Origin of the sequence: Winogradskya humida (assembly GCF_016862215.1) — a bacterium.
Taxonomy (GTDB): Bacteria; Actinomycetota; Actinomycetes; order Mycobacteriales; family Micromonosporaceae; genus Actinoplanes; species Actinoplanes humidus.
This window is the reverse complement of record NZ_BOMN01000043.1, coordinates 1-44549: the sequence shown is the minus strand read 5'-3', so window position 1 is coordinate 44549 and position 44549 is coordinate 1. Positions and strand designations below refer to the sequence as shown.

43 protein-coding genes and 2 pseudogenes are annotated in these 44549 nt (G+C 70.2%); 9 read left to right on the top strand and 36 right to left on the bottom strand.

Annotated features, from left to right (window positions below; translation table 11 throughout):
• The 13 genes from Ahu01nite_RS19230 to pyrR form a co-directional block, all read right to left on the bottom strand.
• Positions 1-455 (bottom strand): primosomal protein N' family DNA-binding protein (locus Ahu01nite_RS19230; protein WP_498370796.1); only part of this gene is annotated, 455 nt, incomplete at its 3' end.
• Between the two features lie 386 nt (positions 456-841).
• The gene (gene metK / locus Ahu01nite_RS19225; RefSeq protein WP_203837938.1) at positions 842-2032 is read right to left on the bottom strand and encodes a methionine adenosyltransferase; all 1191 of its coding nucleotides are present in this window, start codon (positions 2030-2032) and stop codon (positions 842-844) included.
• A gap of 54 nt (positions 2033-2086) precedes the next feature.
• Positions 2087-3322 carry a bifunctional phosphopantothenoylcysteine decarboxylase/phosphopantothenate--cysteine ligase CoaBC gene (gene coaBC / locus Ahu01nite_RS19220; protein WP_203837937.1) on the bottom strand — a complete coding sequence of 412 codons (1236 nt, stop codon included), beginning with the start codon at positions 3320-3322 and terminating at the stop codon, positions 2087-2089.
• A gap of 70 nt (positions 3323-3392) precedes the next feature.
• Positions 3393-3656 (bottom strand): DNA-directed RNA polymerase subunit omega, encoded by a 264-nt coding sequence (gene rpoZ / locus Ahu01nite_RS19215; protein ID WP_015623990.1) that lies wholly within the window; start codon positions 3654-3656, stop codon positions 3393-3395.
• A 12-nt stretch (positions 3657-3668) separates the two neighbouring features.
• Entirely contained in the window at positions 3669-4259 is a 591-nt protein-coding gene (gene gmk, locus Ahu01nite_RS19210) for a guanylate kinase (protein WP_203837936.1), read from the bottom strand.
• 32 nt (positions 4260-4291) lie between these two features.
• Positions 4292-4609, bottom strand: coding sequence for an integration host factor, actinobacterial type (mihF, locus tag Ahu01nite_RS19205; protein WP_203837935.1), 318 nt, complete (start codon positions 4607-4609; stop codon positions 4292-4294).
• Between the two features lie 184 nt (positions 4610-4793).
• Positions 4794-5624 carry an orotidine-5'-phosphate decarboxylase gene (gene pyrF, locus Ahu01nite_RS19200; RefSeq protein WP_203837934.1) on the bottom strand — a complete coding sequence of 277 codons (831 nt, stop codon included), beginning with the start codon at positions 5622-5624 and terminating at the stop codon, positions 4794-4796.
• A 152-nt stretch (positions 5625-5776) separates the two neighbouring features.
• A complete protein-coding gene (locus tag Ahu01nite_RS19195; RefSeq protein WP_203837933.1) occupies positions 5777-6781 on the bottom strand; it encodes a quinone-dependent dihydroorotate dehydrogenase in 1005 nt (334 codons plus the stop codon).
• On the bottom strand, positions 6778-10086 hold the full coding sequence (carB, locus tag Ahu01nite_RS19190; RefSeq protein ID WP_203837932.1) for a carbamoyl-phosphate synthase large subunit: 3309 nt from the start codon (positions 10084-10086) through the stop codon (positions 6778-6780). Before carB ends, Ahu01nite_RS19195 begins: the two co-directional genes overlap by 4 nt.
• A complete protein-coding gene (gene carA, locus Ahu01nite_RS19185) occupies positions 10086-11186 on the bottom strand; it encodes a glutamine-hydrolyzing carbamoyl-phosphate synthase small subunit (RefSeq protein ID WP_239158966.1) in 1101 nt (366 codons plus the stop codon). Before carA ends, carB begins: the two co-directional genes overlap by 1 nt.
• A gap of 50 nt (positions 11187-11236) precedes the next feature.
• Positions 11237-12502, bottom strand: coding sequence for a dihydroorotase (locus Ahu01nite_RS19180; protein ID WP_203837930.1), 1266 nt, complete (start codon positions 12500-12502; stop codon positions 11237-11239).
• Positions 12499-13422 carry an aspartate carbamoyltransferase catalytic subunit gene (locus Ahu01nite_RS19175; protein ID WP_203837929.1) on the bottom strand — a complete coding sequence of 308 codons (924 nt, stop codon included), beginning with the start codon at positions 13420-13422 and terminating at the stop codon, positions 12499-12501. The genes Ahu01nite_RS19180 and Ahu01nite_RS19175 overlap by 4 nt, the downstream gene beginning before the upstream one ends.
• On the bottom strand, positions 13419-13991 hold the full coding sequence (pyrR, locus tag Ahu01nite_RS19170; RefSeq protein WP_203837928.1) for a bifunctional pyr operon transcriptional regulator/uracil phosphoribosyltransferase PyrR: 573 nt from the start codon (positions 13989-13991) through the stop codon (positions 13419-13421). Before pyrR ends, Ahu01nite_RS19175 begins: the two co-directional genes overlap by 4 nt.
• A gap of 292 nt (positions 13992-14283) precedes the next feature.
• Between pyrR and bldD the strand changes: the two genes are divergently transcribed.
• The 3 genes from bldD (at position 14284) to Ahu01nite_RS19155 (ending at position 16091) form a co-directional block, all read left to right on the top strand.
• On the top strand, positions 14284-14772 hold the full coding sequence (gene bldD, locus Ahu01nite_RS19165) for a transcriptional regulator BldD (RefSeq protein ID WP_015624001.1): 489 nt from the start codon (positions 14284-14286) through the stop codon (positions 14770-14772).
• A gap of 123 nt (positions 14773-14895) precedes the next feature.
• Entirely contained in the window at positions 14896-15381 is a 486-nt protein-coding gene (locus Ahu01nite_RS19160; protein ID WP_203837927.1) for a hypothetical protein, read from the top strand.
• A gap of 23 nt (positions 15382-15404) precedes the next feature.
• Complete coding sequence (locus Ahu01nite_RS19155) at positions 15405-16091, top strand: Crp/Fnr family transcriptional regulator (RefSeq protein WP_239158963.1); 687 nt, start codon at positions 15405-15407, stop codon at positions 16089-16091.
• Positions 16092-16258: 167 nt separating this feature from the next.
• On the opposite strand, the gene nusB is transcribed toward Ahu01nite_RS19155, so the two are convergent.
• From nusB to aroB, 4 genes are all read right to left on the bottom strand, one after another.
• Positions 16259-16669 carry a transcription antitermination factor NusB gene (nusB, locus tag Ahu01nite_RS19150; protein WP_203837941.1) on the bottom strand — a complete coding sequence of 137 codons (411 nt, stop codon included), beginning with the start codon at positions 16667-16669 and terminating at the stop codon, positions 16259-16261.
• Between the two features lie 35 nt (positions 16670-16704).
• Positions 16705-17262, bottom strand: a complete 558-nt coding sequence (gene efp, locus Ahu01nite_RS19145; RefSeq protein ID WP_203837925.1) for an elongation factor P — start codon at positions 17260-17262, stop codon at positions 16705-16707.
• A gap of 45 nt (positions 17263-17307) precedes the next feature.
• Positions 17308-17769 (bottom strand): type II 3-dehydroquinate dehydratase, encoded by a 462-nt coding sequence (gene aroQ, locus Ahu01nite_RS19140; RefSeq protein ID WP_203837924.1) that lies wholly within the window; start codon positions 17767-17769, stop codon positions 17308-17310.
• 82 nt (positions 17770-17851) lie between these two features.
• On the bottom strand, positions 17852-18931 hold the full coding sequence (aroB, locus tag Ahu01nite_RS19135) for a 3-dehydroquinate synthase (protein WP_203837923.1): 1080 nt from the start codon (positions 18929-18931) through the stop codon (positions 17852-17854).
• A gap of 69 nt (positions 18932-19000) precedes the next feature.
• On the opposite strand from aroB, the gene Ahu01nite_RS19130 reads away from it, so the two are divergent.
• Positions 19001-19666, top strand: a complete 666-nt coding sequence (locus Ahu01nite_RS19130) for a Clp protease N-terminal domain-containing protein (protein ID WP_203837922.1) — start codon at positions 19001-19003, stop codon at positions 19664-19666.
• Here Ahu01nite_RS19130 and Ahu01nite_RS19125 read toward each other — a convergent pair.
• From Ahu01nite_RS19125 to Ahu01nite_RS19085, 9 genes are all read right to left on the bottom strand, one after another.
• Positions 19659-20165: a shikimate kinase gene (locus Ahu01nite_RS19125; RefSeq protein WP_203837921.1), complete on the bottom strand. Its 507-nt coding sequence runs from the start codon at positions 20163-20165 to the stop codon at positions 19659-19661. The two genes, Ahu01nite_RS19130 and Ahu01nite_RS19125, sit on opposite strands and share 8 nt — an antisense overlap.
• Complete coding sequence (gene aroC, locus Ahu01nite_RS19120; protein ID WP_203837920.1) at positions 20165-21343, bottom strand: chorismate synthase; 1179 nt, start codon at positions 21341-21343, stop codon at positions 20165-20167. The genes Ahu01nite_RS19125 and aroC overlap by 1 nt, the downstream gene beginning before the upstream one ends.
• 65 nt (positions 21344-21408) lie before the next feature.
• Positions 21409-22239, bottom strand: coding sequence for a shikimate dehydrogenase (locus Ahu01nite_RS19115; protein WP_203837919.1), 831 nt, complete (start codon positions 22237-22239; stop codon positions 21409-21411).
• 101 nt (positions 22240-22340) lie between these two features.
• Entirely contained in the window at positions 22341-23528 is a 1188-nt protein-coding gene (mltG, locus tag Ahu01nite_RS19110) for an endolytic transglycosylase MltG (RefSeq protein WP_203837918.1), read from the bottom strand.
• Complete coding sequence (gene ruvX, locus Ahu01nite_RS19105; protein WP_203837917.1) at positions 23525-23986, bottom strand: Holliday junction resolvase RuvX; 462 nt, start codon at positions 23984-23986, stop codon at positions 23525-23527. The genes mltG and ruvX overlap by 4 nt, the downstream gene beginning before the upstream one ends.
• 17 nt (positions 23987-24003) lie before the next feature.
• Positions 24004-26688: an alanine--tRNA ligase gene (gene alaS / locus Ahu01nite_RS19100; RefSeq protein WP_203837916.1), complete on the bottom strand. Its 2685-nt coding sequence runs from the start codon at positions 26686-26688 to the stop codon at positions 24004-24006.
• Positions 26688-26990, bottom strand: a complete 303-nt coding sequence (locus tag Ahu01nite_RS19095) for a hypothetical protein (protein WP_203837915.1) — start codon at positions 26988-26990, stop codon at positions 26688-26690. Before Ahu01nite_RS19095 ends, alaS begins: the two co-directional genes overlap by 1 nt.
• Positions 26991-27000: 10 nt before the next feature.
• Complete coding sequence (locus Ahu01nite_RS19090; RefSeq protein ID WP_203837914.1) at positions 27001-27462, bottom strand: DUF948 domain-containing protein; 462 nt, start codon at positions 27460-27462, stop codon at positions 27001-27003.
• Positions 27463-27538: 76 nt separating this feature from the next.
• Positions 27539-28195 carry a hypothetical protein gene (locus Ahu01nite_RS19085; RefSeq protein WP_239158964.1) on the bottom strand — a complete coding sequence of 219 codons (657 nt, stop codon included), beginning with the start codon at positions 28193-28195 and terminating at the stop codon, positions 27539-27541.
• Between the two features lie 795 nt (positions 28196-28990).
• On the opposite strand from Ahu01nite_RS19085, the gene Ahu01nite_RS19080 reads away from it, so the two are divergent.
• Positions 28991-31531, top strand: coding sequence for a hypothetical protein (locus Ahu01nite_RS19080; protein ID WP_203837913.1), 2541 nt, complete (start codon positions 28991-28993; stop codon positions 31529-31531).
• Between the two features lie 860 nt (positions 31532-32391).
• On the opposite strand, the pseudogene Ahu01nite_RS19075 reads toward Ahu01nite_RS19080, so the two are convergent.
• From Ahu01nite_RS19075 to Ahu01nite_RS19060, 4 genes and pseudogenes are all read right to left on the bottom strand, one after another.
• A pseudogene (locus tag Ahu01nite_RS19075) lies at positions 32392-33822 on the bottom strand (replication-associated recombination protein A); the annotation flags it as partial.
• Positions 33823-33945: 123 nt separating this feature from the next.
• Positions 33946-34158, bottom strand: coding sequence for a hypothetical protein (locus Ahu01nite_RS19070; protein ID WP_203837912.1), 213 nt, complete (start codon positions 34156-34158; stop codon positions 33946-33948).
• A gap of 57 nt (positions 34159-34215) precedes the next feature.
• Positions 34216-35445, bottom strand: a complete 1230-nt coding sequence (locus Ahu01nite_RS19065; protein WP_203837911.1) for an MFS transporter — start codon at positions 35443-35445, stop codon at positions 34216-34218.
• Complete coding sequence (locus Ahu01nite_RS19060; RefSeq protein WP_203837910.1) at positions 35442-35993, bottom strand: winged helix-turn-helix domain-containing protein; 552 nt, start codon at positions 35991-35993, stop codon at positions 35442-35444. Before Ahu01nite_RS19060 ends, Ahu01nite_RS19065 begins: the two co-directional genes overlap by 4 nt.
• Before the next feature lie 59 nt (positions 35994-36052).
• Here Ahu01nite_RS19060 and Ahu01nite_RS19055 point away from each other — a divergent pair, with 59 nt between their 5' ends.
• Positions 36053-36517 (top strand): GNAT family N-acetyltransferase, encoded by a 465-nt coding sequence (locus Ahu01nite_RS19055; protein WP_203837909.1) that lies wholly within the window; start codon positions 36053-36055, stop codon positions 36515-36517.
• A gap of 28 nt (positions 36518-36545) precedes the next feature.
• On the top strand, positions 36546-37553 hold the full coding sequence (locus tag Ahu01nite_RS19050) for a questin oxidase family protein (protein ID WP_203837908.1): 1008 nt from the start codon (positions 36546-36548) through the stop codon (positions 37551-37553).
• Here Ahu01nite_RS19050 and Ahu01nite_RS19045 read toward each other — a convergent pair.
• Both Ahu01nite_RS19045 and Ahu01nite_RS19040 read right to left on the bottom strand, forming a co-directional pair.
• A pseudogene (locus Ahu01nite_RS19045) lies at positions 37512-37826 on the bottom strand (NAD(P)H-dependent oxidoreductase); the annotation flags it as partial. The gene Ahu01nite_RS19050 and the pseudogene Ahu01nite_RS19045 overlap by 42 nt on opposite strands.
• A gap of 30 nt (positions 37827-37856) precedes the next feature.
• Positions 37857-38027, bottom strand: a complete 171-nt coding sequence (locus Ahu01nite_RS19040; protein ID WP_203837907.1) for a hypothetical protein — start codon at positions 38025-38027, stop codon at positions 37857-37859.
• A 103-nt stretch (positions 38028-38130) separates the two neighbouring features.
• On the opposite strand from Ahu01nite_RS19040, the gene Ahu01nite_RS19035 reads away from it, so the two are divergent.
• Positions 38131-38808, top strand: coding sequence for a helix-turn-helix domain-containing protein (locus Ahu01nite_RS19035; RefSeq protein ID WP_203837906.1), 678 nt, complete (start codon positions 38131-38133; stop codon positions 38806-38808).
• Here the strand turns inward: Ahu01nite_RS19035 and Ahu01nite_RS19030 are convergent.
• From Ahu01nite_RS19030 to aspS, 4 genes are all read right to left on the bottom strand, one after another.
• Positions 38805-39296, bottom strand: coding sequence for a GyrI-like domain-containing protein (locus tag Ahu01nite_RS19030; RefSeq protein WP_203837905.1), 492 nt, complete (start codon positions 39294-39296; stop codon positions 38805-38807). The two genes, Ahu01nite_RS19035 and Ahu01nite_RS19030, sit on opposite strands and share 4 nt — an antisense overlap.
• Positions 39297-39325: 29 nt before the next feature.
• A complete protein-coding gene (locus Ahu01nite_RS19025; protein ID WP_203837904.1) occupies positions 39326-40696 on the bottom strand; it encodes a stress response protein in 1371 nt (456 codons plus the stop codon).
• A 324-nt stretch (positions 40697-41020) separates the two neighbouring features.
• Positions 41021-41851: a sugar nucleotide-binding protein gene (locus tag Ahu01nite_RS19020; protein ID WP_203837903.1), complete on the bottom strand. Its 831-nt coding sequence runs from the start codon at positions 41849-41851 to the stop codon at positions 41021-41023.
• 3 nt (positions 41852-41854) lie between these two features.
• Positions 41855-43657 (bottom strand): aspartate--tRNA ligase, encoded by a 1803-nt coding sequence (gene aspS, locus Ahu01nite_RS19015; RefSeq protein ID WP_203837902.1) that lies wholly within the window; start codon positions 43655-43657, stop codon positions 41855-41857.
• A gap of 99 nt (positions 43658-43756) precedes the next feature.
• Here aspS and Ahu01nite_RS19010 point away from each other — a divergent pair.
• On the top strand, positions 43757-44549 hold a 793-nt coding region (locus tag Ahu01nite_RS19010; protein WP_203837901.1), incomplete at its 3' end, for an Lrp/AsnC family transcriptional regulator.

Here is a 44549-nt window from a genome sequence, read left to right as displayed (position 1 = left end):
CCACCCCGAAGCGACTCGCCATCTGCAAGTGACTCATCGCCTGGCGGTGGGTCCTCAGCGGGGGTGGAGTCGGGGGTGGGTTCGGCTTCGACGCGGGCGTGGCGTGGGGGGATGGCCAGGCGGAGGATGTCGGAGAGGTTGCCGGCGTAGCGGTCGGCGGTGGCTCGGGCGAGGCGGGCGATCTCGGGGTCGAGGATCTGTTCGGGGGAGATGACTTTGTCGAGGTAGGCGAGTTTGGCGTGGGTGCTGGAGTCGGCTCGTTCGAGGAGGTAGCCGTTGACCAGTTGGCCGGCGAAGCGGACCTTTACGCGGACGCCGGGTTGGGCTGCGGCGTCGTCGGCGGCGGAGACGAGGTAGTCGAAGGGGCGGTCGAGGTGGGGTAGCGGGACGTCGACGGAGACGCGGGCGACCGGGAGGGTCGGGGCGGGTTCGCGGTCGCGTTGTTTCGCCGGCACCTTTTTATTCTGCCGCCGGGGTACGACAGATTCCGCCCCCGCCGCCACCCCTGTGGATAACTCCGCCGGCGCTACGACCGACATACCCGGCAGCAGCGCGGCCTCATCCTCAGGCTGCGAACCGCCCGCCAAAGAACCGCCTGCCAAAGAACCGCCTGCCAAAGAACCGCCTGCCAAAGAACCAGCACGCGCAGAACCCGCACGCACAGAACCCGCACGCGCAGAACCGGCAGGCGCAGGATCGGGCCGCGAGGAAATGGCAGGCGGAGGATCGGGCTGCGGAGAGCCGGTAGGCCGGGGTGGACCGGCCGGGGGAAACAGAGCGGGTGCCCCGGCCGTGGAGGCAGGGACACCCGTTCGCTGTGCCAAGAGTCAGGCTGCCAAGGTCAGGCGGCGGCGTTCTTGAGGTCCGCGGCGCGGTCTGTGTTTTCCCAGAGCAGGTCGGGGAGCTCGCGGCCGAAGTGGCCGTAAGCGGCGGTCTGCTGGTAGATCGGGCGCATCAGGTCGAGGTCGCGGATGATGGCGGCCGGGCGGAGGTCGAAGACGGCGTTGATGGCCTTTTCGATCTTGTCCACGGGGACGGTCTCGGTGCCGAAGGTCTCGACGAAGAGGCTGACCGGGTGGGCCTTGCCGATGGCGTAGGCGACCTGGGTCTCGCAGCGCTCGGCGAGGCCGGCCGCGACGACGTTCTTGGCGACCCAGCGCATCGCGTACGCAGCGGAGCGGTCGACCTTCGACGGGTCCTTGCCCGAGAAGGCGCCGCCGCCGTGGCGGGCGTAGCCGCCGTAGGTGTCGACGATGATCTTGCGGCCGGTGAGGCCGGCGTCGCCCATCGGGCCGCCGATCTCGAAGCGGCCGGTGGGGTTCACCAGGAGGCGGTAGCCCTCGGTGTCGATGCCCAGGGCTTCGAGCTCGGGGGCGATGACGTGCTCACGGACGTCGGGGGTGAGCAGCGACTCGAGCGAGATGTCCGCGGCGTGCTGCGAGGACACGACGACCGTGTCGAGGCGGACGGGGCGCAGGCCGTCGTACTCGATGGTGACCTGGGTCTTGCCGTCGGGACGCAGGTAGGGGATGGTGCCGTCCTTGCGCGCGGCCGAGAGGCGGCGGGCGAGGCGGTGGGCCAGCGCGATCGGCAGCGGCATCAGCTCGGGGGTCTCCGAGCAGGCGAAGCCGAACATCATGCCCTGGTCGCCGGCACCCTGGGCGTCGAGGACGTGCTCCGAGCTGCCTTCACGCAGCTCGACGGCACTGTCCACGCCCTGTGCGATGTCGGGCGACTGGGAGCCGATGGAGACGCTGACGCCGCAGGACGCGCCGTCGAATCCCTTCTTCGACGAGTCGTAGCCGATCCCGAGGATCGTCTCGCGCACGATGCTGGGGATGTCGGCGTACGCCTGGGTCGTCACCTCTCCGGCGACGTGCACCTGACCGGTCGTGATCAGCGTCTCCACCGCGACGCGGCTGCGGGGGTCCTGCGTGAGCAGGGCGTCGAGAATTCCGTCGCTGATCTGGTCAGCAATCTTGTCCGGGTGGCCTTCCGTGACCGACTCGGAAGTGAACAGGCGACGTGCCACGGTGCTCCTCAGATTCGTCGAAGGTTCGTTCCGCGGCAGTGTAGTCACCACCGCTCAAGAACCGCTGGTCCGGTCCTGCGGGGTCCCATCGTGGCCGAACGGCGAGGCCAACCGCAACACGACCGCGTCCCATATCGCATCAGCCACATCGGCTTTGGGGAGTTTACCGAGCGTGGTGGTGGTTCCGTCGGCGCCCAGAATGGTCACCGTGTTGTCGTCGGCGCCGAAGACGAGATCGGTGCCGACCTCGTTGACGACGATCAGGTCGGCGCGTTTGCGGGCCAGCTTGCCGCGGGCGTTCTCCAGCGCGTCGTGGGTCTCGGCCGCGAAGGCCACAAGCAGCTGACCTGGGCGTTTGGCCGCGCCCAGCTCGGCCGCTATATCCGGGTTGGTGATCAGTTCGAGCACGGGTACGCCGCCGTCGTCGCTCTTTTTGATCTTCTTCTCGGCCACCGAGGCGGGCCGGAAGTCAGCGGGAGCGGCCGCCATCACCACGACGTCGGAGTCCGCCGCGGCGGAAACCGTGGCCTTACGGAGCTCCTCCGTGGTGCCAACCGTGACCAGATCGACGCCGGCCGGGACGGGCAGAGTGACGTTCGCCGCAACCAGCGTGACCCGCGCGCCCCGCGCCACGGCCGATGAAGCGAGCGCATACCCCTGCTTGCCGGAGGAACGATTGCCGAGGAACCGGACGGGGTCGAGTGGTTCGCGAGTGCCCCCGGCAGTGACAACCACGTGACGGCCCGCAAGATCAGGAACTCGTCGGGACAGGACACGCAGGGCCGTCGAGAAGATCGAGGCAGGGTCGGAAAGCCGGCCCTTGCCCGTGTCGGCGCCGGTGAGCCGTCCCACCGCCGGCTCGATGACGATCGCCCCACGCGAGCGCAGCGTCGCCACATTGGCCTGCGTGGCAGGGTTCTCCCACATCTCGGTGTGCATCGCCGGAGCGAAGACGACCGGGCAGGTGGCGGTCAGCAACGTGTTGGTGAGCAGGTCGTCGGCGAGACCGTGCGCGGCCTTGGCGAGCATGTCCGCCGTGGCGGGGGCGACGACCACGAGCTCGGCGGCCCGCCCGATCCGCACGTGCGGCACCTCGTGCACGTCGTCCCAGACCTCGGTGGCGACCGGTTTGCCGGACAGCGCCGCCCAGGTGGGAGCGCCGACGAACTTCAGCGCGGACGCGGTGGGCACCACCCGAACGGAGTGCCCCGACTCGGTGAACAGGCGCAGCAGCTCGCACGCCTTGTAGGCGGCGATCCCGCCGCACACCCCGAGCACGACCTCGGCCATGGACACCCCCCGCGCACAAATGAACAACCCGCGCCCGCAGCAAGCGGACGCGGGCCTGGAAAGGCAGAGATCAGGGGTTGTCGGTCGCCTCGGCGGTGAGCAGCCCGGCGTTGATCTCGCGCATCGCGATCGAGAGCGGCTTCTCCTGCGGCGTGGTCTCCACGAGGGGACCGACGTATTCGAGGAGGCCCTCACCGAGCTGGCTGTAGTACGCGTTGACCTGGCGGGCGCGCTTGGCCGCGAAGATCACCAGCGAGTACTTCGACGAGGTCTTGTCGAGCAGCTCGTCGATCGGCGGGTTGGTGATGCCTTCGGGGTTGGCGATGGTTCCCACGAATTGACCTACCTAAAGCTGTTCGGGAGTCAGAAATGACGAACCGAGCAATCCTACCAGCTCATCGGCCGCACGCTCGACGAAGTCGTTCACGACCGTCCGGTCAAACTCCTTCTCTGCGGCCAGTTCCTCATCCGCGTGCGCCAGGCGCCGGCGGATGGTGTCCTCGTCATCGGTTCCGCGGCCGACAAGTCGGCGACGGAGTTCTTCCACACTCGGCGGGGCCAGGAATACAAGCTGTGCGTCCGGCATCGTGGCGCGCACCTGGCGCGCCCCCTGCAAGTCGATCTTCAACAGGACCGGGCGGCCCTGCGCGATCCAGCCTTCGACCTGGGCCCGGGGGGTCCCGTAGAGGTTCCCCGCGAATTCTGCCCACTCGAGCAACTGGTCGCCCTCGACGAGGCGCTGGAACTCCGAACGGGTGACGAAGTGGTAATGCTCGCCATCCGTCTCGTAGTCGCGCTTCTTGCGGGTCGTCACCGACACAGACAACTTGATCCATGGCGAGCGCGCCCGGATCAGCTCGATCACGCTGTCCTTGCCGACCCCGGAGGGGCCGGAAAGGACGGTGAGGCGGGCTGCCGGGCGCGCGTCGTCATCCATGCTCACGGCTCATTACTACACGAGCCGAAGAGTCAGTTCGCAGCGAACTCCCCCAGGAGGGCCTTACGCTGCTGCTCGCCAAGGCCACGCAGGCGACGGCTGTCGGCGATCTTGAGCTTCTCCATGATCTGGGTGGCCCGGATCTTGCCGATGCCCGGCAGTGCCTGAAGCACGGCCGAGACCTTCAGCTTGCCGACGACGTCGTCGCCCTCGGCCCGGTCGAGCACGGCGGCGAGGGTGGTCTTGCCCTGCTTGAGCTGATCCTTCAGCTCAGCACGGGCCTTACGAATCTCCGCAGCCTTCTCCAGCGCGGCTTTACGCTGCTCGGGGCTCAGTGACGGGAGCGGCACCAGTTCTCCTCAGGTCCCTATCGCGCCAGTAGTTCAATACCGGCACTTCTGTGAAACGTGGTGTGCCAGGGAACCAAAGGGGCATGTGGTTCCCGGCGCCGGGAAAACTAGCGGTCAATGGCGCTTTCGGCAACGTGGGGGTACCCCTCACCCCGGTGGACCCGGGCCTGCTAGGCAGGCCGTTTCACCCGATCACGGCCCGGCAGGCGGCCTGAGCGCGATCCGCCGCGGCCTGCAGCGCGGCCACATCGGGGCCCGCCGAGAGGACCTCGCGTGAGTACGAAGGCAGCACGTTCCGCAGACTTTCGCCGAAGATCGCTCGCAGTCCGGCGGGGTCTCCGCCCTGCGCGCCGAGGCCCGGAGCGAGCAACGGCCCGTTGACCTTGGAAAGGTCGTGGCCGGTCTCCCCGATCGTCGCGCCGACCACGAGACCGAAACTTCCGAGACCGTCCGCACCCCCGTTGAGCTGGGAAATCTCGTCGATGACGGTCTGCGCGACGGTCCTCCCGTCCGCGGTGACGGCGTGCTGAACCTCCGGTCCTTCCGGATTTGACGTCAGCGCGAGGACGAAGACTCCGGCTCCGTGAGCGGTCGCAAGATCGAATGCGGGGGCCAGCGAGCCCACTCCGAGATAGGGACTCACAGTAATGGCGTCAACACTAAGAGCACTGTCCGGATCGAGGTACGCACTCGCGTAAGCGGCCATCGTCGAGCCGATGTCACCCCGCTTCACGTCAAGAAGTACCTGCACACCGGCCTGGCGTGACTGTCGGATAGTTGACTCAAGGACAGCGATGCCACGTGACCCAAATCTCTCAAAGAAGGCCGACTGCGGCTTCAGTACGGCGACCCGATCGGCCAGTGCTTCGACGACCGTAAAGGCGAAACGTTCCAGGCCGGCGACGTCGTCTTCCAGACCCCACTGAGCGAGCAGAGCGGGGTGCGGATCGATGCCCACGCACAGCGGCCCCTTGGCGTCCGTAGCGGCGCGCAGCCGGCTCCCGAAGCTCTCCATGTCGATGATTTCCTCTCGTGTCAGCTGGCGGACACCACCGCAGCGGCGTCACTGGTAATGCGAAGGCGTCTCAGATGCCCCAGGAGCGCCGTGAAGGCCCCCGTGCACAGCGGACCAAGGGCAGAAAAAAGCCCGGCCGGAGCCGGGCTTTCTCAGGTCCGCGCGAGAGCGGCCGCTCTGACGAGCCCCGGACCTCGGTAGATGAACCCGGTGTAGAGCTGCACCAGCGCCGCACCCGCGTCGAACATGCGGGCCGCGTCGTCGGGCCCGGTTATCCCGCCGACGCCGATGATCGGCAGCTTCCCGCCGGTCTCCTGATGGACGAAGTGCACGATCTTGCGCGCCCGCTCGGTCAGCGGCCGCCCGGAGAGGCCACCCGCCTCCCCCGCCCGCGGCTGGTCGGCCGCGGCGAGCCCCTCGCGGCTCAGCGTGGTGTTGGTGGCGATGACCCCGGCCGCGCCGTACGCCAGGCAGACCTCGAGCAGCTCCGCGACGGCCGGCTCACTCAGGTCCGGAGCGATCTTCACCAGCACCGGTACCTTGCCGACCAGCGCGCCGAGCAGCGAGGCGAGCGCCGACTTGTCCTGCAGCGTCCGCAGCCCCGGGGTGTTCGGCGACGACACGTTGACCGCGATGTAGTCGGCGTACGCGTGCAGCAGCTCGTACGAGTCCAGATAGTCCTGCACCGCCTCCTCGAGCGGCGTGACCTTGGACTTGCCCAGCGAGATGCCGAGCGGCACGCCGATGGGACCGAGCGCCGACAGCCGGGCGGCCAGCGCGGCGGCCCCCTCGTTGTTGAAGCCCATCCGGTTGATCACGGCCTCGGAGTCCCGCAGCCGGAACAGCCGGGGCCGGTCGTTGCCGGGCTGCGGCTTCGCGGTGACCGTGCCGACCTCGACGAAGCCGAAGCCGAGCGCGGGCCACGACGGCAGCGCGACGCCGTTCTTGTCCATCCCGGCGGCCAGCCCCACGGCGTTCGGGAAGCGCACCCCGAACACCTCGGTGGGGGCGCTGACCGCGTAGCGCCGGCGCAGGACCGCGCGCACGGTCGGGCTCAGGCCCGCCAGGCGTTTGAGGGTGAACTCGTGGGCCTGCTCGGCGTCGCCGCCGCCCACCCGGAACAGCACCGGGCGGACGGCGGTCTCGAAGAACGTCACTCGCTCTCCCGCAAGGAGGCGTGGAGCTCCTGCAGGGGGCGTACGGACATGTCGCCGCGCATCAGGGCCTCGATGCCCATCACGGCCGCCGCCACACCGGGAACCGTCGTGATGCTCGGGATGTCATGGGTGACAGCTGCGCTGCGGATCTCGTACCCATCGGATCGGGCACTTGCTCCTGAGCCCTGCGGGGTGTTGATGATCAAAGCGATCTCACCCGACTGGATCAGCGACACCGCGTTGCGGCCCGGGCTTTCGAAGTGCTTGGGCACGACCTCGCACGCGATGCCGTGCCGGCGCAGCACCTCACCGGTGCCGGCCGTCGTGACGATCGTGAAGCCCAGGTCGGCCAGGCGTTTGATCGGGAAGATCATCGAGCGCTTGTCGCGGTTGGCGACGGAGACGAAGACCTTGCCGCTGGTGGGCAGGGAACCGTACGCCGCCGCCTGCGACTTCGCGAAAGCCGGCCCGAAGTCGGGGTCGATGCCCATGACCTCGCCCGTCGACTTCATCTCGGGCCCGAGCAGGCTGTCCACACCCTTACCGGCGGGGGTACGGAACCGCTTGAACGGCAGGACCGCCTCCTTCACCGCGATCGGCGCGTTCGGCGGGGTCTCACCGCCGTCGCGCGTACGCAGCAGCATGCCCTCCTCGCGCAGCTCCTTGATCGTGGCGCCGAGCATGATCCGGGCCGCCGCCTTGGCCAGCGGCACCGCCGTCGCCTTGGAGACGAACGGGACCGTACGCGATGCCCGCGGATTCGCCTCGAGCACGTAAAGCACGTCGTTGCGCAGCGCGTACTGCACGTTGAGCAGTCCCTTTACCCCGACACCGCGGGCGATCGCCTCGGTGTACCGGCGTACCTCGGCGAGATGCGAGCCCGCCAGGGTGACCGGCGGCAGCGAGCAGGACGAGTCGCCGGAGTGGATGCCGGCCTCCTCGATGTGCTCCATCACGCCGCCGATGTAGACCTCGCCGGTCGCGTCGCAGAGCGCGTCCACGTCGATCTCGATGGCGTCGTCGAGGAAGCTGTCGACCAGCACCGGGTGGTCCAGGGAGATCTCCGTGGACCGGCTGATGTAGTCGGCCAGCGTCGGCTCGTCGTAGACGATCTCCATGCCGCGGCCACCCAGGACGTACGACGGCCGGACCAGCACCGGGTAACCGATCTCGTCGGCGATCGCCTTCGCCTCGTCGAACGAGGTGGCCGTGCCGTGGTCGGGCGAGCGCAGCCCGGCCTTGGCGAGCACCGCGCCGAAGAGCCCGCGGTGCTCGGCGAGGTCGATCGAGTCGGGCGACGTACCCACGATCGGCACGCCGGCCTTCTTGAGGCGCTGCGCGAGCCCGAGCGGGGTCTGCCCGCCGAGCTGCACGATCACGCCGACCACGCCGGGGCCGCCGGCCGCCTTGCCGGAGGAGTCCTCGGAGTGGAAGACCTCGAGGACGTCCTCGAACGTGAGCGGCTCGAAGTAGAGCCGGTCCGCGGTGTCGTAGTCGGTCGAGACGGTCTCCGGGTTGCAGTTGACCATGACGGTCTCGTACTCGCCCTTGAGCGCCATGACCGCGTGCACGCAGGAGTAGTCGAACTCGATGCCCTGCCCGATCCGGTTCGGCCCGGAGCCCAGGATGATCACCTTGGGCCGGTCCGACGGCGTGACCTCGGTCTCCTCGTCGTACGTGGAGTAGTGGTACGGGGTGTCCGCCTCGAACTCCGCGGCGCAGGTGTCGACCGTCTTGTAGACCGGGCGTACGCCCATCCGGTGGCGCAGCGTGCGGACACCGTCCTCACCGGCCAGCTCGGGACGCAGCGCGGCGAGCTGCCGGTCGGAGAGTCCCTGGCGCTTGGCCCGGCGCAGCAACGCCTCGTCCAGCACCGGCGCGTCCAGGATCTCGGCGCGCAGGTCGACCAGGGCCTGGATCTCGTCGAGGAACCAGGGGTCGATGCGCCCGCTGGCCTCGTGCACCTGCTCGACGGTCGCGCCGAGCCGCAGCGCCGCCTCGACCGTGTAGAGCCGGCCGTCGTGCGGGATCCGCAGGGCTGCCAGTGCCTCGGCGCGATCCTCGAACGTCGGCGCGGTCCAGAAACCGGCGGCCTTGGTCTCCATCGAGCGCATCGCCTTGTTGAGCGCCTCGGCGAAGTTGCGGCCCATGCTCATCGCCTCGCCGACCGACTTCATCGTCGTGGTCAGCTCGGGGTCGGCGCCGGGGAACTTCTCGAACGCGAACCGCGGGATCTTCACGACCACGTAGTCCAGCGCCGGCTCGAACGCCGCCGGGGTCTTGAGCGTGATGTCGTTCGGGATCTCGTCGAGCGTGTAGCCGATGGCCAGCTTCGCGGCGATCTTCGCGATCGGGAAACCCGTCGCCTTGGAGGCCAGCGCGCTGGACCGCGAGACCCGCGGGTTCATCTCGATGACGACCAGGCGGCCGTTGTCCGGGTTGACCGCGAACTGGATGTTGCAGCCGCCGGTGTCGACGCCGACCTCGCGCAGCACCGCGATGCCCAGGTCACGCAGGCGCTGGTACTCGCGGTCGGTCAGGGTCATCGCCGGGGCGACGGTGACGCTGTCGCCGGTGTGCACGCCCATCGGGTCGATGTTCTCGATCGAGCAGACCACCACAACGTTGTCGTTCTTGTCGCGCATCAGCTCGAGCTCGTACTCCTTCCAGCCGAGCACGCTCTCCTCGATGAGCACCTCGTGCACCGGGGACGCGGTCAGGCCCGCGCCGGCGATACGTTCCAGGTCCTCGTCGGTGTGCGCCATGCCGGAACCGAAGCCACCCATGGTGAACGAGGGGCGGATCACCACCGGCAGGCCCAGCTCGGCGACGGTCGCCTTGACCTCGTCCATCGACTGGCAGACTTTGCTGCGCGGGGTGTCGCCGCCGGCCTTGGCGACGATCTCCTTGAACAGCTGCCGGTCCTCGCCGCGGTTGATCGCCTCGATGTCGGCGCCGATCAGCTCCACACCGTACTTTTCGAGGATGCCGGAGTGATGCAGCGCGACCGCCGCGTTGAGGGCGGTCTGACCACCCAGCGTGGGCAGGATCGCGTCGGGGCGTTCCCGGGCGATGACCAGCTCGAGAAACTCCGGGGTGATCGGCTCGACGTAGGTCGCGTCGGCGAACTCCGGGTCCGTCATGATCGTCGCGGGGTTCGAGTTGACCAGGGAGACGCGCAGGCCCTCGGCGCGCAGCACCCGGCAGGCCTGGGTGCCGGAGTAGTCGAACTCGCAGGCCTGCCCGATCACGATCGGCCCGGAGCCGATCACCATGACGTGCTGCAGATCTGTGCGCTTCGGCATCAGCGGGCCTCGACCTTCTCGACAAGCTCCACGAAACGGTCGAACAGGTAGTCCGCGTCGTGCGGGCCCGCTGCTGCTTCGGGGTGGTACTGAACGGTGAACGCGGGAACTTCCAGTGCCCGCAGGCCCTCGACCACGTTGTCGTTGAGGCACACGTGGGAGACCTCGACGCCGCCGAAGTCGGTGTCGATCACGGTGTTGAGCGGTGCGTCGACCGCGAAGCCGTGGTTGTGGCTGGTCACCTCGACCTTGCCGGTGGTCTTGTCGAACACCGGCTGGTTGATGCCGCGGTGGCCGTACCCGAGCTTGTAGGTGCCGAAGCCCAGCGCGCGGCCGAGGATCTGGCTGCCGAAGCAGATGCCGAACAGCGGCACCCGCCTGGCCATGACCTCACGGGCCAGCGCGACCGGGCCGTCCGCGGTCGCCGGGTCGCCGGGGCCGGGTGAGAGGAAGACCGCGTCGGGGCTGACCGCGAGCAGCTCCTCGATCGAGGTCGACGCCGGGAAGATGTGCGTGGTGACACCGCGCTCGGCGAGGCGGCGCGACACGTTGCGCTTGATGCCCAGGTCGAGGGCGGCGACCGTGTAGCGGTGCTCCCCGACCGCGTCGACGGTGTATCGCGCGTCCGTGGTGACCTGGGCGGACAGGTCCGCACCCGTCATCTCGGGCTGGCCGAGGACCCGGGCCCGCAGCGCCGCCGGGTCGAGCTCCACGGTGGAGATGCCGACCCGCATCGCGCCGCGTGAGCGCAGGTGGCGGGTCAGGGCGCGGGTGTCGATGCCGGAGATGCCGACGACACCCTCGGCGGCGAGCCGCTCACCGAGGTCGCCGGTGGAGCGCCAGTTGGAGGGGCGGCGGGCGGGGTCGCGGACCACGTATCCGGCGACCCACATCTTCGAGGACTCGTCGTCGTCGCCGTTGACCCCGGTGTTACCAATCTGCGGTGCGGTCTGGACCACGACCTGCCGGTGGTACGACGGGTCGGTCAGCGTCTCCTGATAGCCGGTCATGCCGGTGGTGAAGACAGCCTCACCGAACGTCTCCCCCTCGGCGCCGTAGGAGGCTCCGTGGAATGTGCGCCCATCCTCGAGCACAAGAATTGCTGCGTTACCAGGGCGGCTACGCCGCGATGCATCAAACGTCGGAGTGTTCACTTGACTGCCTTCCCATCCAGGACTGTCGGCTCGCCCCGGAGGAAGGTCGCGACGATGCGACCCGGCAGGGTGGTGCCCGCGTACGGTGTGTTGCGGCTGCGGCTGGCCAGCTCGGCGGGGTCCACGACCCGGCGCGCGGCCGGATCCACCAGCGTGAGGTTGGCCGGCGAGCCGGGGCTGAGGTCGGTGCCGTGCCCGGTGAGACCCGCGATCCGGGCCGGAGCCCGCGACATCCGTTCGGCGATCAGCTCCCACTGCTCACCGAGGACGCTGAGCACGACCGGGAGGGCGGTTTCCAGACCGACCATGCCCGGGCGGGCGTACGCCCATTCGCACTCTTTGTCCTCCACGGCGTGCGGCGCGTGGTCGGTGGCGACGATGTCGATCACGCCCTCGATCAGCGCCTGACGCAGCGCCTCGACATCCTTGGCCGTACGCAACGGAGGGTTGACCTTGTAGACCGGGTCGTAGCTGGCCGCAAGCTCGTCGGTGAGCAGCAGGTGGTGCGGGGTGACCTCGGCGGTGACGCGTACGCCCCGGGCCTTGGCCTGGCGCAGCACCTCGACGGAGCCGGCGGTGGAGACGTGGCAGACGTGCAGGCGGCTGCCCACGTGCTCGGCGAGCAGCACGTCGCGGGCGATGATCGCCTCCTCGGCGACCGCGGGCCAGCCGGTCAGGCCGAGCCGCGTGGACACCTCGCCCTCGTGCATCTGCGCGCCCTCGGTGAGCCGGGGCTCCTCGGCGTGCTGGGCGATGATGCCGTCGAACGCCTTCACGTATTCCAGGGCGCGGCGCATCAGCCGGGGGTCGGCGACGCAGTGCCCGTCGTCGGAGAAGATCCGCACGTTCGCGGCCGAGGTCGCCATCGCGCCCAGCTCGGCCATCTGCTTGCCGGCGAGCCCGACGGTGACCGCGCCGATCGGCTGGACGTCGACCAGCCCGGCCTCGCGGCCCAGCCGCCAGACCTGCTCGACCACGCCCGCGGTGTCGGCGACCGGCGAGGTGTTGGCCATCGCGAAGACCGCCGTGTAACCGCCGAGCGCCGCGGCACGCGAACCGGTCTCGACCGTCTCAGCGTCCTCGCGTCCGGGTTCGCGCAGGTGGGTGTGCAGGTCGACCAGCCCCGGCAGAGCGACCAGGCCGGTGGCGTCGATCGTCTCGTCAGCCTTGCCTGCGCCGGAAGCGATCACCCCGTCCTTGATCAGCAGGTCGGTCGGTGAGCCGCCGAGGACGGAGACCCCTTTGAGTAAGTACGAGGTCATGCCTTGCCTCCGAGCAGAAGGTAGAGAACCGCCATCCGGGCGCTGACGCCGTTGGCAACCTGTTCAACGATGGTGGAGCGCGACGAGTCCGCGACCTCCGGGGCGATCTCCATGCCGCGGTTCATCGGGCCGGGGTGCATGACGATCGCGTGCTCCGGCAGCTTGCGCATGCGCGGGGCGTCGAGCCCATAGCGGCGGCTGTACTCGCGCGCCGAGGGGAAGTAGGAGTCCTGCATCCGCTCCGTCTGGACCCGCAGCATCATCACGACGTCGGAGTCCGCGAGCACGCTGTCCAGGTCGTAGGTGACCTTGATGCCCGGCGCCAGCGCGGCGGCGACGTCGAGCGGGATCAGCGTCGGCGGTCCGACCACGGTGACGTGCGCGCCGAGCGTGGTGAGCAGCAGGACGTTCGACCGGGCGACCCTGCTGTGCAGGACGTCACCGACGATCGCGACCTTGAGGCCTTCGATCTTTCCAAGCCTGGACCGCATGGTGTACGCGTCGAGCAGCGCCTGCGTCGGGTGCTCGTGCGTACCGTCGCCGGCGTTGATGACCGAACCGTCCACCCACGAGGCGAGCCGGTGCGGCGCGCCTGAGGCGGGGTGCCGGATGACGACCGCGTCCGCGCCCATGGCCTGCAGGGTGAGCGCGGTGTCCTTGAGGCTCTCACCCTTCGAGACGCTGGAGCCCTTCGCGGAAAAATTGATGACGTCCGCCGAGAGCCGTTTGGCGGCGGCCTCAAAACTGATGCGGGTACGCGTGGAGTCCTCGTAGAAGAGGTTGACCACCGTCCGTCCGCGCAGGGTCGGCAGCTTCTTGACCTCACGCCCCGCGAGGGCGGCCATCTCACCCGCCGTGTCCAGGATCAGCGTGGCTGTCGCCGCGTCGAGGTCCGCGGCCGACTTCAGATGCTTGATCATGCGGCGTCTCCGTACAGCTTGACCTCGTCGACGCCGTCGTCGGTCTCGGCGAGCGACACCCGCACCTTCTCGCTCAGCGCGGTGGGGATGTTCTTGCCCACGTAGTCGGCCCGAATGGGCAGTTCGCGGTGACCGCGGTCGACGAGAACGGCCAGCTGCACCGAGCTCGGCCGGCCGACATCGCTGAGAGCATCAAGGGCCGCTCGCACCGTACGCCCGGAGAACAGCACGTCGTCGACGAGGATCACCCGCCGCCCGTCAAGCCCGTCACCAGGGATTTCTGTCCTGCCGAGGGCCCGGGTCGCGTGCAGCCGCAGGTCGTCGCGGTAGAGGGTGATGTCGAGTGCGCCGACCGGGATGTCGATGCCCTCGAAGGCGTGGATCCGGGCGGCCAGACGGTGGGCGAGCGGGACGCCGCGGGTCGGAATTCCCAGGAGAACCGTGCCGGTGGCGCCGGAGGTCTTCTCGAGGATCTGGTGCGCGATCCGGTCGACGACCCTGTGCAGGTCGGACCCCGAAAGAATGACCTTGCCGGGAACTGTTTCGGTGTCTGCGCGTGGTGGTGCCACGGCGGACCTCCTTCCCCGCCTCACGGGACGGGTCGTTAAAGAAGGGTTGAACCAGGCCCCCCGATCATGGGGAGCCCGATGGCTGACGCTACGTTACCAGCGAGTGCGGCGATGACCATGGTGACGTGGCCTACCCACGGGACCAGACGGACGAATGCGGGCAATCTCCCCCCTGGCTCAGCGACTCATAGGCAACCGACACTTGACCAGGCGTCGCAAACTCCGTACCGTCACGCAGCGTAGCGATCCGGAGGAAGAACCCTCCGGGCCAGCACAGTACTGGAGTGTCCGAATGCCGTCTGAGTACGCCAAATCGCTTGGCGCCCGCCTGCGCTCCATCCGCCAGCAGCAGGGCCTGTCCCTGCAGGGCGTGGAGGAGAAGTCCAACGGCCGCTGGAAGGCCGTCGTGGTGGGCTCGTACGAGCGTGGCGACCGTGCCGTCACCGTCTCCCGCCTGGCCGAGCTGGCCGACTTCTACCGGGTCCCCGTCTCCGAGCTGCTGCCCGACGGCAGTGGCGTCCGGCTCGAGGCCACCAACAAGATCGTGCTCGACCTGGAGAAGCTGTACGACGCGGCCGGCGAGGACCTCGCCTACGTCGCCCGTTACGCCCGGGCCATCCAGCAGCAGCGCGGTGACTACAACGGACGCGTGCTCTCCATCCGCGCCGACGACCTGCGCGCGCTCGCGATCGTCTACGACATCTCGCCGTCGGGCCTGATCGAGCGTCTCACCGAGCAGGGCGTGCTGGTCGCCGACCCGCGCGCGTTCTTCGCGAGCTGAACCCGCACCATCTGAGTCCGCGTCGCCCCGGCGACGCGGACTTTTTGGTGCCGTGATCCGGCGCACCCCCGCAGCCGATATTTCGAGGTATTACGGGGACCGGGCCCGGCCGACACTGAATCCATGGCGACCATCGCACGCGACGACCAGCAGCCCGCCGACCCCATGCTCGCCCTGCACACCGCCGAGTTCGTCCAGCGCACCATCCGGCACGCCGACACCAAGATCGCGGCCATCTCCAGTGTGGTCCTCGGCGGCGCCGCCCTGCTCGCCGGCCGGGTCACCGACCTCGCCACGCTGGCCGGAGCCGACGTGTGGATGCGTTACGCGGCGGGCGTCCTCACCGCGATCGCGATCGCCGGTCTCGCCGGCGCCGCCTGGTTCCTGGCCGACGCGCTGCGCCCCCGGCTCGACACGGCCGGCGGCACCGGACGGCTCGGGCCGGCGGACGGGGACTTCCGGGAGCTCGTCGAGGTGCTGTCGCGGATCGCGATCGCGAAGCACCTGCGCGTACGCCGAAGCCTGAACTGCCTGATCGTCGCCGCCGCAGCCATGATCGGGTGGGAGCTGCTGATCGCCGTTCCCGCTCTGCTCTCGCACGCCGGCTGATGGGCGGGGTGATACTGGGAGACGTGGCGCAAATACTGCCCTCGTTCCCACCGACCACATTGCTCGGCCGGCTCGACCCGGCCACCCTCGATCGCATCCTCGCGCTCGGCGTGCGGCGCACCGTCGCGGCAGGCACGCCGCTGCTGACCGAGGATGCGACCGAGACCCATGTGATCGTGCTCCGGCACGCGCTCACCAAGGTCTCGGCGCGGATGGCCGACGGGCGGCAGGCCCTGCTGGACATCCGGGTCTCCGGGGACCTGATCGGCGAGACGGCCGCGCTGAACGGCACCCCACGCATGGCCACCGTGACGGCGTGTACGACATCGAGCTTCAATGTCATCCATCTCCACGAGTTCCGCCCGTTCTTGCGCGACAACCCGGAGGCGGCGCTCGCGGTGGCGGGAACCGTCGCCGACCGCTTGCGCCGGTCCAACCGGACCCGCGTCGACTTCGCGTCCTATCCGGTCAAGGTGCGGCTCGCCCGGGTGCTGTCGGAGATCGCCGAGATGCACGGACTGCGTATTCCGGCGGGGATCCAGCTGGGCGTGCATCTGACCCAGACGGAGCTCGCCGGGTTGTGCAGCGCTGCCGAGGTTTCCCTGCAGAAGGCGATGCGTGAATTGCGCGAGGCCGGGCTGGTCGACACCGGTTACCGTCGCGTGGTCGTGCTCCAACCGGCCGCGCTGCGCGAGCTGGCCGATCTTTGAACGAGCTGGCCGATCTTTGAAAACGAGCTGGCCGATCTTTGAAAACCGGCCGGGCTACGAGCTGGCCGATCCTTGAAAACCGGCCGGGCTACGAGCTGGCCGATCGGGGAGAACCGACGGAGGTCCGGGCGCTGGGTCAGCAGAAGCGACCCGGCCCGGACCGGCCGTCAGCGGGTGGCGAACTCGGCGATGCGCCCGAGGATGCCGTTGAGGAAGCGGGGACTGTCGTCCGTGGACATCTGCTTGGCGAGCTCGACCGCCTCGGAGATGGCCACCGGGTCGTCGATCTCCCCGACGTAGAGCAGCTCGTAGACCGCGATGCGGGCCAGGTTGCGGTCGACCACGGGCATGCGGTCGATGGTCCAGCCCTCGGCGTAGCTGGAGATCAGCTCGTCGATCCGGTCCAGATGTTTCGCCACGCCCTCGACCAGGCTGACCGTGTAGTCGAGGTGATCGGGGCGCGGCTTCTCGATCCGGTCCAGGTAGGTGACGAGCACCTGGGCCGGTGGGAGGTCCCGGAGGTCGGCCTCGTAGAGGACGTCCAGGGCCCGCTTGCGCGCCTTGCGGCGCGCAGGCATCTGCGTCTTGGGACCTTCAGCCATTTACCAGGACCTCAGCTACGGCCGAGGTAACGGCCGTCGCGGGTGTCGACCTTGATCTTCTCACCGGTGGTGATGAAGAGCGGGACCTGCACGGTCGCGCCGGTCTCGACCGTCGCCGGCTTGGTGCCACCGGTCGAGCGGTCGCCCTGCAGGCCGGGCTCGGTATAGGTGACCTCGAGGAAGACGCTGGTCGCGAGCTCGATGTAGAGCGGGACGCCCTCGTGGGTCGCCACCGTCGCCTCGGCCTCCGGCAGCAGGTAGTTGGCGTTCTCGCCGACCGTGCCGCCGGGCACCGTGATCTGGTCGAAGGTGTCCAGGTCCATGAAGACGAAGTCCTCACCGTCCTGGTAGAGGTACTGCATCGTCCGCTTGTCGACCGTGGCCGTCTCGACCTTGGTGCCGGCGTTGAAGGTCTTGTCCACGACCTTGCCGGAGAGGACGTTCTTCAGCGTGGTGCGCACGAACGCGCCGCCCTTGCCCGGCTTGACGTGCTGGAACTCAACCACGGCCCAGAGGTCGCCGTCGAGGTTGAGAACCAGGCCGTTCTTCAGGTCGTTGGTGGAAGCCATGTCCTGCCTTGGGAAGAGGGAAAACGTAGAGGTGACCGGCCGAGTTTACCGGCGCGACCCGTCACCAGGCGAATCGGGGCGCGGGCGTCCCGCGACATGTGCCAGCGCGAGGCGGTATCCGTCGACGCCGAGACCCGCGATGACCCCGGTCGCGACCGCGGAGATCACCGAGTGGTGCCGGAACTCCTCGCGGGTATGAATGTTGGAGATGTGCACCTCGACCAGGGCGTCGCGCAGCATCGCGCAGGCGTCGCGGACGGCGTAGGAGTAGTGCGACCAGGCACCCGGGTTGAGCACGACCGCTGCCTGCTCGTCGGCCGCGGCGTGCAGCCACGCCAGCATCTCGTGCTCCGCGTCGGTCTGCCGGACCACGACGTCGAGGCCGAGATCCTTGCCCGCCGCCTCGCAGAGCGCCACCAGGTCGGCGTAGGTGGTGTGGCCGTAGACCTCGGGCTGCCGGGTCCCGAGGCGCCCGAGGTTAGGACCGTTCAGCACGTAGACCTTCACTCTGCCCCCTTTGGCATGCCTTCGTGGCCCTCACCCTCGCGGTCGTCCGAAAGCGGACGTGGGCGCGGTGTGGTGCAGTCGGTCATGCTGCTGCCACCGCCAGGTACGCCTGCGCCAGCATGCCCTCGTCGGCGATCGAGAGGATGCCCGGCTTGGCGAGGCCGTCGAGGACGACGAAGCGCAGGGTGTCGGCGCGGGCCTTCTTGTCGATGCGCATGGCCGGGAGCAGCTCGTCCCAGGCGTCGGCGCGGTAGGTCGTCGGCAGGCCGAGCAGCTGCAGCACGGCGCTGTGCCGGGCCGCGGTGGCGGCGTCGAGGCTGCCGGAGATGCGGCCCAGCTCGGCGGCGTACACCAGGCCGACCGAGACCGCGTGGCCGTGGCGCCACCGGAAGCGCTCGTTCTTCTCGATCGCGTGGCCGAGGGTGTGGCCGTAGTTGAGGAACTCGCGGGGACCGGACTCGCGCAGATCGGCGCTCACCACCTCGGTCTTGACCCGGATGGCCCGCTCGACCAGCTCCCGCAGCACGGGGGCGGCAGGGTCGGCCGACGCGGCCGGGTCGCCCTCGATCAGGTCCAGGATCACCGGGTCGGCGATGAAGCCGCACTTGACGACCTCGGCCAGGCCGGCGAGCAGGTCGTCGGCGGGCTGGGTGGCCAGCAGGTCGAGGTCGCAGAGCACCCCGGCCGGGGGGTGGAACGCGCCGACCAGGTTCTTACCGGCGGCGATGTTGACGCCGGTCTTGCCGCCGACGGCCGCGTCGACCATGCCGAGCAGCGAGGACGAGACCGGCACCCAGCGCACGCCGCGCAGCCAGCTCGCGGCGACGAACCCGGCCAGGTCGGTGACCGCTCCCCCGCCGACACCGATCACGACGTCGGTGCGGGTGAACCCGGCGGCGCCCAGCTCGTCCCAGCAGCGGGCGGCGACCTCGACGCTCTTGCCGGCCTCGGCGTCGGGCACCTCGATCGGCAGGGGGCGCAGACCGGCGGCGGCCAGCACGTCGGCGACCTGCCCGGCATGCTGCTTCAACGGCGCCGAATAGAGCACGGCGGCACGGGCGGCACCCTCGACCAGCGTGGGCAGGGTATCGAGCAGGCCCCGGCCGACGAGCACGTCGTAGGGCCGGTCACCGGTCACGGAAATACGCGTCACGTCGTCCATCAGGTCAGATGTTAGCGTGAAAGCATGGGGTTATAGACAGATAACCCCATGAGGGGTTACACCTGGGACATGCCAAAAATCAACGTTTATCTGCCCGATGACCTGGCCGACGCCGTACGCGAAGCCGGCCTCCCGGTGTCCGCAATCTGTCAACGCGCCCTGGAGCAGGCGGTCAGCCGTGTCGCCGCCATCCGCCGGACGATCCTCGACGTCCGCGAGCCCGTCGACCTGGCCGCCCAGCTGCCGAACTTCACCCCGCGGGCCGTCGCCACCCTGACCCTGGCCATCGACCGGGCCCGCGCCGCCGGAGCGGCCACCGTCACCACCGCGGACCTGCTGCACGGCATCCTGGCCGAGGGCACCAACCTCGCCGTGCAGGTCCTCGCCGCGATGGAGATCGACCCCGCGGCGATCGTCGTGCCGTCGGGTGCCGAGGACGGGCGCCCGGCCGCCAACGCCCTCGAGCTGGCCGTCACCGAGGCGACCGCGATGGGCCACAACTATGTGGGCTGCGAGCACCTGCTGATCGCGCTGGCCGCCGAGCCGGACGGGCTGGCCGGACAGGTGCTGCGCGACGCCGGCGCGGACGCACGCAGCTCCCGGCGGGCGGTGAGTGCTGCCGTCGCGGGCTACGCCCACCTGCGCGCGACCACCAAGGAGCCCGCGAACCTGCTCCAGGCCGCGCTGGCGCCGATCGTCCAGCGCATCGAAGCGCTGGAAGCGAGGATCAGCTGACTTTCAGCAGGTCGGCAAGCTCCGCGGCGATCTCGGACGGCGGGCGCGAATCGGTGCTCACCGTGTGGGTCGCCACCGAGGCGTAGAGCGGGCGGCGCTGCTCCATCAGGTATTTCAGCGTCGCCCGCGGGTTCACGCTCAGCAGCGGACGACCCGCGCCGAGCCCGACCCGCTTGACGGCGTCGGGCAGCTCCACCGACAGGAACACCACCGTGTGCGGTCGCAGGGCGTCACGCGTACCCGGATCGAGAATGGCACCGCCACCCAGCGCGAGCACCCCCTCGAACGAGTCGAGGGCGCCGGCGATCTCCTCACGCTCCAGCTGGCGGAACGTGTCCTCGCCCTCGTCGAAGAAGATCTCCGGGATCGGCTTGCCGGCCCGCTCCTCGATCAGGTGGTCGGTGTCGACGAACGCGACGCCGAGCAGCGCCGCGATGGCCTGCCCGACCGTGGTCTTGCCGGCGCCGGGCGGGCCCACCACCACCGCTACGGGCGCCATCAGCGGATCAGCAGACTGTCGAGGTAGCTCGCGACGTTGCGGCGGATCTCGGCGACCGAGTCGCCGCCGAACTTCTCCGTCGCGGCCTCCGCCAGCACCAGCGCCACCATCGCCTCGGCGACCACGCCACCGGCGGCCACAGCCGTGATGTCGGAGCGCTGGTTGATCGCCGTCGCCGCCTCACCGGTCACGACGTCGACCGTCTGCAACGCACGGTTAAGGGACGAAATGGGCTTGAGTGCAGCGCGTACTCGCAGGTTCTCACCGTTGGTGATGCCGCCCTCGAGGCCGCCCGCACGGTCCGTGATGCGGCGTACGCCGTCGGGGGTGTTGATGATCTCGTCGTGCGCGACCGAACCCCGCGACCGGGCCTGGGTGAAACCGTCGCCGATCTCCACGCCCTTGACCGACTGGATGGACATCAGCGCGGTGGCCAGCCGGGCGTCCAGCTTGCGGTCCCACTGCACATGCGATCCCAGGCCTGGCGGTACGCCGTACGCCAGCACCTCGACGATGCCGCCCAGCGTGTCAGCGTCCTTCTTCGCCGCGTCGACCTCGGCAACCATCCGCGCGCTCGCCTCGGGGTCGAGGCAGCGCAGCGGGTCGGCGTCGATGCGCTCGGCGTCGTCGGGCGTGGGGATCAGCCCGGCCTTGGCCACGACCGAACCCAACTCGATCACGTGGGAGACGACGTCGATGCCCAGCGCCTGCTTGACCAGCGCCTTCGCCACCACGCCGACGGCGACCCGGGCCGCGGTCTCCCGGGCGCTGGCGCGCTCGAGGATCGGCCGGGCGTCGGTGTGCCCGTACTTCTGCATGCCCGCCAGGTCGGCGTGCCCGGGGCGGGGACGGGTCAGCGGCGCGTTGCGCGACTGCGACGCGAGCTCTTCCTCGTCGACCGGGTCGGCTGCCATCACGGTGCGCCACTTGGGCCACTCCGAGTTGCCGATGCGGATGGCCACGGGGCTGCCCAGCGTGAGCCCGTGCCGGATGCCGCCGATGATCTCGATCTCGTCCTGCTCGAACTTCATCCGCGCACCCCGGCCATAACCGAGCCGGCGGCGCGCGAGGTCGCGGGCGATGTCCTCGCTCGTCACCCGCACCCCGGCGGGCACGCCCTCCATCAGGGCGACAAGCGCCGGTCCATGGGATTCACCTGCGGTAAGCCAGCGCAACACGGGTCACAGTCTGGCACGCCCCCGTCGCGGTCCGCCGTCCGCCACCCGCCATCCCGCCCAGCGGACTACCGGACCGACGCGGCCGCGGTCAGTGCTTCGCGCATCGCCCGCTCCGGGGCCGGCCGTACCCCGGTGAAGTGCTCGAACTGCCCGAGGGCCTGAGCGAGCAACAGATCAAGCCCGGACACCACACGTACGCCGTGAGCGCCGGCCGCCGCCGCCAGCGGGGTCGGCCACGGGTCGTAGATCGCGTCGAACAGCACCGCTCGCGGCCGCCACGTGACCCGGGTGACCAGGGTGTCCGCCGCGCCCTTGGGGACCGTCGAGACGATCGCGTCGGCGTCGAAGGCACCGGCCGCGTCGGCCCAGGCGATGCCCTGGAGTTTCAGCCCGAGCGTTTCCGCCGTCGAGGTCAGCTCGTCGCGGGCCTCGGGACGACGGGTGACCAGCGTGACCTCGTCGGCGCCGAGCTCCGCGGCCGCGGCCAGGGCGGCCCGCGCGGTGCCGCCACCGCCCAGCACGGTCACCCGGGGATTGTTCTTGAGGCCGGCGTCGCGCAGGACGCGGACCATGCCCGCGACGTCGGTGTTGTCGGCGTACCAGGTGCCGTCGTCACGGCGTACCAGAGTATTGGCGGCACCCGACGCGATCGCGACCGGCGACGCCTCCTGGGCCAGCGCGAGGGCCGCCTCTTTGAGCGGCATGGTCAGCGAGAGCCCGGCCCACTCGGGGCCCAGCCCCGCGACCAGGTCGGGAAGCTCGGCCTCGGCGCACTCGATGGTCGTGTAGGACCAGTTGAGCAGGCCCGCGGCGGCGAACCCGGCGGCGTGGATCACCGGTGACAGCGAGTGGCCGATGGGCTTGCCGCAGACGGCGGCCCGGCGATTGACGGTCATCGGTTGCGCGCTTTCGATCGGAGTCGGGGCTGCTTCAGCGTACGGGCAGCGGCGCGGCGGTTTCACCGCCGCGCCGCTTTGTCCGAGTCGTTATCCCGCGCTCAGCACAACGGAATGCCGTTCCTGCACGCCTTCTGGATGTTGGCCTCGTGCTCCGCGTTGGTCGTCGCGAACGCCGAGTTGCCGGCCTTGTCGACCGCCACGAAGAACAGCCACGGCCCGCTCGCCGGTTTCGCGGCACCCGCCAGCGCGCCCTCGCTCGGGTTGTTGATCGGGCCGAGCGGGAGCCCGACCTTCAACTCCGTGGTGTACGGGTTCTTCGGATCCTCGAGCTCGGCCTTCGTCATCTTGCCGGAGTGCTTACCGGACTTGTCGTTCAGATTGAGCCAGTAGTTCGTCGTCACGTCGAACTGCAACGGCATCTTCGGGTCCTTGTACGCCCGGTTGTAGGCGACCCGGGCCACCTTCGGCCAGTCCTTCGCGACACCCGCCTCGGCCTGCGACAACGACGCCACGATCAGCGCCTCGTACGGCGAGACGGACAGCCCCTGCTCGGCGGACTTCACAAAATCCATGTCACCGGTCACGGTGAGGAACTTCTGCACCATCACCGCCAGCATCTCCGCGGCGGTCGCCTTGGGCTTGAACTCGTAGGTGTCCGGATAGAGGAAGCCCTCGATCGTGCCGGAGGCCTTCTTGCCGTCGGTGCGGTTGAACCAGAAGTCCGGGACGCCGAGCGCCTTCGGATCCTTCCCCGCGTCCTCGAAGTCCTTCAACGGCAGGCCGGTCTTCTGCGCGAGCAGCTTGTAGACGTCCCTGGCCGTGGTGCCCGGGGTGATGGTGATCCCCGTCTTCACCCGGCTCTTCGGGTCGAGAAGCATCGTCACGGCATCTTTGGCCGCCATCTGCTTCTTCAGGTTGTAGGTGCCCGCCTGGATGTTCTTGCCCAGCGGGTTCGCCTCGGCCGCCTCGGTGAACGCGGCTGTGCTCTTCACCACGTCGGAGTCGACGAGGGTGTTGCCGATCGCGGTGAGCGACCCCTCCTCGATGACAACCTGCACCGCGTCGGTGCCGGCGCCGTCGTAGTCGGCGGCGGTGAAGAAGCCCTTGACCTTCTCGTAGCCGAGGTAACCCCCGACGCCGAGCACGCCCAGCAGGACAAACACCATCAGGAAAGCGATGGCGGTCTTGCCCTTGCCGCCGCCCTTCGCCCCCTTGGCGCCACGCCGATGGCGAGGTTTACTGCGATCGGCCTCTTCGTCGAACGCCAGGTCCAGCTCGTCGATCATCTCGTCTGCCTCCGCTGTGCGTCCAGCCAGCTCTGCAGGATCTCCACCGCGGCCGCCTGGTCGACGACCGCCCGTTGCCGTTTGCCCCGTACGCCGCGCTCGGCAAGCCTACGGGTCGCGACCACGGTCGACATCCGCTCGTCCGCCAGCACGATCGGGACCTGCCCGACCGCGCGTTCCAGCCGCCCAGCGTACGCACGAATGTCTATGGCGGCATCCCCCTCGCGCCCGTTGAGGCGCACGGGGAGGCCAACGACGATCTGCACCACCTCGTGCTCCCCCACGAGGCGAACGAGCTCAGCTATGTCGCGGGGGACGACGTCGGGCGCCGCCCCCATGTCACGGGCGACCGTGACCAGGGGGGTGGCCAGGATCCCGTCGGGGTCGCTGATGGCGACCCCGACGCGCACCTTACCGACATCGACGGCCAGCCGCCTACCCCGCGACCATGCGCTCATCGGGTTGCCCGCCCTTCTCAGGCGGCCTCACCGACCGCCTTCTCCACCGCCGCCAGCAGCGCCGGAACCTGATCGGCGGGGACACCGCCGCCCTGCGCGAGATCGGCGTTGCCGCCGCCCCGGCCGGACAACGCGCCCTTGACCAGATCGGCCGCGGACAGGCCACGGCCCTTGGCGACCGCGTTGACCGCGACGATCAGCGACGCCTTGCCGTTGGCCCGGGCCGCTACCACGACCACCGCCGGACGGGCCGAGTCGATCTTGGCCCGGATCTCCTGCGCAAGGGTACGCACATCGTTGGTCGCGGCACCCTCGGGCGCCTCGGTCCCGACAAAAGCGACACCGCGCAGATCCTGGGCCTGCGCCGCGAGCGCACCCGCACCGCCGAGCACCATCTGCGCCCGCATCTTCTCGAGCTCCTTCTCCGCGTCGCGCAGCGCCGTCACGGTCTGCTCGACCCGGTCGGCGACCTGGTCGCCGGGGACCCGGAACAGCTCCGCGAGCCGTGTGACCAGCAGATGCTCCTTGGCGAGGAAGCCGAACGCGTCGATACCGACGAGCGCCTCGACGCGGCGCACACCGGCACCGATCGACGACTCGTTGAGGATCTTCACCAGGCCGAGCTGGCCGGAGCGGGCCACGTGCGTGCCACCACAAAGTTCACGCGCGTAGTCGCCGACTTCAACCACTCGGACCTCGTCGCCGTACTTCTCCCCGAACAGCGCCATCGCACCGAGCCGGCGTGCCTCGTCCTGGGAGGTGATGAACGCGTGCACTTCGAGGTCCCGCAACAGCACCTCGTTGACCTGCTGCTCGACGTCGTGCAGCACGCTCGCCGACACCGCGCCCGGGGTGTTGAAGTCGAACCGCAGCCGGCCCGGCGCGTTCAGCGAACCCGCCTGCGTCGCCGACTCGCCGAGGAACGCCCGCATCGTCTGGTGGATCAGGTGGGTCGCCGTGTGCGAGCGCGAGATCGCCTTGCGCCGGGTCACGTCGATCTCCGCGAATCCGGCCTCACCCGCGCGCACCTCGCCACGCAGCACCCGCGCCTTGTGGATGATCAGGCCCGGGATCGGCTGCTGCACGTCGACGACCTCGACCTGCCCGCCGCCCACGTTGATCACGCCGGTGTCGGCCTGCTGGCCACCACCCTCGGCGTAGAACGGGGTCGTGTCGAGCACCAGCTCGACGTACTCACCCTCGCCCGCGACCTCGACCGCCGAGCCGCCGGAGCCGAGCAGCGCACGCACCCTCGACTCCCGGGTGACCTCCTGGTAGCCCGTGAACTCGATCGGGCCGCCCTCGTCCAGCACCGTGCGGTAGGCGCTCAGGTCGGCGTGCCCGGTCTTGCGTGCCGCGGCGTCCGCCTTCGCGCGGTTCCGCTGGTCGGCCATCAGCCGGCGGAAGCCCTCCTGGTCGACCTCGAGGCCCTTCTCGGCCGCGATCTCCAGGGTCAGGTCGATCGGGAAGCCGTACGTGTCGTGCAGCTGGAACGCCTGCGCGCCCCCGAGCTTGCTGCCGCCGGACTTCTTGGCATCGGTGATCGCCGTGTCGAGGATCGTCTCGCCCGCACGCAGGGTGGAGAGGAACGCCTCCTCCTCGGCGTACGCGTACTTGGAGATCCGCTCGAAGTCCGTGGCGAGCTCGGGGTACGACGGGGACATGCAGTCACGCGCCACCGGGAGCAGCTCGGGCAGCGCCGGCGCCTCCCAGCCCAGGAGGCGCATCGACCGGATCGCGCGGCGCATGATGCGGCGCAGCACGTAACCGCGGCCCTCGTTGCTGGGGGTCACGCCGTCACCGATGAGCATCAGCGCCGTACGCACGTGGTCCGCGATGACCCGCAGCCGCACGTCGTCCGGGTGCGACTTGCCGGCCTCGTGACCCGAGTGCGCGCCGTACGTCTTGCCGGTCAGCTCCGCCGCGCGCGCCAGGATCGGCTTGACCTCGTCGATCTCGTACAGGTTGTCGACACCCTGCAGGATCGACGCGACCCGCTCCAGGCCCATGCCCGTGTCGATGTTCTTCTTGGGCAGATCCTCGACGATCGTGAAGACTTCCTTGCTCTTCACGTCGGTGATCTCGTACTGCATAAAGACGAGGTTCCAGTACTCCATGTAGCGGTCCTCGTCGACCTCCGGACCACCCTCCGCGCCGTACTCGGGGCCGCGGTCGTAGAACAGCTCCGAGCAGGTGCCACCCGGGCCGGCGATGCCCATGTGCCACCAGTTGTCCTTCTTGCCCCGGCGCACGATCCGCTCGGCGGGCACGCCGATGGCCTGCCACATCCCGAACGCCTCGTCGTCGTCGAGGTAGACGGTCGGCCAGATGCGCTCCGGGTCCAGCCCGAAGCCGCCCTTCTCGATCGGGTTGGTCGACAGCTCCCAGGCGAGCCGGATGGCCTCTTCCTTGAAGTAGTCACCGAACGAGAAGTTGCCGTTCATCTGGAAGAACGTGCCGTGCCGCGAGGTCTTGCCGACCTCGTCGATGTCCGGCGTACGGATGCACTTCTGCACGCTGACCGCGCGCGAGAAGGCCGGGGTCCGCTGACCCAGGAAATACGGGACGAACTGGACCATGCCGGCATTGATGAACAGCAGGTTCGGGTCGTCGATAGCGGGCAGCGGGGCACTCGGCACGACCGTGTGCCCGTTGGCCTCGAAATGCGCCAGAAAGCGCCGCTTGATCTCCGCCGTCTTCATCAGTGACCCTCCTGGGCGTGCCGCCCGCGTGTGCCGTCCTGCGTGTCGTCACGCACGTCGGCGAACTTGTCCTCATACAGCTCGCCCGCGGCGAAGGCCTCGTGGATCTCCTGCTCCCGCTCGGCCATCCCCTCACGGACGTCATCCACGAAGCTACGCAGCGACTCGACGAGTCCGCCAGCGGATTCCGACAGCGACGTCGCGATGCCGGACGGCGTGAACTCGTTGGCCTTACGGGTGAGCTTGCGCACGACGATGGCGCCGACGGCCAGGCCCACGCCCAGCCAGAGCAACCGCTTCATAGGGGTCTTCTCACTTTCCTGCGGCGCGGGCGGCCTTGCGGCGCTGCTTGAGGGTGGCGCGCACGTCGCGCTCGTCCTCGGCGTTCCGGCGGGCGGCCGCGGCCTTACGCAGCCCGTACCCGAAAGAGGCAACCTTGACCAGCGGGTTCGCGGCAGCCGCGGACACCACGGTGGTCAGGTTCGCCACGTTGGCCGTCACGTTCTGCGCGTGCTCGGTCATGGTGTCGATCTTCGCGAGCTGCACGTTCAGACCGTCCAAAGAGACCTGCGTCTGCCCGAGCACCACATTCACGTTCTGTACGGTCTCGGTGACTCCACCGAGCAGCGGCCCGGTCCGGTCGTTCAGGTCGTTGATGGCCTGAGTCGCGGCGTCCACCGTGTGCCGCAACTTCAGGATCGGCACTGCGAGCACGACAACGAGCATCAGGAACGCGCCCGCCGCGATCAGTCCTGCGATTTCTCCGGCGCCCATTACACGCGTCTCCTCTACCTACGATCCCTGGCCCTGACAACGTGCAGAACCCTACCGTCCGTGACCGGAGTCCGCGTCACGACGCCGAGGGTGTCGGCTCCAGCAGCGGGTCGTTCGTCAGGACCGGGTCCGGCGTCTCCCCCACCAGCGAGGGGTTGTCGGCGGGCTCGGCCTTGCCCCGGGGGTCGGTGACGGCGTTCTGCACCTTGATGCTGACGGTCGACCCGGTGCACTTGGACGGGTCGACGGTCTCGACCACCCCATCGGGGCCCAGCGACGGCACCGCATCGGGGTCCTGAGCAGCCACGGCGTCCACCGCGCACTCAGGGATCCGAACCCACAGATCCAGAGTGAACTCGTCCCGCTGCCAGCAGGTGTACTTGCCCTCGGTCGTCGCCGGCTGATCGGTGCACTTCCCGTCGAGCGGCTTCCACCCGGCGGAACTGAGCGCCGACGCGTACGCCGTCGCGGTCTCCCCGAAAGCCTTCTCCGACTGCACCGTCCGCTCCCGGAACCGGCAATCGATGAAACACCACCGGCTGCCCGCGCTGACATCCTCGGACTGCTGATCCGCCCACCCCGGCACGTTCAACGAGTCCAGCGAGGTGAAAACGGGGTCCTTCATCGCCGACCGCACCCCGAAGAACAGCGGCAGCAACCCCAGCACCAGCACACTCAGCACACTCAAGGTCAGCACCCGGAGCCGCCGCTTGGCCCGCATCTGCCTGCGCAACTCCGACCGGGCACCCTTCAACCCACCAACAGCGACCGAATCGTCACTCCCGGCAGCTGCCGCCCGCAACGCCGGCAGATTCTCACCAGCCTTGGCGGGTACGCCCACCCGAGCGGCCGCCGCAGCCCGAGCAACCGGACTCGGCCGCCCGAACCCCGAATCCCCCGCCCCGATATCCGGCCGGACCTCAGCCCGCCCGGCTCCCTCGACGCCACCCAGGTCCTCAGGCCGCCCCGATCCCTCCACACCGCCCGAAATCTCGGCGCGCCCCGAAACCTCAGCCCGCCCTGGAACCTCAGCCCGCCCTGGAACCTCAGCCCGCCCCGGCACCACGGCCCGGCCGGGAACCTCAGCCCGGCCGGGAACCTCCGCGCGCCCTGGGACCGCAGCCCGGCCAGGCACCTCTGCCCGGCCCGGGACCTCAGCGCGGCCGGGAACATCTGCACTGCCCGGAACCTCAGCGCGGCCCGGAACCTCAGTCCGCCCTGGGACTGCGGCTCGGCCCGGAACGTCAGCCCGCCCTGGGACTGCGGCTCGGCCCGGGACCTCTGCCCGACCTGGGATCTCAGCGCGACCTGGGATCTCAGCGCGACCCGGGATCTCAGCGCGACCCGGAACGTCTGCTCGGCCCGGTGCTTCGTCGCGGGCTGGAACATCGGTGCGGCCCGGCACTTCTGCACGGCCGGGAACCTCGGCGCGGCCCGGGACTACGGCAGCTCCGCCGCGCGCTACCTCTGCGGTCCCGCGGCCCGGCGGCACGTCGCCGGTCCCACGCCCCGCAACCTCTGTGGCGCCGTGACCGGGCATGCCCTGACCTGCCTGAACATCACCCAGACTGCGGGCGGCATGCACCGACGCGGCACCCCGCCCCGCCTGAACGGCGGCGGCAGCCCGCCCGGCCTGTGCCGGCGGCACCGGCCCCTGCGGACCGAGCCCTTGCTGACCTGGCCCTTGCTGACCTGGCCCTACCTGACCTGTGCCCACCTGACCGGGCCCCCGCTGGACCGAGGCACGCTGACCCGGACCCTGCTGACCCTGACCCTGACCCTGCTGGCCTGGGCCCTGCTGACCCTGACCCTGCTGGCCGGGGCCTCGCTGACCCTGCTGGCCCGGACCCTGCTGGCCCGGACCCTGCTGGCCCGGGCCTCGTTGGCCTGTTCCCTGCTCGTTCGGGTCGGCGCCGGCCTCATCAGGCGCACCCTGCGGGGGTACCGGCCGGACCACCGCGCGTCCGGGCGGCCCCTGTTCCGGTTGCCCCGGGCGAGGAACGCGCCCCGAACCGCGAACCGGACCCGCGGGCGCCCGGCCGACCTTCGGAATCTGCCCGGTATTGCTGATGACGCCGGACGAAGTACCGGCCATCGCTCCAGCTCGCCCGGGAACGGCAGGAGTGCGAACACCCTCACGCCCCGGCACCACCGGCGGCACCACCGCGGCGGAAGCTCGCACCGGCGGAGCACCGGGTCCACCGGCCGGAATCGGACCGGTGTGCCGCACCTCGCCGGATTCCTCGCCCCCGTCCGACCGCCCGTGTCGTCCGCCCTGCTCAGCGGGCTGCCCATCGGGCCGCGCCCGGCCGCCGGTGGTCGCAGCATTCCGCGACCCGAAGGAGCTCCCGTCCGCCCCCGGCACAGCCGAAACCGGCCGGCTCGCCCCACTCGTCGGCCGGACCGCCCCACCACCGACGACACCCCGTCGCCCAGCAAGCCCATCCTCAGACGCAGCCCGCCGCCCACCAGGCCCAGCCTCCGCCGCAGCCCGCCGCCCAGCCAGACCTTCATCCGACGCGGCACGACGCCCAGCCAGACCTTCATCCGACGCGGCACGACGCCCGGTGGGCGCGTCATCCGGGGCAGCACGACGCCCGGCCACCCCGTCCTCGGGAGCCGCACGACGGCCGGTGGGAGCGTCATCGGGGGCCGCGCGACGGCCGGTAGGTGCATCGTCCGGGGCGGCACGGCGGCCGCGACCGGTGAATCCTTCGTCCTGGGCCGCGCGGCCGGTGAACTGCTCGTCGGGGGTGGCGGCGTGGCCACCACGGCGCGTTCCGGGTCCGTCGACCACCGCGTGGCTGCCCGTGGGCGAATACTCGGGGAAGGCCCCGGTGGCGTCACGACGGCCGAGGCGTCCCGGCGGGCCCTGCTCGGGATCCTGATGGCGCGCGGAACGACCCGGTGCACCGTCGTCGGGGCCCTGGTGGCGGCTCGCGCGACCGGACGGCGAGACCGGGCGTCCCGGCAACGGCTCGTCCGGGCCTGCGCCGTGGCGGCCCGCGGCGCGCGCGCCCTCGGGTGGCGTGTGCCGCACACCGGGAACCTGGGGTGCGTTACCCGAGGCGGGGACACCCGAAGCAGGGCCGACCGCCGGGTACGCCCCGGAGCGGTAACCCACCGCCGGATACCCACCCGATGGTCCCCCGACAGCGGGAAACGCACCGGACTGGCTCGGGTCGCCGGGCCCGCCGAATTGCCCCGGGTCGAGCTGACGACGTCCCTGACCCGGAACTTCAGGATCGGGGGCAGCCCGCCGGCCGACAGACTGGTCCCCCACAGCCCGTTCGCGGGCACCACGCCGCCCCTGCACGCCTCCGCCGGTTTCCTGCTGCCCCGGACCTGCCACCGGCGGTCCACCAGGGACACCACCGGGCGCCACGCCACGCGGAACTCCTGCCACGCCCGGCACGGCAACGCTCGCAGCACCACGCGGCCCGGCACCACCGGGCTGAGGACCACTGACCGCACCACGGGCGTCCGGCCCACCACGCGCACCAGACACCGGACCGCTCGCTCCAGCACGCGCACCAGGACCACCGGGCACCTGGGCGCCCGCTGCACTACGAGATGGGGGACCGCCGGCCGCACCACGGGGATCCGGCCCACCGGAAACCTGGGCGCCGCGGGGGTCAGGGGCGCCGGGCACCTGGGCGCCGCGCGGATCAGGGGCGCCGGGTACGCCGCGCGGGTCAAGGCCGCCGGGGACCTGGGCGCTGGCTGCGCCGCGGGGGGCGAGGTTGCCGGGGACTGGGCCGGGTGCTGCGCCGCGGGGGGCTGGGGCGCCGCCGCGGGCGCCGGAGACCGGGCCGGTTGCGGTGGCGGGTGGGGTGGCGGCGCCTCGGGGGGCCGGGGGCATGCCGGGGGCGCCTCGGGGCGGGATGGATGCTGCCGCGCGGGCGCCTGTGACCGGTGCGCCTGGGGCTGTGACCGGGGGCGTTCCGGGGCGTGGGCGGGGGGACGGCTGGGGGCGCGGGGAGGGCTGGGGGTGAGCACCTTGTTGGGGGTGCGCAGGGGGTTGCGGGGTGGGGGCCGGGGCCGCTGCGGAGGGGGCCGGGGGGGCTGAGGTGGGCAGCGGGGGGAAGGGGTCGTCCTCGTCCGGGGTGTCGTCCGGGCCGGGGGCGGTGCGGCCGCTCTTGCTGAAGCGGCCTTCGCCGGGGGCTGTGCCTGGGCCGATGGCGGCGGCCTGCTGCTTGGCGGTGCGCAGGTCGTCGAGCCAGCCGGTTTCCTCGCCGGCGAGCGGTTCGGGCTCGACCGGCTCCGGGCGGCCGCGGCCGAACAACCGGCGGCTGCGGCCGGTCTGGTCGCTGCGCTCTTCGTCGTCGTCGGGCCGATCGGCACCGCGCCTGCTCACGGCTGGTCCTCTCCGGCGCTCACGCCGTTGTCGTCGCCCTTGCGCGCCCCACCGGGGGCACCCTGCGAAACCTCATCCGGGACACCTTCCGGAGCCCCGGGAGAAAGGGCACCGTCCGGAACCCCGGGAGAAAGGGCACCGTCCGGAACCCCGGAAGAAGGGGCACCGTCGGGCGCTGGGGCACCTTGCGGGGCCTCGGTAGAGCCGTCCTCCGGGATCTCGCGCGCGGCACCCGAGGGCGTCGCGGGAGAAGCGTCGTGCGGCACCTTACGCGGGCCGCGCCGCTTCCTGCTCGCGGTGGGAGCGCTTCCGGCCGAAGCGGCTGAAAGCCCGGTACTTCCGGCCACATCAGTCGCGGCGCCCGTTACGGCACCAACCGAACCAGCCTCACCCGATTCCTCCGGCGACGCCGAAGGAGATGCCGAAGGAGACGCTGAAGGAGATGCCGAAGGAGACGCCGATGATGCCGAACCGCTGGAAGAAGCAGACTCGGAAATAACCTGGCCGACCACAGGACCCGCCTCAGAAGCCGGGACAACCGCAGGAGCCGGGACCACCGCAGGAGCAGAAGACGCAGGAGCCGAAGGAGCGTCCGCGGGAGGTGCCGGGCGGGAAAAGCCGGCAGGGATGGGCGTGCCGCGAACGATGCGGCGCAACCGGGGGAGGCGGTCGGCGAGGGCCCGTTCGGCGCCGTGGTCGGTGGGGGTGTAGTACTCGGTGTCGGCCAGGTCGTCGGGGGCGTACTGCTGGCGGACGATGCCCTTGGGGTCGTCGTGGGGGTAGCGGTAGCCGCGGCCGTGGCCGAGGCCTTTGCTGCCGGGGTAGTGGGCGTCGCGGAGGTGTGCGGGGACGGAGCCGCCCTTGCCCGCGCGGACGTCGGCCATGGCGGCGAAGAGGCCGTTGGTGACCGTGTTGGATTTGGGGGCGGTGGCCATGTGGATGACGGCCTGGGCGAGGTTGAGGCCCGCTTCGGGGAGGCCGACCGATTGCACGGCCTGGCCCGCCGCGGTGGCGATGAGCAGGGCCTGCGGGTCTGCCATGCCGATGTCCTCGCTGGCGAAGATGGTGATGCGGCGGGCGATGAACCGGGGGTCCTCGCCGGCGACGAGCATGCGGGCGAGCCAGTGCAGGGCGGCGTCGGGGTCGGAGCCGCGCATGCTCTTGATGAAGGCGCTGATGATGTCGTAGTGGGCGTCGCCGTCGCGGTCGTAGCGGACGGCTGCCACGTCGACTGCTTTTTCGGCGGTGGCGAGGTCGATCTCGGGGGCGCCCTGGGCTTCCGCGGAGCCGGCCGCGGCCTCGAGGGCGGTCAGCGCTTTGCGGACATCGCCACCTGCGAGGCGTACGAGATGGTCCTCGGCTTCGGGGGTGAGGGTGACCGCACCGGCCAGGCCGCGCTCGTCGGTGACCGCGCGGCGGATGAGGCCCCGCACGTCGTCCTCGTCGAGGGACTGCAGGGTGAGCAGCACGCAGCGGGACAGCAGCGGGGAGATCACCGAGAAGTAGGGGTTCTCCGTGGTGGCCGCGAGCAGGGTGACCGTGCGGTCCTCGACGGCGGCGAGCAGGGAGTCCTGCTGGGTCTTGCTGAAGCGGTGGACCTCGTCGATGAACAGCACGGTGGGCGGGCCACCGTAGCGGCGGTCGCGGCGGGCCGTCTCGATGACCGCGCGGACGTCCTTGACGCCGGCGGTGAGGGCTGACATCGCGACGAATTTGCGATCGGTGGTGCCGGCGACGAGGTGCGCGATGGTGGTCTTGCCCGTTCCCGGGGGGCCCCAGAGGATGACCGACATCGGGGTGGTGCCGGTGACCAGCTGGCGCAGCGGGGCGCCGGGGGCGAGCAGATGTTTCTGGCCCACCAGCTCGTCCAGGGACACCGGTCGCATGCGCACGGGCAGCGGCGATCCGGGGTCGGGCCGGGTCAGGCTGGACTCCGCATCGGCCGGTGGCGCGGTGCGGACACCACCCGGCTCGTTCAGGGAGAAGAGTCCGTCGAATTCCATTGGCATCGACAGTACCGGGCCTCCGCCCGGTGCCTGAAATGCGCCATTCGTGCGGAACTCAGCGTGATCCAACGCACACGGAAAGACGCCGCCCTACCAGGACGACGCCTTCCCGAGAAGCGTTCAGCCGCGGCCGGGACGACGGCCGGAGAAACGACGGCCCGAGCCGCCGGAACCGTTGCGCGGGCCGCTGCCGATGCCGGCGAGGTAGAGCGAGAGGAGCAGCAGGCCGAGGGCCGCGAACGTGGGGAAGTTGAACAGGTCCGTGGTCTTCACGTCGAACAGGTCGAGCAGCAGGTAGATGCCGAAAACAACGGCCGCGGCGATCGCGAGCATTCGAGAGCCTCCATCGGGGGGTGAGAGCAGCTGAAACTGCTGGTACCCCCCTGGTGGTCACGGGTAAACCGGCTTCGGCACCACAGAAATAGAAGAAACCAGATAGAGGGGCGCGGCCACGGCCAGCACCACCGCACCGGACAGGAGCGCGGTGACCAGACCGGCGCCGGACGCGATCGAGGTGAGCACGACCAGGCCGAGTGCGCCGGCCGGCTGGGCGACCATCGAGTTGAGCGACAGCAGGCTCGCCCGGTAGGGACCCTCGACCTGCCGGTGCAACAGGGCATTGTGGACGGCGCTGCTCGCGCCGTGCACGGAGTAGCAGACGAGGTATGCCGTGATCACCCCGACCGGCCCGGCCAGCAACGCCATCCCGGCAACCGTCGCGCCCTGCACGAGCCGCAGCAGAAACCCTGTCCAGGGCGCGCCGACCCGCCGGCTGAGCAGCGGGATCAGGGCCGCGCCGACCGCCGACGCGAGCCAGCCGACCGCGCCGACCGGGCCCATCAGGGCGGAGGCCTCGTCCGTGCCACCCACGACGTCGGCGAGACGCACCGGCGTGAGGGTCTCGAACGCCACCATGCCGAAGCCCCAGAACAGTTCGACGGAGACCAGTGCGACGATCACCCGCGAGCGGCGCAGCAGTCCGACGGCGCCGGCGATGGCCGCGGGCACCTGGCGTACCGATGAAATGAGGGCGGCCAGACCACGGCCTGAACGGTCCTCGGTCATCAGCGTGGCGACGGCGATCAGCGAGACGACCTGCAGGGCCAGGGCGACCCAGACCGGCAGCGTCAGCGCGTCCACCGGCCCGATCGGACCGAGGGCGACCAGGCCACCGCTGAGCAGCGCACCGGCGCCGACGGCGACACCGAGCACCGCGCCGCCACGGCCGAGCCCGCTCTCGATGTCGGCGTTCTCATCGTCGGCGAGGGCACTGTCGACGTACCAGGCCTCGAGCGGGCCGCTGTCGAGCGCGCGGTAGACGCCCTGCAGCGCGTAGAAGACGACGAACAAGGCCACCGCGTCGGCCACGGTCAGCAGGGACAGGGCGGTGATCTCCACGACGCCGGCGAGCAGCAGCACCGGCCGGCGGCCGAGCGCGTCGCTGAGGCCACCGGTGGGCAGCTCCAGGAAGAGCACCACGAGACCTTGCAGCGCCGCCGCCGAGCCGTATTGCGCCAGCGTGAGACCACGGTCCAGCGGCAGCAGCGCGGAGAGCGGGATCAGCAGGCCGACCGGCAGCCAGCGCAGGGCGAGCAGGATCAAGAACCGACGGCGGATCATCGGGGTACGCCGTAAAGGTAGAAAAGCACCTGCCGCGCACCCTCACCCGGTGCGACCCCACGATAGCGCTCGATGACCGCGCCCAGCTCGTCGTTCATGGCCGCGAGCTGCTCCGCGTTGAGGTCGAGGATGTAGTCCGAGGACTCGGCCGCCGCCCGCCATTCCGCCGGCTCGCCGGGGCGGACCCGGCGCCAGGCCTCGACCTGCTCGACCAGCCGGGTCAGCGCGTAGCTGTCGAGCCAGTCGGAGGCCGCAGTCGCGTCCGGGTCACCGGCGAAGACGTCGCGCTTCCAGCTGCTCATGTCGTGGGCGGACCTCCACCAGCGCTCCCGGCCCTGCCCGACGGTGTCGTCCTCGGTCACCAGGCCGACGTCGGCGAGCTGACGCAGGTGGTAGCTGGTCGCCCCGGTGTTGGTGCCGAGCGCGGCGGCGAGCCTGGTGGCGGTGGCCGGCCCGTCGACCCGGAGCTGCCCGAGCAGCCGGGCCCGCAGCGGGTGCGCGAGCACCCGGATCTGCTTGCCGTCGAGGTGCACCGAAGTGGGTTCCATGAGTTGCACAATACTTGTGCACAGAAGTTGTGCAACCCTTCTGTGCAACTATGAGAGCCATGATCGAAGCGAGACAGGCCACTCGTGCGGACGCCCGGGAAGTGATGCGCCTGCGCAAGGTGATGCTGGAGTCGATGGACCGCGAGGTGGCCGACGGGCCCTGGCAGGACCGTGGCGCCGAGATCTTCGAGACCCAGCTGCTGGGGGACTCCGTGGGCGTCTTCGTGGTGGACATCCCCGACGGGCCGGGCCTCGCGGCCTGCGTCGTGGGCGCGATCGATCAGCGGCTCCCGAATCCGAACGACCCGGACGGCAGACGCGGGTACGTCTACAACGTCGCGACCGACCCCGCGTACCGTCGCCGTGGTTTCTCCCGGGCCTGCATGCAGGCACTGCTCGACTGGTACGCCCGGAGTGGCGTCACCGTCGTTGATCTGCGCGCCTCACCCGACGGGCTGCCGCTCTACGAGTCCCTCGGCTTCCGCCGCACCGCCGACCCCGCCATGCGCATCTACTTGACTTGAAGCTTGGTTCAAGGTGGACGGTGGCCGGATGACGCTCGACGAGGCTCTGACCAGGCTCCGCAACACCGGGCCCGAACGCGACGGCTGGCTCTCCAACCACGCCCCGATGGCGGTCGAGGCGCTCGCCCACCACGGCCACGACGCGGAGCTCCACCGATGGATCGACGGCTACCGGTCCCTGCTCGAGGAGGCGCCTCGCGGCATCGCACCGATCGCCCCCGACGAGTGGCGTGACCCGCTCGGCGACCCGGTCCGCACCGGCGACTGGATCAGCTTCTTCGACCGCGAACTCGGCCTGGCCCCATGGCGTGACGTGCTCGCCGTCTGGTGGCCGCGGCTCCTGCCGGGCATCGCGGCAGGGGCGACGCACGGCGTGATCCGGGTCGGCCACGCCGTGCGCGCCCTGCTCGCCCAGGAGACACCGGCGCGGGTCGAGGAGCTGGGACAGGGGCTCGCCTATTGGGCCGCCCGCTGGCAACCGCTCGTGCCCGCCGGGCGCGGACGGTTTCGCGGCAGGGATCCGCGGGCGGCGCTCGATGCCGTGCCGCGCGTACCCGATCAGCGGTTCGGGATCCGCAACCGCCTCGCCCAGCTCGCCACGCTCGAAGACTGGCCCGACGCCGCCGGCTCCGTGCCGGGAACAGGCAGCGTCGAGGTCCGGCTCCGCGCGATCGTCACGGCCGCGGTCCTCCGCTTCACCCCCTACGGGTACGGGAACCCGGTCATGCTCGTCCACTCGGCAACGGCGCCCGCGGCGGTCCTGCGTACCCTCCCGGCCCTGCCCGTCGCCCTGCACCCGGCGAGCCTGGCGGCAGCCTGGGCAGCGTCAGCCGCAGTCACCGCGGCCTACTCCCCCGCCACCCCCTCGCCGGACCCCGCCCCCTCGGCCACACCCGACGCGTTGCTGCAAGCGGCGATCGACTCGGGCGACGCGCACGCGATCAAGTTCGCGGACACCGCTCTCGAAACCTGGGAGCTCGACCCCGACCCCGGCTTACTCGCGGCCGGCCGGCGCGCCGTCCTCCTGTGCGTTTAGCAATTGTTTGTCAAGGTGATCGGCGTAGTTCTCGATGCCCGCTGCGACGTCGGTATCGCGGAAGATGTCGAAGATTCCGTAGTGCTCGAGAACGGTGAAGCCGACGAACTTGTAAGCGGCGCTGATGTTGAGCAGCAGGTCGTCCACGCCTTTACCTTCGAACAACACGCTGCCGGCGGTGCCGAACGTGCTCGCGGGGGCGTTCGAGGTGGTGGCCACGAAGAAGCCCCGGCCGTGCAGATGGCCACCCGTGCCGTATTGACGGGCCGGGTCGGCCGCGGTGCGCCCGTCGTTGTCGAGAAACTATCGCTGCACCTCGAGGTCCGGATCATAAAAATCCTCGATCGCGGTTTCGGTGATGTTGTGACCGCGATCGAGGAGATGCGTTTTCGCCCTCTCGGCCATCGCTTTGTTCAGGGCCCCCTCGGACCAGCCGGGGTAGGTCAGGTGCGCGTTGACGATGTGTACCTTCACAGGTGTTGATCGTTCGCGCTCGCCGCGGGCCGAGGGAGATCCCGGCTCCAGGGTTAATGCTGGTGACCCTCTCCGGTGCCGGCGCGGCTCTAGATTTGACGGCGTGGACAGCCAGAACGAGATCCGCGAGTTCCTCCTCTCGCGCCGCAGCCGGCTCACGCCCGAGCAGGCCGGCCTGCCGGATTTCGGCGGCCGTCGCCGCGTGGCCGGCCTGCGCCGCGAGGAGGTCGCGTTGCTCGCCGGGATGAGCCCGGAGTATTACGTACGCCTCGAACGCGGCAACGCGACCGGCGTGTCCGCGCAGGTCCTCGACGGCATCAGCCGGGCCCTGCAGCTCGACGACGCGGAACGCGCCCACCTCTACGACCTCGTCGGAGCCCAGTCCCGGCGCCGGCGTGCCCCGGACCGTCCCGACACGGTCCGCCCCGTCGTGCAGCAACTCCTCGACTCGATGCGCGACGTCCCCGCGTTCGTCCAGAACGGCCGCCTCGACATCCTCGCCACCAACCGCCTCGCCGCCGCCGTCCTCGCCCCCATGTACGAGCAGCGGCAACGCCCGGTGAACTTCGCCCGTTTCCTGTTCCTCGACCCCCACGCGGCGACGTTCCACCGCAACTGGGCCGACCTCGCGGCGCAGACCGTCGCCCTGCTGCGTACCGAAGCCGGCCGGGCCCCGCACGATCGCGGCCTCATCGAGCTCGTGGCCTACACAGCCGCCGACCAGCCCTCCGAGGACGGCCTGCGCCTGCTCGCGAGCTGGTCCGCAGCCGACCGGCTCTAAGCCAGCTTGAACAGCAGCGCCGTCTCCCACTTGTGCATGTCGGGCTGCTCGGCCGGGCTGGTCAGCAACACCTCCAGCCGGGCCACCCACACCTCACCCTCCGGCGTCGGCGTCATGTCCCACACCAGGCCACGGCGCTGCGCCCAGTCGAGCAGGCTCGCGGTCACCCCCATAAGCTCATCGGGATGCCCGACGTGGGTCACGGTCGCGTAGCGCCCCGCGGGCAGCACGTCGATGAATGTCGGCTCCTCGACCTCGATCGCCGCGCCCAGCGGGATCCCGGCCTCGACCACCAGCTCCGCGGACATGTCGATCGTGCGATACCGGAAGAACGGCGCCCCCGCGGGAGTCACACCCCGCTCCCCCAGCCACCCGAACATCCCCGGGAGATGATCCGCCACCCGGGCAAACTCGGTCATGGAGATCGACTCACGCCGCCCGGCATAGACCACCTCGGGCCGATCAACAATGGTGGGTTCAGCAAGCATCCCTCCACTATGAAGCCATCCCCCACCATTCACCCAGCCGACACAGAATCCGCCTCCCGCCCCTCCGGCCCGTCCTGCGACGAGATCGCCGTCGAAATGAGGGCCGCCGCCACCGGCTCGACCAGCACCGGCTCGTCCAGCGACCGGAGCCGCGGCGGCGCTGACATCCACGGCTTGAGATTCTGCAGAACATTCTCGTAGAAGTCGTCGATCGCCGCGATGAACGAGTCGATGAAGGATCCCCTCCCGGTGCCACGCTTGGTCCCCGCCGCCGACAACTGCGCCACCCGGAAAGCCCTGAGTTCCTTCGCCGGATCCCCGATGATCGCCGTCGGGGACTCCCGCACAACCCGGAGCAGTTCAGCATTCCCGGCGCCGCGCGAATGCATCGCGAAAGCCTCCAGCCGCAGCGAATCCGGGGCATTCTTCAACTGCCGGATGAGCCAGTTCACCCGGGTGGCGGGCCGGCCTTCCTTCGGCGCGTCGACATCGACCTGACAGGTGATCCGGCCGGCCCGCAGATCGGCGGTGACCAGCAACGGCCCGACCGCCCCCGGAATCTTCAGCCCGCCCGTCATCGTCCCGGTGGTGATCAGCTGTGTGGCCAGCCCCTGGGTGCGAGCCCCCGGGTCCGCGAGATCCTTGCGGCTCAGCGACGGCACCACCTCGATCCCCAGCCGCCGGCCGAGCTTGAGACACGCGAAACGGACCAGCGCATCGAAGCGCCCGGCAACCTCGGTCGCGGACGCGTCACCGGAGCGGAGTGTCCCCGCGTTTATCGCCTCGCGGGTCGGCACCCACGCGCGCCCCATGTCCTCGAACTCCATCGCCCCGGACCGCGGGTGTTCGAGATAGCGGATCAGCTCACCGAGGATCCAGGCCTGATCCGGATCCGCGACGCCGCGATACTCCTTCTGCATGACCGCCTCGGTGAGGATTCCGCTCCATGGCAGGTGATGCAGGGCGACTTTCTTGAGTTTCCGCTTGTCCACGGCGGTCGGATGCTGCCCGGCGATCGGCGGGATCTCGTTGGAGATGGTCACCAGCGCGTCGAAGTTGTGCTCCCGCGCGACATCGAGATAGCGCTCCAGCTGCTCGGCCTCCAGCTCGTTACCGCCGCTCTTGACCTCGACCAGGGCGGTCCACTGTCGCTGCCCGCGAACGACGCGGATGAGGCCGTCCGGGAAGCACTGCTTGTCCCCGTGCTGGAACGGGACCTCGATGAAGGTCTGCAGCGAACCCGCCGGAGCCACCATGGGCTGGACGATCGCCCTGCCGAACTCGCGGACCGAGCTCATGACCGCCAGCAGCGCCGACGTGGCCCGTCGTTCCTGTTCGGCGGCGCCGTTGATGCCGGAAGTGGGGATCAGGCGCGCGGTCAGCCAGGTTTCCTCGGACATTGATCACTCCTCGTCACGAAAGATGCCCGAAAAGTAACGCAGGGCTGGACGAGAAAGCAGATCGACCGTTCCGCCGAGCAACCAGGAAAGAGGACCCGCGTGACCGAGCACCACCGACTGTCGGCCTATGGGATCCGGCTGGGGGATGGGGTGGGACATCACCCAGTTGCGGCGCCTCGGGAGGGTGGGGCGGGTCGTTGGTAGGGGGTAGGGCGTCGATGTGTGGTGGTTGTCTGCGAGGAGGAACGATGACCGGTGAGCCGGCTGGGGATGCTCAGGCTCGGGTGTGGTGGGTGATGATCGCGGTGGGGGCGCTGGTTTTTCTCAGTGCGGCGGGGGTGCTGGCGACACGGTTATGGATTCGCTGATCGGGCGGAGGGGGGTTGTCAGCAGGGTCGTGGCCCGGGTGCTGTCGAGGCGGATATCCAGGGGGCGGTTGCCCAGGCCGGACTCGGCGACGGTGCAGGTGGGGATGGCGGCGGGGTCGAGGCCGTGGGTGGCGGCGGTCAGGCGGCCCAGGTCGGCTCGGCTCATCGCTTGCGGGCCGGCGACGTTGATCACGCCGGTGTAGTCGGTGGTGGCGAGTTCGAGGATCGCGGCGGACAGGTCGATGGCGTCCAACGGGCAGCGGATCTCGTCGGTGAAGAGGGCTCCGGTGCGGGTGCCGCGGGCTAGATCCAGGGCGAAGGCCGTCTGTTTGCTTCTGGCGTCACCCGTGATCAACGAGGTGCGGACCAGGATTGCCGTCGGGGTGATGGCCGTGACCGCGGTTTCGGCTGCCGCTTTGGCCGCGCCGTACGCGTAGATCGGGGTGGGTGGCTCGTCGTCGCCGTACGGGGTGGGGCGGCCCGCGTGGACGGCGTCGGACGACACGTGGATCAGGCGGGCGCCCGTTGCGGCAGCGGCCAGGGCGACGTTGGCGGCTCCGTCGGCGCAGGTGGCCCATTCGGTGGCCCGGTAGGCGGCGTTGACGATGAGCTCTGGGCGTACTGAAAGGATCAGGGCGTGGACCGCGAACCTGTCGCGGATGTCCAGGGGTGACCAACCGGTTGCCGCCGTGGTGGCCGTGCCGGAGACCTCGCTGCCGGCCGCCGACGCGAGCCGGACCACCTCAGAACCGAGGTGACCGCTCGCGCCGACGACCAGCGTGCGCATGGGTCAGTTCGAAGGCTCGACCGGGACAGCCACGCCGTCCGTGCCGGGGGTCCCCGCAACGGCCTTGGGCTTGGCGTCGATGCCGGCCTCGAGACGCTGCTGGGTGGTGATGGCCGTGGGGGCCGTGGTCAGCGGGTCGTAGCCGCCGCGGGTCTTGGGGAACGCGATGACCTCGCGGATCGACTCGTTGCCCGAGAGCAGCATGCAGGTGCGGTCCCAGCCGAGGGCGATGCCGGCGTGCGGGGGCGGGCCGTACTTGAACGCTTCGAGCAGGAAGCCGAACTTGTCCTCGGCTTCCTCCGGGCTGATGCCGAGCAGGTCGAAGACCCGGCTCTGCACGTCGCCGCGGTGGATACGGACGGAGCCGCCGCCGATCTCGTTGCCGTTGACCACGATGTCGTACGCGTAGGCGAGCGCCTTGTCGGGCGCCTCCTCGAACGTGGCTTCCCACTCCTCGTTCGGCGAGGTGAAGGGGTGGTGGACAGCGGTCCAGCCGCCGTCGTCCGTCTTCTCGAACATGGGAGCGTCGACGACCCAGCAGAACGCCCAGGTGGACTCGTCGATCAGGCCGGAGCGCTTGGCGATCTCGATGCGGGCCGCGCCGAGCAGCTCCTGCGCCTCGCGCCGCTCGTTCGCCGCTGCGAAGAAGATGGCGTCACCGGGCTTGGCATCGACTGCATCCGCGAGACCGGACAAATGCGACGCGGAAAGGTTTTTGGCGACCGGCCCGCGCGGCTCTCCGGTCTCGGAGTCGAGGACCACATACGCCAGACCGCGGGCGCCGCGGGCCTTGGCCCAGTCCTGCCAGCCGTCGAGCTCCTTGCGGGTCTGCGAGGCGCCACCCGGCATGACCACCGCGCCGACGTAACCACCGGCGGAGATCGCACCGGCGAAGACCCGGAATTCAGTGCCGGAGAGATACGCCGTCAGCTCGGTCAGCTCGACCCCGTAACGCAGGTCGGGCTTGTCGGAGCCGTAGCGGTTCATCGCGTCGGTCCACGTGATCCGCGGGATCGGGGTCTGGACCTGGTAGCCGGCGAGCTCGCCCCACAGCTTGGTGACGAGCTCTTCGCCGAGCTCGATGATGTCCTCCTGGGTGACGAAGGACATCTCGATGTCGAGCTGGGTGAACTCGGGCTGCCGGTCGGCGCGGAAGTCCTCGTCGCGGTAGCAGCGCGCGATCTGGTAGTAGCGCTCCATGCCGGCGACCATCAGCAGCTGCTTGAACAGCTGCGGGGACTGCGGCAGGGCGTACCAGGTGCCGGGCTGCAGGCGCACCGGGACCAGGAAGTCGCGGGCACCCTCGGGCGTCGACCGGGTGAGGGTCGGCGTCTCGATCTCGTTGAAGTCGCGGGCGTGCAGCACCTCGCGGGCGATCTGGTTGGCACGGCTGCGCAGCTTGAGCGCGTTGGCCGGGCCGGAGCGCCGCAGGTCGAGGTAGCGGTACTTCAGCCGCAGGTCGTCGGACGCGGTGATGGTGTCGTCGACGGGCAGCGGCAGCGGCGCGGCCTCGGACAGCACGACCAGCTCGCTGGCGACGACCTCGATCGCGCCGGTGGCGAGCTCGGGGTTGTCGTTGCCGTCGGGGCGCGCGGAGACCTCACCGGTGACCTTGACGCAGAACTCGTTGCGCAGCGCGTGCGCGTCCTCCTCGCGGAGGACGACCTGCACGATCCCGGAGGCGTCACGCAGATCGACGAAGATCACGCCGCCGTGGTCGCGCCGGCGGGCCACCCACCCGGCGAGCGTCACCGTCTGGCCGGCGTGTTCCGCCCGGAGGCTGCCGGCTTCATGGGTACGGATCACGGAAAGCTCTCCTCAATCAGGGACACAGGACGCATCGGTCATTCTGTCAGGTGCGCCTCACCCGCGACTCAAAGGGCCAGCAGCGATTAGAATCCGACTGTGCCAGCACGAATGACGTCTGAATCCGCCACGTTTGATCGGCTGGATCGGCAGATCCTCCATGGGTTGCAGCTCGCCCCGCGAGTGCCGTTCGCCCGCCTCGGTGCCGTGCTCGGGGTGTCCGAGCAGACCGCGGCGCGGCGTTACCAGCGGATGCGCACGCTCGGGATCGCTCGGGTCTTCGGCGCCGTCGATCACGCCCGCCTGCCCGGCGCCGCGACCTGGATGGTGCGGCTGACCTGCCGCCCCGGCACCGCCATGCCGACGGCCGAGGCCCTGGCCCGGCGGCCCGACACCAGCTGGGTGATGGTCGGGGCCGGGGGCGCGGAGCTGACCACCAGCATCGCGGCGGTGGCCGGGCAGCAGGGGTTGCTGCACCATCTGCCCCGGGCCGCCAATGTGCTGTCCGTGAGCGCGCATCAGATCCTGCATCGCTTCGCCGGGCGGGGTGAGGCCGACTGGATCGCGGGGGACGATCGCCTTGACGACGACCAGCGACGCGAGTTGATCACACCGCTGGAAGAGGTCACGATAAATATAGACATGTCGCAAGAGGACGAGCCTCTCATCAACGCCCTCGCGCACGACGGCCGGGCCAGCTTCGCCGCCCTGGCCGACGCCACCGGCTGGACCCAGCGCCGGGCCGCCTCGCGCCTGAACGCCCTGACCGCCGCGGGGCTTCTCCGCTTCGACGTCGACACCTCGGCCACCGCGCTCGGCTTCCACGCGGTGGCCCACCTCTGGTTCACCGTCGCCCCCGCCGACCTCGCGAGCGTCGGCGCCCGCCTCGCCG

Excerpts from the sequence above, each read along its gene's own strand:
- coaBC (WP_203837937.1), bottom strand. The coding sequence starts at position 3,322 with ATGGCCGAGGTCGTGCTCGGGGTGTGCGGCGGGATCGCCGCCTACAAG.
- gmk (WP_203837936.1), bottom strand. The coding sequence starts at position 4,259 with ATGGATGACGACGCGCGCCCGGCAGCCCGCCTCACCGTCCTTTCCGGC.
- pyrF (WP_203837934.1), bottom strand. The coding sequence starts at position 5,624 with ATGGAGAGCTTCGGGAGCCGGCTGCGCGCCGCTACGGACGCCAAGGGG.
- carB (WP_203837932.1), bottom strand. The coding sequence starts at position 10,086 with ATGCCGAAGCGCACAGATCTGCAGCACGTCATGGTGATCGGCTCCGGG.
- Ahu01nite_RS19180 (WP_203837930.1), bottom strand. The coding sequence starts at position 12,502 with ATGACCTCGTACTTACTCAAAGGGGTCTCCGTCCTCGGCGGCTCACCG.
- Ahu01nite_RS19175 (WP_203837929.1), bottom strand. The coding sequence starts at position 13,422 with ATGATCAAGCATCTGAAGTCGGCCGCGGACCTCGACGCGGCGACAGCC.
- bldD (WP_015624001.1), top strand. The coding sequence starts at position 14,284 with ATGCCGTCTGAGTACGCCAAATCGCTTGGCGCCCGCCTGCGCTCCATC.
- Ahu01nite_RS19160 (WP_203837927.1), top strand. The coding sequence starts at position 14,896 with ATGGCGACCATCGCACGCGACGACCAGCAGCCCGCCGACCCCATGCTC.
- nusB (WP_203837941.1), bottom strand. The coding sequence starts at position 16,669 with ATGCCTGCGCGCCGCAAGGCGCGCAAGCGGGCCCTGGACGTCCTCTAC.
- efp (WP_203837925.1), bottom strand. The coding sequence starts at position 17,262 with ATGGCTTCCACCAACGACCTGAAGAACGGCCTGGTTCTCAACCTCGAC.
- aroB (WP_203837923.1), bottom strand. The coding sequence starts at position 18,931 with ATGGACGACGTGACGCGTATTTCCGTGACCGGTGACCGGCCCTACGAC.
- Ahu01nite_RS19130 (WP_203837922.1), top strand. The coding sequence starts at position 19,001 with ATGCCAAAAATCAACGTTTATCTGCCCGATGACCTGGCCGACGCCGTA.
- Ahu01nite_RS19125 (WP_203837921.1), bottom strand. The coding sequence starts at position 20,165 with ATGGCGCCCGTAGCGGTGGTGGTGGGCCCGCCCGGCGCCGGCAAGACC.
- Ahu01nite_RS19115 (WP_203837919.1), bottom strand. The coding sequence starts at position 22,239 with ATGACCGTCAATCGCCGGGCCGCCGTCTGCGGCAAGCCCATCGGCCAC.
- mltG (WP_203837918.1), bottom strand. The coding sequence starts at position 23,528 with ATGATCGACGAGCTGGACCTGGCGTTCGACGAAGAGGCCGATCGCAGT.
- ruvX (WP_203837917.1), bottom strand. The coding sequence starts at position 23,986 with ATGAGCGCATGGTCGCGGGGTAGGCGGCTGGCCGTCGATGTCGGTAAG.
- alaS (WP_203837916.1), bottom strand. The coding sequence starts at position 26,688 with ATGAAGACGGCGGAGATCAAGCGGCGCTTTCTGGCGCATTTCGAGGCC.
- Ahu01nite_RS19095 (WP_203837915.1), bottom strand. The coding sequence starts at position 26,990 with ATGAAGCGGTTGCTCTGGCTGGGCGTGGGCCTGGCCGTCGGCGCCATC.
- Ahu01nite_RS19090 (WP_203837914.1), bottom strand. The coding sequence starts at position 27,462 with ATGGGCGCCGGAGAAATCGCAGGACTGATCGCGGCGGGCGCGTTCCTG.
- Ahu01nite_RS19070 (WP_203837912.1), bottom strand. The coding sequence starts at position 34,158 with ATGCTCGCGATCGCCGCGGCCGTTGTTTTCGGCATCTACCTGCTGCTC.
- Ahu01nite_RS19065 (WP_203837911.1), bottom strand. The coding sequence starts at position 35,445 with ATGATCCGCCGTCGGTTCTTGATCCTGCTCGCCCTGCGCTGGCTGCCG.
- Ahu01nite_RS19060 (WP_203837910.1), bottom strand. The coding sequence starts at position 35,993 with ATGGAACCCACTTCGGTGCACCTCGACGGCAAGCAGATCCGGGTGCTC.
- Ahu01nite_RS19055 (WP_203837909.1), top strand. The coding sequence starts at position 36,053 with ATGATCGAAGCGAGACAGGCCACTCGTGCGGACGCCCGGGAAGTGATG.
- Ahu01nite_RS19050 (WP_203837908.1), top strand. The coding sequence starts at position 36,546 with ATGACGCTCGACGAGGCTCTGACCAGGCTCCGCAACACCGGGCCCGAA.
- Ahu01nite_RS19030 (WP_203837905.1), bottom strand. The coding sequence starts at position 39,296 with ATGCTTGCTGAACCCACCATTGTTGATCGGCCCGAGGTGGTCTATGCC.
- Ahu01nite_RS19025 (WP_203837904.1), bottom strand. The coding sequence starts at position 40,696 with ATGTCCGAGGAAACCTGGCTGACCGCGCGCCTGATCCCCACTTCCGGC.
- Ahu01nite_RS19020 (WP_203837903.1), bottom strand. The coding sequence starts at position 41,851 with ATGCGCACGCTGGTCGTCGGCGCGAGCGGTCACCTCGGTTCTGAGGTG.